This window comes from Methylobacterium cerastii, from assembly GCF_022179125.1.
GTDB classification, from domain to species: Bacteria; Pseudomonadota; Alphaproteobacteria; order Rhizobiales; family Beijerinckiaceae; genus Methylobacterium; species Methylobacterium cerastii.
In genome coordinates, this window is the sequence record NZ_BPQG01000047.1 from 1 (window position 1) to 51621 (window position 51621).

A 51621-nucleotide genomic window follows, 5' to 3' on the forward strand; every position below is an offset into this window, starting at 1 on the left:
AGGGCTACCTCGCGGCCTACGCGGACATCGCAGCAGCCAAGATAGATCCGCTCGCGCACTATGAGGCGAACGGCTGGAAAGAGGGACGTGATCCGTCTGCGAGCTTCGACGTGAAGGCTTACGAGAGCCACTACACGGACGTGGCCAATGCTCACATTGATCCGATGCTGCACTACCTCCAGAGCGGCGCCCTGGAAGGCCGAAATGCCTTCAATGATGGGCACTTTGGGTGAGGCTGATTAGCAGCACCGCGGGACGATCCAGGACGGCCGGGGCAGCGATGCTCCGGCCGTCTTCTTTCGCCCTATGCGACTTGTATCCCTCTGTAATTACCGTCGGTAAAACGACATTTCCCGACGCCCTCGCCTACCTCGCTCTTCGACCGTTCAAGACGATCCCCATTGTCGGAAATATGTGTTGCTTTTTCTATCGTCAGGATAATGCTTTTGTCGTGCTATAATATCAGGCTTGACCGCTATTTTGGTGCTGCGGAACTGTAAGGTTCGCTCAACGACGCTGGATCACGAGGCAGTTCTCGATCGGGATGTGCTCGCAGCCCCGCGGGCGGGGCACGGCTCCTTCCTGCATTTCGCGGATGGTCGGTGCATACTTCGGATCCACGCTCGGCCGCACGGGGCGAGCCGATGGCGCTTCCGCTCCGTTCAGCTGGTCGGGCGGGGTCATCAGCTCCATGAATCCCTGTAAGGCACCTCGCTGCTCCGACTCGGTACCACGCTCAAGCTGGTTGCGCAGGCCGTACAACATCTTGAGGTCGTCGACCTCTTTACGGCTCATGCCCGGCATTGGATCGCCCTTTGGCCAAACCTGATCGAGGGTCGGTTGGGGCCGACCATTGATGCCATAGCCTAGTCGCTCGGCCGTGATGAGAAGCGGCTGGCGAAAGCCGCACACGAAGCCGCGCGAAGTCGAGGCGAAATGCACCTTCGCAAAGCCGGAAATGTCGGGCCGAGTGCGCACGTAGACGCGCTCGACGTTTCCCCAGCCAACTTCACCACGTCGCTCTGCATCCGTCCACGCCGCGAGGATGAACGCGGTCGCCTTCGAGCCGTCCCACCATTGAACCCGCTCAGCCGGTATCGGCACATCGGCTGGTGGATGGATGCGCTCCTGAAACTCCTTATCGGCCTCCCCGATAGGGCGACAATCGGGGGGGCCATCCAGCGTTGGTATGGGCGCTCGTCCGCTTTGAAAGGCGGGATCGAAGCGTAGGGCTGTCTCGCGCATGCCGGTTGTCGGCGCTGCGGTTTCTGCGTGAGCGGTGCCGAGGGTGAGCAGACTGATCGCAAGGGCGGTGATGCATGCAAGCGGGTTCATGGCAGATTCCGGGGATCTGGGATCAGGGTCGCCCTAAGACGGCTTAGGAGGCGCGAGCCTGGGTGAGGGCTTCCGACTTCAGCACCTCAAATTCGGCGTCGCTCAGGTGTCCGTCCTTGCGCAGGCGACCGAGGCGTTCGAGTTCGGCGATGGTGTCGTGCCGGGTCGGGCCTGCGACCGCCATTTGCGGAGCCACAGGCGACCCGCCAGCGGCCGGCGGCAGGCCGGCGGTGGTCAGGGTGCCGCCGCCGAGTGCCAACGGGTCAGGGCCGTGTTGATTGGGGCCGGGCGTGCCGCGCAAGCACATCAAAATCACGAGGACCAGATTCACCGGCGGGACGAAATTCAGAAACACCAAAAAACCGGTGCGGTTGGTGTCATGCAGGCGGCGCACGGTGACGGCAAGGCTCGGTAAGAAATGAGCCAGTACAACGAGTACTGTGATGATGCCGCCTGGCGATTTTTTGTCATCGAGACTAGCTTCCTGAGCGATGGCGCCGTCGATGATCAGGGCGATGAAGATGATCACCATCAGAACTGCGGTGAACTGCCAGAATTCGGAGCGTGAGGCGCGTCCCTCGAACACGGCGTAGCGCTTCATTGCGCGCAGGTACCCGCCCATCACACCGCTCCCTGACCGTTCCAAATTGCGTTCGCGTCGTACCGTGACGGACGTCCATACGAATAATTGGGGACTGTCAGTCCGTCGATTGTCAAGCCGCCGATCTGCCTTCGTGGCGCTGCTATGGATGCGCGCACGATCATCGGTTGGAATGTTCGGTCCCTGCGGGTGGCTGCCGGCCTGTCCCAGGAGCGGCTGGCATTCGCCGCGAAGCTGGACCGCGCTTATGTCGGGCGCATCGAACGAGGCTCGGAGAACGTGACGATCACAACACTCGAGGCGATCGCCCTGGTTCTTGCTGTCCCGGTCTCCGGCCTGCTGATGGAACCCGAGCCCACTGCAGGGCGCCCTCCGCCAATGCGAGCAGGCCGAAAGCCAAAAAGCTGAGCCGGCCTTGTTCGTGCGCCGCCTTCCGCTGGTCACCGGGAACGTCGTGCCGTGGACCGTGTTCCTTGCCTTCACCGTCTTGAACAGTGTCCATGCGGTCCAACCCGCCATGTCGATGGTCGAAACCCTCTCGAACCTCGTGGCGTTCTTGTTCCTCTACGCCTTCGTCCGCATTGCGGGTCCGCAACGCCTGGTCGACGCCCTGATCGTCGCTTGCTTTCTGCTGTGCTGCCTTTCCATCGCCGCATACGTCCTGAACCCGCAACTCGGTCGAATGAGCGACTGGACGAACGGCGCGTTCGAGCCGACGGGGCGCCTGCAGGGGGTCTTCGGAACGGCCAATTCGGCCGGCGCGTCGGCCGGCATCGGCATCCTGCTGATGGTCCTCGCATCGAAGATCTCGTTCCGCCGGCCCATGTTCTTCGTCCTCGTGGCGCCGATGGTGTTCTGCCTGCTGGCCAGCAACAACCGCATGTCCCTGATCGCCGTGGCGATCGGATTGTTCTACGTTTATCTCGCGCGCGGAAACGTCGGCCTGAAGCTGACCGTCGCTGCGATTGTCGGCGGCTTCTTCCTGCTGGTCATGACCGGTTTCAGCGACCAGATCCTCTCCAGCGTCTCGCGATCGGGATCGGCGGATGAGATCACGAGCGGCACCGGACGAAGCCGGATCTGGGCGGTGGTTCTCGATCTGTGGACCGAACAACCGCTGTTCGGCTACGGAGGCGGCTCGGCGAAGTTCATCCTTCCGGTGCATCCGCTGCTGTTTAAGGCGGCCGCTCACGCGCATAACCTCTACCTGAACGTCCTCTTCGCCGACGGGGCCGTCGGTTTCCTGATGTTCGGCACAGCCCTGGTCTCGACCCTGCGGCGCAGCGCAGGCACCCGGGCGCACCTCCTCCTCGCCATGCTCATCTTCTATCTCGTCTACGGGATCACCGAGCCCACAATCGGCGGTCTTGTCGCCTTCATCCCGCTGACCTTCTATGCCGTGCTGATCCTGGTGGCGGTCGCCCCCGACCAGTTCCGGCACCGATCGACGATCCCCGCGCAGACCCCATCCCGATTTTGAGCGCCGCGCGAAGGGCCCACACACGCGGTCCGGCCCCCCCGCGGGCAAGGTCGGACCGTCCTTTTCGGAGGAAACGGCTGACGAAGCGTGCTTCCCTGCGCAGGGCTCTGGGACGTTCCATCCGACAGGTCCGTTCGCCTTCTACATCTCCGGGAAGGAGGATGTGGCCCCCTTGGGCGGATCGGAATGACCGGGGATCGCACTCAGTGCATCCAAGCTCGCTTATCGATCAGGTTCCCCGCCGGACTACCGACCCGTCGCCAGCTCACCGACCTGGCAGAAGGCATCTCGAACCCGAAGTCGGATTTCGACGATCGATCAGCGCCCGCGCGGTCGAACGCACGGCTTTCGCGTTCGGATGGCAGGACCTTCGCAGCGCACGCAGCGGAGCCGCCGCTTCGTGTCACCCTGGAGCCGGCCACCAAACGATGGAAACCCCGCCGTTTCCGCTGCCTTTCCGCCAAAGCGATCGGACACCCTCCCATGACGACAGCTTCGCGCATCTTCGGATGGTCACTGCTGGTGGGCGTGATCGTCGCGACACTCGCGCCGATCGGCCTACGCCCCGTAACCGACGCCCCGGCGGCCCTCGAACGCTTCGGGGCCTACGCCGCGGTCAGCTTCCTGTTCGCCTTAGGATATCCGCATCGCCGCTGGCAGATTCTCCTGATCCTGTCGGTCGCCGCCGGCGCCATGGAGGTGCTCCAGATGATCGAGGCGACGCGCCATGGTCGTTTCGAAGATGTCGCGGTGAAGATCGCTGGCTGCTGGGCCGGAGTTGCGGCCACCTTCGCCCTCGCGTTGGTCCCCCGGAGGATGGCGAAGGACGAGTTGTCTCGATAGACGCAGCGTGCGTCAGCGCGTTTCCCGTCCCTCCCGCGAACGACCGCTCAGCCCCGCGACGACCTGGGCCGCGGCTGTGCCCCGTAGGATCATCCCCCTTTGGGCGGGCCGCACGGAAGCGATCACCGCGCGTCTGGTGCCACCACGATCCGGTTCGAAGACCAGATCGGTCGTCCCTCGCACACCTTGGCAGTTCGGAACGGAACCATGCCCATGCTTCGGCTTCTTCGATTTCTACGCAGTTGGTTACTGATGTCCGTTCCGTTGGGCATCGCCGTCGGAACAATCCTAAGAGCGAACAGGCGAGCGTCGTTTTCATCTCCGGGCTGTGCACCGGACCCGCTCGCCGGACCGCCCCCGCCGAAGTTGCCGTCACCGCCCCCGCACTCACTCTGATCCGGCGATGCGTTCCTGTCGGCACGGACGAAGAGCAGGCATCACGTTTTGCCGAGCCTTCTTTATCCCGCTCCGTGGACCGCGAGGCACCTACCTTGCGGTGCATCGCGGTCGGTCGCGCCGTCCTTCGAACGGAGGGGAGCCTTCTGCGCTGGTCCGCCGCGGTACCGCTGTGATGCGACGTCGTCCACGCCAATGGTGACGATCGGCCGTGATCGTGGGCGACGACTGGCCAACCCCGGTTCGCGACCAGATTTCGTCCGTGTCGATGCTTGCCGAGCGGCCCCTTTCGACGGTGGACTACCCGTTCACACACCGGCTGCACCTTTGTCGTGGAGCGATCGAGCGTGATGTATTTACAGACTTGGACTGATCGTTGCATATTGCATCGCACCCTATCCTCTGTGCGACGCAGGGCGTGACATCATGCTCGGACTGGTGAGGCAGATCGCCTTCAGCATAGCGGAACTCGAGGCGATGGCGGATCAGCAAGCGGCGCTCGCCGACGATCTGAATACCGACAGCGCGGCGGATGCCATACGCCAAGTCGCACAGCATCATCGACGGCGGGCCGATGAACTCCGCTCCGAGTTGGCGTCCTTGGGCTCGGAATTCGCAGCCGAAACCACGCCGACGCCGACGGCCAGCCTCGGCACGTGCGCGCCATGAGGGTGCGCGTCGCCCCTTAACGATCGGATCGGCAGAATTTGCACTCGCGGATCACAAACCGTGGATCGGCTTCGAAGCATGGCCCTCCGTCAACTCTGTTAAGTCGCTGCAATTTTAGCCGAAAAAGACCACGTGAGGTAAGGTCACGATCGGCGCCGATCGTGACCTCATCAGAAACTCCAATTCTTTCGCTGCGTCATACAGATAGGTACGGATCGCCCGGGGGCATGCTTCGACGTCGATCCCCATGCCCTGAAACGCGATGCGCGAGCATTCCTTGTGGAGTGCTTCCAGCCGCCCTTGGCATCGTACCCAGGATCGTATGCACGGAGTGTGCGCATGAAGCTGAAGCGCGTGCCCTGACGATGATTTAGCTGTTCTGTCCGGTTTAGATTCTGCTGGTCAGAATCCTGGCGCTCCAGCCAGAGCCTCATGCTCCACTCTGCCTTCCAGATCATCCACCGGCACGAACAAAAGCGTGGCTAACCCGCTTGGGCAAATGCCTGGGCATAACTCCTAAAACTGCAGATATAGCAATCAAATCAACGGTGAAGCTCGGACACCCCTTCCGCCACTCCAAAGGTCGCCCGCGTGATCTTTCGGTGGCGAAAGGCGAGCGCCCTATCGCCATGCCGTGATTTCTTTCCGGCAGATCGATCCCTTGGTTCAAGGACGAACGCCGACGACCCTGCGCCGGGAACGAGTCCTCGCGGCGGGCGCTATACTCGCTTGTCCCTCACCTCGGACGCTCCCGCCTTGGATAAGTTCGCCTACTACCTTGTCACGTTGCTCGAATCCGCGCTGGGCGTCTTCGGCGTGCGGTCCTTCTACGATCAGCCGCGCTACGCCGTCGTCGAGCGGCTCGAGCGCGGCGTCGAGATCCGGTCGTACGAGGCGCGGGTCGCCGTCGAGACCGATGCACGTGGCCAGGGGGACGGCGAGGCGTTCGGGCGGCTGTTCCGCTACATCACCGGTGCGAACCGGGACGGCGGGCGCATCGCCATGACGGCGCCGGTGGAGACGGCGGGACGTCGGATCGCGATGACGGTGCCCGTCGAGCAGGGCCCCGCCGGGACGATGCGGTTCTTCCTGCCTCACGACGTCGCGCGCGCCAGCGCTCCGGAACCCACCGAGGCCGGCGTCCGGCTGGTTCGCCTTCCGCCCGAGCGGATCGCGGCGCTGCAGTTTTCGGGCACCATCACGCCGCAGGCGCGGTCGGAGCAGGAGCGCATCCTCGCGGACGTGCTGGCGAAGGCGGGCCGCCGGACCGAGGACGTCCCGCTCCTCATGGGCTACGACCCGCCCTTCGCGATCCCGTTCCTGCGCCGGAACGAGGTGGCCGTGCGGCTGCCGGCCAATTGAGACCGGCGCCGCCGGGATCGGCCGGCGGCGCCAGAGGGGACTTTCGTTCCGCGCCGAGCTTGGCGCGGCCATCGAGGCCGTTGAGTCGGTTCACGTGAGCTGCGCCCGGCGGCCCCTCGACAGGCCTCTCGGGCGAGCCCCGTCCCACCGGATGGCGGGACGGGGGCGCGGGCTGCAGCGCCCTGGTCGATCAGGCGGCCATCGGCCCCTGGCGCCGGTGGCCCTTCACGTCGTAGCGGTCGAGCATCATCACCTTGTCCCAGACCCGGACGAAGTCGGCCACGAAGCGCCTCTGGCCGTCGCTGCCGGCGTAGGCGTCGGCGATGTTGCGCAGCTGCGCGTTCGACCCGAAGACGAGGTCGTTGCGCGTGGCCTCGTACTTGGCCTGCCCGCTCTCGCGGTCCTTCAAGGCGAAGGACGTGCCTGCCGCGTCGGCCTTCTCCCAGATCAGGTTGGTGTCGGTCAGGGTCCGGAAGAAGTCCGTCGTCAGCACGCCGACCCGGTCGGTGAAGACGCCCCGGGTCGAGCCGTCGTGGTTGGCGTTCAGCGCCCGCAGGCCGCCGGTCAGGACCACCCATTCCGGCGCGGTCAGCGTCAGCAGGTTGGCCTTGTCGAGGAACATCTCCTCCGGCGAAAGGCGGGGCGCCATCGCCGCGAACCCGTCGTCGACGTAGTTGCGGAAGCCGTCCGCGACCGGCTTCAGCCAGGTGAACATCTCCACGTCGGTGAGCGCCTGCGTGGTGTCGACGCGGCCCGGCGTGAACGGCACGCGCGCCTCGACCCCGGCGTCCCGGGCCGCCTTCTCCACGGCGACGCAGCCTGCGAGCACGATCAGGTCGGCGAGCGAGACCTGCTTGCCGTCGCCGCGGCCACCGTTGAACCCGGACATCACCCCGCGGAGCGCCTCGACCACGGGTACGGCCCGGCGGTTGACGGCCCAGTCTTTCTGCGGCGCTAAGGCGAGGCGGGCGCCGTTGGCGCCGCCGCGCTTGTCGCTGTCGCGGTAGGTCGAGGCCGCCGAGAAGGCGGTGAAGGCGAGGTCCGAGACCGAAAGACCCGTGGCCAGGATCGCCTGCTTGAGGGCGGCGATCTCGGCCTCCCCCACCGGGGCGTAGGCGGCATCGGGGATCGGATCCTGCCAAAGCAGGCCGTCCTCGATCGTCGCTTCCGGGCCGAGGTAGCGGTGCTTGGGGCCCATGTCGCGGTGGGTCAGCTTGTACCACGCCTTGGAGAAGGCCTGGGTGAAGGCGTCGAAGTCGCCGAGGAACTTCTCGCAGACCTTGCGGTACTCGGGATCGACCTTGAGGGCGATGTCGGAGGTCATCATCATCAAGGGATGCGACTGGCCCGCGACGTGGGCGTCGGGGGTCCGCGGCGCGTTCGGGTCCTTCGGCGTCCATTGCAGGGCGCCGGCCGGGCTCTTGGTCTGCTCCCAGTCGAACTTGAAGAGGTTCTCCAGGTAGGCGTTGTCCCACTTCGTCGGGTCGGGGGTCCAGCTCCCCTCGATGCCGTTGGTCATCGTGTCCTTGCCGGCGCCCTTCGGGTTGTGCCAGCCGAGGCCCATCGCCTCCATCGGCGCCATCTCCGGCGGCGGCCCGATCTCCTTGGCCGGGACCATGCCGTGGCTCTTGCCGAAGGCGTGGCCGCCGGCGATCAGCGCGACGGTCTCCTCGTCGTTCATCGCCATGCGGGTGAAGGTCACCCGGATGTCGTTGGCCGATCCCTGCGGGTCGCCGTTGGCGTAGGGGCCTTCCGGGTTCACGTAGATCAGCGCCTGGTGCGAGGCGGCGAGCGGGTTCTCCAGGTCGTACTCGGCGTCGCCGTTCTTCCCGCGCCAGCGCTTGTCGCGGTTGACCATCTCGTCGAAGCTCGAGACCGAGCCCATCTCGACGACCTCGGGACCCCAGTAGGTCGCGTCGTCCGCCTCCCAGGCGTCGAGGCGCCCGCCGGCGAAGCCGTAGGTCGGCAGGCCCATGATCTCCAGGGCGCAATTGCCGGTGAGCACCATCAGGTCGGCCCAGGAGAGGGCGTTGCCGTACTTGTGCTTGATCGGCTGCAGCAGGCGGCGCGACTTGTCGGTGTTGCCGTTGTCCCACCAGCTCGAGATCGGCGCGAAGCGCTGCATCCCGGTGCCGGCGCCGCCGCGCCCGTCCGCGATGCGGTAGGTGCCGGCCGAGTGCCAGGCCATGCGGATCATCTGCGGGCCGTAATTGCCGTAATCGGACGGCCACCACGACACCGACGAGGTCAGGAACTGCTTGATGTCGCCTTTCAGCGCGTCGAGGTCGATCGCCTGGAAGGCGGCCGCGTAGTCGAAGTCGGGTCCGAGCGGGTCGGCCGCGAGCCCGTTCTGATGCAGCAGCTCGACCCGTAGCCGGTGCGGATACCAGTTCTCCAGGGCAGGACGGCTGCCGAAGGCCCCGCCGATGCGGTCGCCTCCGAACGGGCACTGGCCCGCCATCGGGTAGGAATCGGTGTTGGTCTTGTCGATCGTCGTCGTGCTCATCAACATCCCCCTTGGCGCAGGACCGGCGGCGCCGGGCGTGCCGCTCTCGCGACATGCCACGCTTCTACGATCCTGCATCGCGAGCGACATCAGGCGCCCGCGTCGAAAATCAAGGTGCCGCCGCCTGCGCGCGCGCGACGGCCGCGGATGCGCCTAGGAACGAAGCGCCTCACGTTTGCGCGAGCCGATCGTGGACAATTCAAACGCCCGCTGGGGTTCGGCCAATCACGGCGCGCAGCGGATCGCCGCCCGCGCCGTCCGGGACGACGACCTGCATGGCGATCTCCGGGAAACCGGCATGGCGCAGGTAGAGTGCGATGAGCCGCGCCTGGTCGTCCCCACGCACCGCCTGCCAGATCGCCACCGCCTTGGTCGGGAAGCAGCGATTGGAGAAGGTGACGATGACGGGCGCGCCCGGCACGAGCACCCGGGCGACCTCGCGCAGGACGGCGACGGGATCCTGCAGGTACTGCACGCCGACGCAGATCAGGACGGCGTCGACGCTCGCGGTCGCGATCGGCAGCGACGGGTCGCCGTTGAGGTCCTGGACGAAGGACGTTGTCAGGCGGGGGTTGGCCGCGAGTTCGCGGGCGTTGAGGCCGTGGCCGATCACGGCCGCGAAAGGCACCTCCGGGGGCAGGTGGCTGACCCAGCTCGACATCAGGTCGAGGATGCGCCCGCCCGGCGGCAGCAGGTCGCGGTAGAGGTCGGTGACGGCCTGGATCGCCCCGTCGTCGATATGCGTCACGAAGCGGGGCTGGGCGTAGAACAGGGTGTCCGGCGCCGGGTCCTGCTTGGCGAAGGCTTCGGGCGGTAGCTCGGGCAGGCTGGTCACACGCGGTTCCCTCGTCGTCGGTCTCGCTCCCCAACGCGCGACGCGGCGACGACGGGGCCGCGACCGAATCGATGGCATCCGATCCCTGCGCAGGGCCGGTGTGCCAGGCCGTCAGGCGCCGCGCGCGACGGCGTCGGCCGGCGGCCGGAACGGCAACACAAGCACGTTGCGCCCGCGCAGGTCGTGGACGCTGACCTGCCACCCGCGCCAGTCGGTGCCGTCGTCGAGCGTCACCATCAAGGCCTCGGCGACGCCGCGGGCCCTGTCGGCCAGCCGCCCGGGAACACGGATCTCCTTGCCCACCGCGTCGAAGACGCATTCGAGGCCGTTGGTGCAATGGAAACGGTAGCGTGCCATGGCGGTGCGACCCCCTCGTGACGACGTCAGACATCGTTCACTCTATGTTCCAATTTCGAGAAGGCAAACGCGGGACGGTGGATAAGGTGGCACGGGGCGTGAACAAATCGGTCGCGGCCACGCCCGAGGCGCCGCCTCGGCTCGACGACGGGCGCTCCGCGGCCGGCTCGGCCGACCCCTCGGCCTACGGGCGGCGGCTGGTCCCGCGCCCGCACCAGGTCGAGGCCGCCGAGGCGATGCTGGCGGCGCGCGCGGCCGGCCGGCCCGGCTTCCTGCTCGGCGACGCCACCGGGCTCGGCAAGACGCTGTCGGTCTGGACGGCCCTGGCCGCGATGCCCGAACGCGACGTGCTGATCGTCTGCCCGAAGGGCGCCATGCCGCAATGGCGCCGCACCCTGGCGCTGTCCGGGTTGCCGGAGAAGGCGGTGACGCTCGTCAACTACGAGCGCACCAAGGGGCTGATGGCGCCGCCGGCCGCGGGCACGCGGCGGTCGGCCCGCGCCAAGAACAACGCGCTCGCCAAGCACGGCAGCCTGCGCCGGGCCTGGCCCCTGGTCGTGTTCGACGAGAGCCATCGCCTGCGCAACCCGTACAGCCAGCAGAGCCTCGTCTGCCGGCACCTCGCGGATGCGGCCGTGTTCACGAGCTACGTCAGCGCGACCGCCGGCCAGGCGCCGCACGAGCTGTTCTATCTCGGGCGGCTGCTCGGCGAGGCCGCCGACGCGCCGACGGAGACGCTCGCCGAGTTCAGGGTTCTGATGCAGCGCCTCGGGATCGGCCGGGCCAAGGGGCGATGGGTGAACTGGTCCTGGACCAGCAACGCGCAGGACTGCGCCGTGATGGCCGACCTGCTCTACACCGGCCCCCGCGCCATCGGCCTGCGGCGTCGGCCGGGCGACATCGCCGGCTGGCCGGAGGTGGAGCGCGCGCTCGCTCCGACCGAGCTGACCGCCAACGCGCGCCGCCTCTACGCCGCGACGTGGCGCGAGTTCCGTCGCGAGTTCGGCCTCCTGGGCGGAAGCACCCGGCGTCCGACCGGGTGGGCCGCGGACCTGCGCTTCCGGCAGAAGGCGAGCCTGCTGCGCGTGGACGGGACGGCCGACTTCGTCGAGCTCCTTCTCGGGGCCGGCGAGCAGGTCGCGATCTCCGTCGCCTTCCTGGAGACGGGGGCGGCGCTGCGGGCGAGCCTGGAGACGCGGGGCTGGTCGGTCGGCAGCATCGACGGCCGGCAGGACGCCGAGGCGAACGAGGCGACGCGGCGGGCCTTCCAGACGGGGGCGCTCGACGCGGTCGTGTTCACGGTCACCGAGTCGATCTCGCTCCATCGCAACGAGCTGCCGGGCGGCGAGCGCACCCGTGCCCTGGTGATCCACGACATGCGCCACAGCGCGATCCAGCTGGCCCAGATCGAAGGCCGCTGCCACCGGGACGGGCAGGCCGCGATCATCCACTACGCCTACGCCGAGGGCACGGTGGAGGAGGCGATCACCCACACCGTGATCCAGCGGATGGCGACGATGGGCGCGATGGCCGGCGAGGACACCGACCTGCTCGAGGCGATCATGGCCCGCCTGCTCGAGGACGATCCCGGCGAACCCGGCTGACGGCGATCAGCCGGAGGTTGGCTCAGTCCTCCCAGGACCGCAGCCCGCACACCCAAACCGTCACCACGACGGGGCCGGCGATGAGCAGCGACAGGGTGAGTTGATCCGTCGGGTCGCTGGTGAAGGCGCGGGCCACCGCGGGCCCGATCAGGGCGCAGCCGGCGCCGGCCAGGATCGCGACCGTTCGTGGGGTCATCACGTCACCTCGCAAGCGATCGGCACCTGTCGTCCACGCCCGCCCAGAAACGGGGGAGAAGCTGGGTACGAGGGGCGCGGACGGTCGATCCTCGGACCGACCCTTGCGTAAGCGTCGAAGGCGCGATTCGTTCGCGCCGGCGCGCAGATGCCGCGGCTCCCCGACCGGCCAGGGCACCGGACCGATCGCCGGGACGCCCTGCCGTCGGCAGCGCCCGCGCTACGCCGGAAGGACGACGACCTTGGTCTTCACCGGCGTCCGCGCATAGAGGTGGATCATGTCCTGGCTTAGCAGGCCGACGCAGCCGCTGGTGATGCCGCTGCCGATCGTGTCGGGCTCGCTCGAGGCGTAGATCGTGTAGAGCGTGTAGGCGCCGTTCTGGTAGAGGTGCAGGGTGCGGGCGCCGAGGGGGTTGTCGAGGCCGCCCGGCATGCCGCGGGCGTACTTGGCCGCCTCCGGCTGGCGGCGGATCATCTCCTTGGGCGGCGTCCAGGTCGCCCACTCGGACTTGCGCCCGACATAGGCGTCGCCGTGCCACAGGAAGCCGTCGCGTCCGACGTTGGCGCCGTAGCGGGTGGCGTTTCCGTCGCCCTCGATCCGGTAGACGTAGAAGTTGGCGGGGTCGACCACGATCGTGCCGGCGGCCTCCTTGGTCTCGTAGCGGACCGTGCGGCGGTAAAACTTCGGATCGAGCTTGCTGATGTCGGCCGCCGGGATCGGAAACTTCTCGTCCGGCATCGGCCCGTAGGTCCGCGTCGCCTCGGCGAGCAGGATGCCGTCCGTCGTCGCGCAGCTGCCGAGGCCGATGGCGCCGAGCCCGACCGCCGAGCCGGCCAGGAACGACCGGCGGCTCAGGATCGCCGGCCGGCCGAGTGCGGTGCGATCGCGTTCGCCGGAATCGGCATGCCCACCGTTGACGATCATGATCCCGAACGTCCCATATCCTGCGGTGCGGTTTCGCGCACGCGCAGGGCTGCGTTGGTCCTGGTGTACCGCCGGACCGGACCGGCGAAACCCGACCGTATCGGCAAGCTCGGCTTTTGCGTCGGGAGTGTGGCAAAAGTCCCGCGGCGCCGCGACTGTCCACCGGAGCCGCGCGATCACCGGCAGCGCGGGGCGTCCGGGTCGCCCGGGATCAGGGGCGGCCGTGCTGCCGGCCCGCGAGACGGTCGAGGAGCACGTGCGGCACGCCGGGACCGGCATCTTCCTCGCCGAAATGCAGGACCGACAAGGCCAGGAAGCCGGCGAGCGCCGCAAGCGGCGCGAGCTGCCAGGCGAGGAGGACCAGGGCCGAGAGGCCGAGATAGGGGATGGCGAAGACCCCGAACCACGCCCGGCCGTAGCGGGGACGCAGAAGCGGTGCCGCGATCGCGCCGTCGAGCGCCCCGTGGGGTACACCGAGGACGATCACGACCGAGAGCGCCGCGAGCCAGGAGGCTTCGCGCGGCAGGAACGCGGAGGCGACGAGCCCGAGCGCGACGAGCGCGGCGGCCAGGTGTGGCAGCCGGGCCGTCGCGGCGCGAAGGCGGCCCGCGGCGTCGGCCGCCGCGAGGGGCGGACGAGACGCGCGGACCGTCATGCGGTTCAAGCCGCCCGGCGCAGCGGCTTGGCGGCGGCCGTTCCCTCGGCCAGGTCGCGATCGACGGCGCGGGTCGTCTCCATCGTCGCCATGATGCCGTAGGCGACCTTGGCGGTCAGATCGAGGAGCGCGACCACGGCGAGCGCGACGGCGGGCGAGAGTAGGCCGAGGCCATCCTGGCCGACGAGGAGCACCACCGGGTAGGCGCACCAGACTCCGGTGAGGAACACGGCGTTGCGCAGGAAGGCTTTTCGCACGTCGGCCCGCTCGGCGGCGTTTTCCTCGCGCAGCTGCACGAAGATCCCGTAGAACACGGCCAGGAACGCGCCGCAGGAGATGGCGAACCAGGTCCACTTCACCGCGGCGACCTCGGACAGGCCGAAGGCCAGCGCCGTGACGATCATGATCAGGTCGGAGCCGACGAGGCCCCAGACCACGGCCTGCCGGCGCATGCCGGAATGCATCGCGGTGCGCGCGAGCCCGACGAGCAGGAGCGGCGTGGTGAAGGTCCAGTCGATGTAGCGCGCGACGTAGAATTGCCGCGCGACGTCCGCCGCGTCGGGGCCGGCCGGGAGGGTGATGCTGCCCTGCCCCGTCGCCATGGCGAAGTAGGAGCATGCGGCGATGATCGGCACGATCCCGTGGATGATCCCGTCGGCTTCCTCGGTGGGCGTCCGCCGCTTCGCCAGTAACAGGATCGCGGCAGCTCCGGCGGCCATGCCGGCGCAGCCCAGCCACAGCCAGAATTGAGGCGTCATCGTTGTCTCGTCGGTCGGGGGATGAAAGCGCGTCCGGGAACGTGGCAGCGCCCGAGCCCAATCCCCCTCACCCCCGATCGTTGCGCCGGCGCGTTGTCGCGGGCGCGGCACCATCACGGGCGCGGGACCCTCGCGGGCGGACGGGTGCCGAGGTGGTCGCGCAGGGTGCGGCCCGCGTACTCCGTGCGGACGAGGCCGCGCCGGCGCAGCTCCGGCAGGACCAGCTCGATGAAGTCGTCGAGGCCGCCGGGCAGGGTCGCCGGCATGACGTTGAAGCCGTCGGCCCCGCCGGCGCGGAAGCGCGCCTCCATCTCGTCGGCGATCTGCGTGGGCGTCCCGACGATCTGCGAGTGGCCCCGCGCCCCGGCGATCCGCAGGTAGAGCTGTCGCAGGGTCAGGCCCTCGCGGCGGGCGAGGTCGAACATCAGCTGCTGGCGCGACTTGGCGCCCTCGGCCTCCGGCAGCTCCGGCACCGGGCCGTCGGGATCGAAGCCGGAGAGGTCGAAGCTGCCGACCATCCGCTCGAGCAGGGCGAGGCCCACCACCGGGTCGATCAGGTCCTGCAGCGCCTCGAACTTGGCCCGCGCCTCCGCCTCGCTGCGCCCGACCACCGGGAACAGGCCCGGCATCACCTTGAGGTCGTCGGGGCTGCGGCCGAACCGCGGCAGGCGCGCCTTGAGGTCGCCGGCGAACTCGACCGCCTCGACAAGCGTCTGGTTGGCGGTGAACACGACTTCGGCGGTGCGGGCCGCCAGATCCTTGCCCGGCCCCGACGAGCCCGCCTGCACCACCACGGGCTGGCCTTGCGGCGTGCGCGAGATGTTGAGCGGTCCGCGCACCTCGAAATGCGTCCCGCGATGGTTCAGCGGGCGGAAGCCGTCGGGCTTCGAGAACTGGCCGCTCGCGCGGTCGATCACGACCGCGTCGTCGTCCCAGGTGTTCCACAGCCCGAGCACCACGTCGACGAATTCCTCGGCCCGGGCGTAGCGGTCGCCGTGGCGGGCGATGCCGGCCTCGCCGAAGTTGGCGGCTTCCGCGTCGGTGGTCGAGGTGACGAGGTTCCAGCCGGCCCGGCCGCCGCTGAGGTGGTCGAGGGAGGCGAAGCGCCGGGCGACGTTGTAGGGCTCGTTGAAGCTGGTGGAGGTGGTCGCCACGAGCCCGATCCGGTGGGTGACCGCGGCCAGCGCCGAGAGCAGCGTCACCGGCTCGAAGTGGGTGGAGCGGGCCGTGCGCTCGGACGAGCGCAGGTTGCCGTCGCGGATGCCGGAGCCGTCCTCGAGGAAGACGAGGTCGAACTTGGCCGCCTCGGCCCGCTGCGCCCAGCCGACGTAGCGTTCGAGGTTGAGGCCGCCGTCGGCCTCGCTCGACGGATGGCGCCAGCCCGCCACGTGGTGGCCGGTGGCGTAGAAGAACGCACCGAGGCGCATCGTGCCGTGTCTCGCGGTGTCCTGTCCCAAGGTGCCCTACCCCGCCATCCTGTCGTGAAGCTCGCGCGAGCCTGGAGTCCCACCGCCCGCCTTGCGAGAACGCACCGGGCGGCGGGCCGTTTCAGCCGAGCCTGCGCACGCACCGGAGAGCCCGGCTCCAGCCTCGCCTTACGGGTGCTTGTGGATCGGGTCGACCCAGTGGACGGCCTCGGGGCGCTCCACCGGCTCGACGTCGGGGATGTTGACCACCACCGCCTCGTTGTCGGAGCGCACCAGCACGCATTGCAGGGTCTCGTCGGGCGAGGCGTTGATCTCCTGGTGCGGCACGAAGGGCGGCACGAAGATGAAGTCGCCGGGGCCGGCTTCCGCGACGTATTCGAGCCGGTCGCCCCAGCGCATCCGGGCGCGCCCCGACAGCACGAAGATCACGCTCTCCAGGACGCCGTGATGGTGCACCCCGGTCTTGGCGTCGGGCTCGATCGCCACGGTGCCGGCCCAGATCTTCTGCGCGCCGACGCGGGCATGGTCGATCGCCACCTGCCGGAACATGCCCGGCGTCTGCGCGGTGTTGGCGTCGAGCTTGTCGCCGGGGACCACCCGCACGCCGTCGTGCTTCCAGCGCTCGGTGCCGGCGGCCGGCGCCTCGCCTTCGTGCGGATGGCCGTGGGACGTGTCGTCGTGGGGCGTATCTTGGTGAGGCGCATCTTCGTGAGGATCGTGCATCGCAAGGCTCCCGCTCGCCGGCCGTTCGGCGCATCCTAGCTGGTTGCGGGCCGCCGGTGCGAGCGGGGCGTCGTCATCGCCGCCGCGTCCTCAGGGCGAGCGCCAGGGCCGCCGGCCAGAACGCGAGGCTGAGGGCGATTACCGGGCCGACGTTTCGCCCCTTCCACAGCGCGATGCCGACCGGAAGGAACAGGACGGGGATCGCGACCGCGAGAAACAGCCAGAACGCGCGGTCGCCCATGACGTCTTCAGGCATGTCGCGACCGGCTTGGCGTTCTTCGGGGAATGGCCTGAAGGTCCGAGCGTCCGACGGTGCCCGTGATCGAGCGGGCACGCCGAACGCTTCGGAGTCCGCGTCGATCAGTATCTGGCGGCGCCGGCCGGCGGGTCAGCTCAGGCCGTGCTTGCACGCGTTGCGGAATTTCTTGCGCGCCTTGCCGTGCAGACCCTGCTTGTCGGCCTGCATCGAGCAGTCCTTCGACTTGGCGGTCCGCTCCGCACTCGGGACGGCGGGCTTCCCCGTCGGCGCCGGTGCAGACGCCGCCGAGCCGGGCACCACGCCGGGGCTGGGGGCCGTGCCCTGCGCGTAGGCCGGGACCGCGAGGAGGAGGCTGCCGGCGACGACGGCGGCGGCGCGATTGAACGTCATGACGGGATGCTCCGGTGAGGCGCCAGAAACGGCTGCGCGCTGGCCGGCGTTCCACCCCACACGGATCGTTGATCGCCGGCGCCCCTCGCCCACCGTGGAGTCCGGAGGCATCGGTCATCCTTCCGAAACCTGTCCGGCGCATTCTGGTGAACGCTGCATCGCCAGCCGGCAGATCCGCCCGATCCGCTGCGGCGGCCCTGCTCGCTCCGGCGACGCGGGGCCGCCCCGTTCGGGTTTTGGGACGGTCGCCCAGCGGGTCCGCCGGCCACACGCGCCTTACCCCACCGGAATGTCAGGATCGTCCCGTTGCGGCCCGTCCGCTGCGTCGAGGCGTTCCTCGGCCGGCGTCTCCTCCGCGATGGGTGTGCGCAGCCAGGTCGCGATGCGCTGCAGGGCTTCGAGGGACGGGTCCTCCGGGCGGGGGCTGGCTGCGAGCGCCGCGCGGACGTCGCGCAGAAACGCTTCGGTGTCGTCATCGGACATCGCTGCTCGTCGAAGCTTGCGGAACGCCGGTCGCCGGCTTGGTGCAAGGGCGCGTGCCTGGCTGTCGGCCGGCCTCGCCGCGGGCCACGCCGAACGCGTGCGACCCACTATGGAGGCCGCGCGCGTCGCGCGCGGCCCAACTCGCTCGGTCAGGAGGTCGACCACTCGCGCTTGACCTCCTCGGCCGGGCGGTCGAGGCGCACCATGTCGCCCTCGACGGACTGGACGAAGTCGACGGGGATGTAGTGATGCAGGCCGCCGGCCGCGGCGTCCTTCTTCGTCAGCTTGATCTCGCCCTTGTCGACGTGGTCGACCGTGCCGACGTGGGCTCCGTCCGAACCCACGACGTCTGCGTGTTCCTTGATCTCTGCGACGTCGACCATGCGTTTCACTCCCGATCAGGCCCTCTCAACCGGGCCCGCGGGGCCGATGTTCCGGGAGCGTGAACTCTCGGAGGCCGGCGACCGGCCCGCCGCCCGCGGAACCGCCGCCACCGGGTGAGGTTGCGCTCATCGGGGACCCGACGACCCGTGAGGATCATGTGCGCGACAGCCGACGACCGTCACGCCGTGTCCTGCTGCGATCCGGGGGCGCCGTCGCCGCCGGGGCGATGCTCGGGATGGCGGCCGCGCAGGCCGGGGCGCAGGAGCCGGCCGTGACGGAGTCCGGCCGGCGCGCGAAATCCCTCGACACGGACTACTTCAAGGGCATGTACGCCACGGAAGCCGACCCGTGGAAGTTCGCCACCAGCGCCTACGAGCGCGCCAAGTACCAGGCCACCCTCGAAGCCCTGCCCCGGCCGCACTACGCCTCCGCCCTGGACGTCGGCTGTTCCATCGGCGTGTTCACGCACCAGCTCTGCGGGCGCTGCGACGCCGTGCTCGGGCTCGACGTGGTGCCCTCCGTGCTGGAGGCCGCGCGCGCCCGCTGCGCCGACTGCCCGAACGCGCGCTTTCAGCTCGCCGCCGTCCCCGGCCAATGGCCCGACGGGCGCTTCGACCTGATCGTGATCTCGGAGGTGGCCTACTACCTCGACCGCGCCGACCTCGCGCGCTTGGTCGCCCGGGTGGAGGGCGCGGTGCTGCCCGGCGCCGACATCGTCCTGGTGCACTGGCTCGGGGTCGCCCACTACCCGCTCTCGGGCGACGACGCGGCCGAAGGCTTCATCGTCGGCGCGAAGGGATTCGCGCAGGTGCTGAAGCAATTGCGCACCGCCGAGTACCGGCTCGACGTGCTGCGCGCGAACGAGGCGGCGCCCGCGCGCTGATCGCGTCGTGCCGCCTCGTCGCCCCGGCGCCCGGCCCCTGCGCCGGGCATGCCGGTCCGCAACGCGGAACAGTACCAGGCCGACCCCCATCAGGAGCAGGCTCGCCAGCGCCTGGACCGGGCGAGAGGCGACGAGGTGGGCCAGCATGAACAGCGTCACGCCGAGGAAGACCAGTGGCGTGACCGGATAGCCCCAGGCGCGAACCGGCCGCGGCAGGTCGGGCCGCGCGACGCGCAGCCGGATCACGCCGAGGACGGCGAGGAACGAGGACAGGATCAGGCCGAACTGGATGAATTCCAACACCGCCTCGAAGCTCCGCGTGAGGAGGAGGAGGCTGGCGATTGCGGCCTGGAGCAGGGTCGCGGCCACCGGCACGCCGGTTCGGGAACGCCGCGCGAAGAACGCCAGCAGCGGCACGTCCTCGCCCATCGCCACGGTGACGCTCGGGCCGATCCACATCATCGCGCTGATCGTCGGAATCAGGCCGAGGCAGATCAGCAGGCCGACGAGCCGGCCGCCCGCCTCGCCGAACACGTGCCGCCCGCTGATCAGGGCGACCTCGATCTGCCCGGCGAGCTCCGCCGTCGGCGTCGTGTAGAGGAACACCGCGTTCAGGGCGACGTAGAGCACGAGGACAATGCCCGTGCCGACGAACAGCGCACGCGGCAGGCTGCGCGGCGGGTCGGCGAGGTCTCCGACGATGTAGGTCGCCGCGTTCCAGCCGGTGTAGGCGTACATCACGAAGACGAGGCTCACCGCGAAGCTGGCGCTGAAGATCTGCCCCGGGTCGGAGGCGCTCGGCAGGAAGCCGATCGAACCACCCCCGCCGCCGGCAAAGCCCGCGACGATGAAGAGCACGATCAGCGCGAGCTTCACGAGCGTGAAGCCGACCTGGATCGCGTTGCCGTGGTGCCCTCCCCCGAGGCGCAGCGCCGTGGTCGCGGCGATCGCCGCGAGGCCGAGGGGCAGCGGCGGCGCCCCCGGCAGGATCGCCTGCGCGTATTGCCCGAACGCCATCGCCGCCAGCGCCACCGGCGCGCTGAACCCGACCGTCGCCGAGAGCCAGCCGGCCATGAACCCGAAGGCCGGCCCGTAGGCGCGCGTCAGAAAGTTGTACTCGCCGCTCGAGCGCGGAAACATCGCGGCGAGCTCGGCGTAGCTGAACGCCCCGCACAAAGCCACGACGCCGCCGACGAACCACAGCAGCAGCAGCGTGAACCCGGACGTGATGTCCACGACCTGGAAGCCGAGGCTGGTGAAGACGCCGACCCCGACCATGTCGGCGATCACGATCGCCGTCGCCGCCCGGGTCGTGACCGCCGGCGCCGGCTTCGCGGTGGGCGGATCGCCGGCGTCGGACATGGGCGCGATCATCGCCTCGGCGTCGCCCGCGATCAAGCGACATCATCCCGGCGATCCGGTGTTCCCGTCGGCGATGCCGGAATCCCCTGGCTTAGGCGAGGATCGCGACGCCGGCGAAAGGCGGCCACCACGCAGCCGTCGCTGCGCGCCTCGCGGCCCCCCGGCTTTGCTGGCCGGCCCCATACCGCGGTGGCGACAAATGCCGAAGGCCGAGGGCGCGACGCTCGGCCCTTCCGCCCTGTTCGACGGGCGCGACCGCATCTCCGTATCGCCTCTATCGGTGATCGCCCTCGCCGGCCTCGGCGCGGACGTGGCCCTCAGCCGGCGTCGAACGTCTCGATGTCGAGGGAGAGGCGGGCGCGCAGGACCACTTTCCGGTTCTCGTCGCGGACCACGGCGAGGTAGTCCTGGCGCTCGGGCACGGCCGTGAAGCCGAGGGCGATCTTCGACATGATCCGCACCAGCTTCTCGCGCGCGGCGTCGGCGTCGGGCAGGTCGAAGCCCTCGGTGTCGCGCACGAAATGCGCGCCGTCATGCAGGTCGATGGTGTAACGCGGCATTGCGTGCGATGTCCGTGGGATTTTATCCCACAACGATATGGGATTTGCGCGTCCATGGGAACGACCGTTCGGTCGCAGGCGACCGCGATCGGGACGTCCGGTGCCGGACGTCCGCAACGAGAACCGAAGGCTCGGTTAGGAAGAAAGATCGTATCAGCGTGATGGACCGGTGAACAGGCGCGAGGACTGATCTCGCCATCACGAAGCGGCGGGTTCGTCGCGTCTGGACTGAAACCGCGATCCGGCTCGGCCGTATCCATCGCGGCGTCCCGGTGGCATCGAAGGGGCCCGGGCGGTTGCGCCGCGGCGCCCGCCCCGCGATGGTGGTGCGGCTCGACCGATGCGGACCTCGCCCATGGACACCCTCTCGCTCGTCCTCGACGCCTTCGCGCCGATCGCCGGGCGCCGCCTCCTCGACGTCGGCTGCGGTCCCGGCGCGATGGCGGCCGCGCTCGCCGGCCACGGCGCATGGATGACCGGGATCGATCCTGGAGCGGCGGCGATCGCGGCCGCCCGGGACCGCGCACCGAATTGCACCTTCGAGGCCGGCTCGGCCGAGAGCCTGCCCTTCGCCGACGGATCGTTCGACGGCGCGGTGATCCTGAACGCCCTACATCACGTCCCCGACCCGCGCGCCGCGCTCGGCGAGGCGGCCCGGGTCGTCGTGCCGGGGGGCCGGATCGTCGTGGTCGAGCCGTTGGCAGAGGGCAGCTTCTTCGTGGCGCTCAGGCCGGTCGAGGACGAGACCGCGATCCGCGCGGCGGCGCAGGCCGCCATCGCCGACGCGATCGCGGCCGGGCGGTTCCGCTGCCTTTCCGACACGACGTTCGTGCGCCGCGAGACTTTTGCCGACCGCGACGCCTTCCTCGAACGCGTCGCCGCGGTCGACCCGGCGCGGCGGATCGCGATCCGCGACAACGCGGGAGCGATCGCCACCGCCTTCGCGGCTGCGATCGAGCGCGATGCGAACGGGCGTTGCGGGCTATCGCAGCCGCTGCGGGCGCACGTCCTCGTCGCAGTGCGCGAGCCGGCTTGAGGTTTGCAGTTTGCGCCCGGGTCCTACGCCCGCGCCTTGGCCAGCCGATCGAAGGCCAGCAGCTCGGACAGGAGCGCCGGCATGTCCCGCAGCGCCACCATGTTCGGGCCGTCGGACGGGGCGCGGTCGGGATCGGGATGGGTCTCGATGAAGACGCCGGCGACGCCGACCGCGACGGCGGCCCTGGCCAGCACGGCGACGAAGCGGCGCTCGCCGCCCGAGCTTCCCCCCTGCCCGCCCGGCTGCTGCACCGAGTGGGTGGCGTCGAACACCACCGGCGCGCCGCCGGTGACCGCGGCCATGATCGGCAGGCTGCGCATGTCGGAGACCAGGGTGTTGTAGCCGAACGAGGCGCCGCGCTCGGTGACCATCACGTTCGGGTTGCCGGCTTGGGTCACCTTGGCGGCCACGTGCTGCATGTCCCAGGGGGCGAGGAACTGGCCCTTCTTGACGTTGACCACGCGGCCGGTGGCGGCGGCGGCAAGCAGCAGGTCGGTCTGGCGGCACAAGAAGGCCGGGATCTGGAGCACGTCGACCACCTCGGCGGCCGGCCCGCACTGCCCGGCATCGTGCACGTCGGTGAGCACGGGCAGGCCGTAGCGGTCCTTGATCTCGGCGAAGATCGGCAGCGCGCCGGACAGGCCGACACCGCGGGCGGCGCCGCCCGAGGTGCGGTTCGCCTTGTCGAAGGACGCCTTGAACACGAGGCCGAGCCCGTGGGCCTCGGCCATCTCCTTCAGCGCGGCGGCGATCTCGAGGGCGTGGTCGCGGCTCTCGAGCTGGCACGGGCCGGCGATCAGCGCGAGCGGCAGGTGGTTGCCGAAGGCGACCGCGCCGGCGCGGACGGTCTTGGGCTCGTGGGTCTCGGTCGAATCGGGCATGGGCGGAGGCTTAGCCCGCCCTCGCCCCGTGCGAAAGTCCGGCCCTGCGGCGCAAGGCCGGCGGCCGGTTCGGTACCAGGACGCAGACCGTGAGGTCGCCGGCGAGCGCGTCGTCGCGCGGCCCGGTCTCGCAGCGGAGCGCCGCCTTGCCTGCGATGCCCTGGCGCGGCGCGTCGGCGAGCAGCGAATCCTGGTGGACCTGCCGCGCCAGCACCTCGGCGGCCTCGGCGGCCGCGCCGGTGAGCGCGCGCGCAGCCCGGCCGATCAATTCATAGTAGCCTCGGGTCGGCTCGCGGTCGCGGGAGGCGAACACCATCCGCGCCGGCGCCCGGCAATCGAGGCTCATCCGCTCGGCGTCGGTGGCGCGGAACACCGCGAGCGAGCCGGCGCGCCCGGCGAGCGAGGCCCCGGTGGCCCGGATCATCGTGGCGGCGAGCCGGTCGCAGGCATCGACGCGGGGGGCGGCGGCGGCCGGGATCGACGTGGCGAGCACGAGGAAGGCGGCCGTCCGCAGGAGGCCGCTCATTGCTGCGGCGCCGCCCGCACCGCCCGCTCCGATTCGATCGCGGCGAGCAGGATGCAGAGCGCGATCCCCTCGGCCGCCTCGCGGACCTCGGACAGGCTCGGGTAGGAGGGCGCGAGGCGCAGCGCCGCGTCGCGCGGGTCGCGGCCGTTGGGGAAGGTCGCGCCGGCCGGCGTCAGGCCGATGCCGGCGCCCTTGGCGAGCGCGACGATGCGCTCGGCGGTGCCGACGCCGGCGTCGACGCTGACGAAGTAGCCGCCCTCGGGCCGGCTCCAGATCACGTCGGTCCCGGTGAGGTGGCGTTCGAGCGCCTCGGTCACGGCCGAGAACTTCGGGGCGAGGAGCTCGCGCTGGCGCTCCATGTGGGCGGTGAGCCCGGCCGGGTCGCGCAGGAAGCGGACGTGCCGAAGCTGGTTCAGCTTGTCCGGCCCGATGGTGCGCTTGCCGGCCCGCGCCAGGTACCAGCGCACGTTCTCGGGAGAGCCGGCGAAGAACGCCAGCCCCGCGCCGGCCAGCGTGATCTTCGAGGTCGAGGCGAAGACGAAGGCGCGGTCGGGGTTGCCGGCCTGCTTGCAGACATCGAGGATGTCGGGAATCGCGTGGTGCTCGGGCGTGAGGTGGTGGACGGCGTAGGCGTTGTCCCAGAACAGGCGGAAGTCCGGGGCGCCGGCCTTCATCGCCGCGAGCCGCCGGACGGTCTCGTCCGAATAGATCTCGCCGGACGGGTTCGAATATTTCGGGACGCACCACATCCCCTTGACCGCCGGGTCCGCGACCAGGGCCTCGACCACCTCCATGTCCGGCCCCTCGGGGGTCATCGGCACCGGCAGCATGCGGATGCCGAACTCCTCGCACAGGGCGAAGTGGCGGTCGTAGCCCGGCACCGGGCAGAGGAAGGCCGGCGCCGCCTCCTTCGACCACGGGCGCTCGGAGCCGGGCACGCCCTTCAGCATCGCCCAGACGATGCAGTCGTGCATCACGGCGAGACTTGCGTTCTCGGCCACGACCACCTGCTCCGGCGGCGCGCCGAGGAGCGCCGGGCCGAACAGCGCGCGGGCCTCGGCCAGGCCCTGGAGGCCGCCGTAGTTGCGCGCATCCTCCCCCGACGCCGTGGTGTGGTCGCCGTTGCCGGGCAGCGCCAGCATCCCCGAGGCGAGGTCGAGCTGCTCGGGCGCGGGCTTGCCCCGGGTCATGTCGAGTTTCAGCCCGCGGGCGCGGAACGCCTCGTAGGCGCCATGCGCCTGCGCGTAGCGCGCGGCGAGGTCGGCGGGGGACAGGTCTGCGAGTGCGGTCATCGGAACACGGGCCGGGTTGTTCGGGCGTCGGCACGTGTCATAGGCCGATCCGTGTTCCAGCGCACGCGAAAGCCGCGGCCGGGACCGGCCGGCCCTTCCCGGATCACGGATCGGTGATCTAAGCTCGCCGCGAGGGGGCGGTCGATTCGAGAGCGCCATGATCGACGACGTCTTCACCTACGGCGGGCAAGGCCTGGGTTTCGTGGCGATCGGCCTGTGGGCCTGGCTCGCCATGACCGCGCCCGCGCTCCAGGCCTGGATCCTGGCGCGCTACGAGGACGAGCTCGGGTTCGGCGCCTCGCCGTCCGCTTCCGCCCCCGCACGCTCGGCCCGCATGGGGCTCGTCGCCGGCGGGGTGACGATGGTCGCGCTCCTGTGCCAGTCGATCGGGTTCGCGATCCCGGATTGACCTTGCCGCGATTGACCTTGCCCGGATTGAATTTGCCGCGATCGACCCTGCGCCGCCCCGCTCAGCGCCGCCCGAACAGCCGCTCGATGTCGTGGCGGCCGAGCGCGACGTAGGTCGGGCGGCCGTGGTTGCACTGGCCGGAATTCGGCGTCGCCTCCATGGCGCGTAAGAGCGCGTTCATCTCCTCCGGGCGCAGGCGGCGGCCGGCGCGGATCGAGCCGTGGCAGCTCATCCGCGAGAGCACCGCGTCGAGGCGGCGCCCGAGGGGGCCGTCCTCCAGGGCGCCGGCGCCGCCCTCCTCCACCCCGCTGGCGTCGAGCGCGTCGAGGATGTCGGCGACGAGGTCGCGCACCGAGGCGCCGGCGAGCGCCGCCGGCACGGCGCGCACCAGCACCGCGCCGGGGCCGAAGCCTTCCAGCGTCAGGCCGAGCCGTTCGAGTTCGGGGGCCGCCGCGGCCAGCCGCTCGGCGGCCTCGGGCGCCATCTCGATCACGTCGGGGATCAGCAGGCCCTGCCGCAGGATGCCGCCCGACGCGCGCTCGCGCTTCATCCGCTCGTAGACCAGGCGCTCGTGCGCCGCGTGCTGATCGACGATCACCACGCCGTCGCGGGTCTGGGCGACGATGTAGGTCTCGTGCAGCTGCGCCCGCGCGGCGCCCAGCGGGTGGTCGAGGGCGTCCTCGGCCGCGTCGAGGCTGCGCAGGTCGGCGGCCGGCGGCGCCAGGTCGGCCGTCGGTTCCGCCAAGCCGGCCATCGGGTCCGACAAGTCGCTGGCCGGCTCGAACGCCGCCTGCGCCGCCTCGCCGAACCCGTAGGCCGGGTCCGACGCGGGCCGGTGGAAGCCGGACGGCGCCGCGACCGACGGGATGCCGGGCCGGAACGCGCCGGTTCGGGCGGCCTGGAACAGGCTCGGGCTCGCCGCCCCGCCATGTTGAGTCAGGGCATGCTGCGTCAGGGCATGCTGCGTGAGCGGAAGCCCGCCGGAGGGGCGTAGGGCGTCGAGGGTGCGGGCGGCGACGCCGGTCGAGGCCCGCACCCCGCCCCGGCGCAAGGCCTCGTGGATCGCGCTGACGACGAGCGCCCGCACCAGCCCCGGATCGCGGAACCGCACTTCGGTCTTGGCCGGGTGGACGTTGACGTCGACGAGGCCGGGCTCGCAGGCGATCGCCAGCCCGAGCACCGGATGCCGGTCGGAGCGCAGGGTGTCGGCGTAGGCGCCGCGCACCGCGCCGAGCAGCAGTCGGTCGCGGACGGGACGGCCGTTCACCGTGAAATGGATGTGGTTGGCCGCCCCGCGATGGAAGGTCGGCAGCCCGACATGGCCGGTGAGCGAGAAGCCCTCGCGCGCCATCGCCACCGGCAGGGCGTTCTCGGAAAAGTCCGACCCCAGCACCTGCGCCAGCCGGGCGAGGTTGGCCGCCGGGTCGTCCGGCCCGGCGCCGGCGAGCGCCGGCAGCACCAGCGGCGTGCCGCCCTCGCTCGTCAGCGTGAAGCGGATCGCAGGCTGCGCCACGGCGAGCCGGCGCAGGATGTCGGAGACCGCCGCGCTCTCGGCGCGGTCCGACTTCAGGAACTTCAGCCGCGCCGGCGTCGCAGAGAACAGGTCGGTCACCTCGATCCGGGTGCCGCGTGCGGCCGGCGCCGGCCGCACCGCGCCGCGCAGGCCCGCCTCGACGACGAGGGCCGCGCCGGATTCGGCCTCCGCCGTGCGCGTGGTGATCGACAGCCGCGAGACCGCGCCGATCGAGGGCAGCGCCTCGCCGCGGAAGCCCAGCGTGTCGATCCGCGTGAGGTCGCCGCCCGGCAACTTCGAGGTGGCGTGGCGCTCGACGGCCAGGACGAGGTCGTCCGCCGACATGCCGGCGCCGTCGTCGACCACCCGGATCAGCCGCCGGCCGCCGGCCTCGATCGTCACCGCGACCGAGCGGGCGCCGGCGTCGATCGCGTTCTCCACGAGCTCCTTGACGGCGGAAGCCGGCCGCTCGACCACCTCGCCCGCGGCGATGCGGTCGACGAGGACCGGGTCGAGACGGCGGACGGGCGCGGGGGCGGACATGATCGTCCGCTTATAGACCCGCCGCACGCGCCGATCCATCGGCGTCGCGGGTCCGCCCCCATCCGCCGTTGACGCCGCATTAACTACGCCCGGCTAGCCTTCGTTAACCATGCGGAAGCGGTGCGGCGATCCTCGCGCGCCCAGCCAGGGGAGTCGGGATCCGGTGCTGGGGGTGGAAGGCGACGGGCATGCGCGACGGGAGGCAGGCCGTGCCTGCGGCCTCGCACTTCTGCTCGCCGGCCTCCCGGCGGCGCTCGCGACCCTGCCCGGCGCGGCGCAGGCGCAAGGCGCGCGCTTCGAATCCCTCAGTCCCGTCGGCGGCCAGCCCGACAACCCCGGCATCGGCCAGGAGCCCGGCCAGGACGGATTGCCGACCTTGCGCCGCCGCCCCATGGACGGTCCGCCCCGCCTCGGCAACGGCACGTCCGGCGAGACGTCCGGCGGCGAATCCTCCGGCGGCCTCACCTCGGGCGGCGCCAGCCTGTCCGGGCCGACCGGCGCCGAGGCCGGCGCCTCGACCTTCGACACGCGCGTCCGCTCCTCCGGCAGCCGCACCGGCGGCGCCACCTCGGGCGCCAACAACCGCGCGCCGATCAGCCTGCTGCGCCAGCGCGCGGCACCGCCCCGGCGCCAGGGGACGGCGACGCGGCGCTTGACCCAGGACGTCACCCAGATCCCGCCGCCGTCCCTGCGGCTGTCGCCGGTGATCCAGAACCCGGTCGTCGGCGTGCCCCTGCCGCCGGAGGCACCGCGGCCGCAAGGGGCGGGGCTGCCGCTGATCAATCCGCTGAGCGGCGTCCTCACGCCGGGCGCGCTGCTGGCCAACAGCCTGCGGCGGCCGCTCGCCACCGACGACGCCTACGCGCCGCTCGGGCTGAAGCTCGGCAGCTTCACGGTGCTGCCCTCCTTCACCCAGAGCCTCGGCTACGACAGCAACCCGGACCAGACGACGCCCTCCCTCGCCAAGGGCTCGGTGGCGCTGAGGAGCGAGGGCGAGCTGAACTTCCGCTCCGACTGGTCGCGGAGCGAACTCGCGGGCGAGCTGCGCGCCGGTTACCTCGAGACCCCGCAGAACGAGGTGGCGAGCCGCCCGAACGCGGCCGGCACCGTGCGCCTGCGGATCGACGCCAACCGCGACCTGCGGATCGACGCCGAGACCCGCTTCCTCGTCGACACCCAGCGCACCGGCAGCCCCAACCTCCAGGCCGTGACGGCGACCAACCGGCCGATCGTGGCGACCTATGGCGGCTCGCTCGGCGCGACGGAGACCTTCAACCGGCTGTCCGTGTCCCTGCGCGGCTCGGTCGACCGCTCCGAGTTCGAGGATGCGCGGCTGTCCGACGGCACCGTGATCAGCCAGGCCGACCGCAACCAGAACCAGTACAGCATGCGCCTGCGCACGGCCTACGAGGTGTCGCCGGAGATCAGCCCCTTCGTCGAGCTGCTCGCCGACACCCGGGTCTACGACCTGCGCCGCGACGCCAGCGGCCTGCGCCGCGACTCGGACGGCATCGCCGCCTCGGTCGGCGCGACCCTGAACTTCACCCGCTCGATCAGCGGCGAGATCTCGGGCGGCCTGCAGCACCGCACCTACGTCGACCCAGCCTTGCGCGGCCTCGACGCGCCCATCCTGGCCGCCGCCCTGATCTGGGCGGCGAGCCCCCTCACCACCGTGCGCCTCAACGCGCAGGCCGGCGTCACCGAGACGACGGTCCCCGGCTCCAGCGGCATCCGCACCCAGACGGCGACGCTGGAGGTGCAGCACGACCTCCTGCGCAACCTCTCGATCATCGTCGGCGGCGCCTACCTGCACAACGACTACCAGGGGGTCTCGATCCGCGAGACCGGCTTCTCGGCGACCGCCCGGCTCGATTACCGCTTCAACCGCTGGCTGACGCTGCGCGGCACCTATCTCTACCAGGAGATCAACAGCTCGGTGGCGACGGCGAGCTTCTCCGACAACACCTTCCTGCTCGGGCTGCGGGTGAGCCCGTAGCCCCACACGCGGCCGATACCGGACCTCGGTGAGCGCGACTCGTCGCGGTCCGGCCGCCGCGACTACGGGGCGGCGGCAATCCGCCGGACCTCATCGGTCCTGACCCGTGAGACTTGGTGTAAGCCCTCAGCGCACCAGCGCGAGGGAGGCACCGGACTTGGTCAGCGCGCCGTCGAGGGCGCCGCCGCCCTGGCGCAGGCGCGCGGCCACCGTGCCGCCCTGCTGGTACAGGTAGACCTCGCCGTCCCGGAAATCCCAGGCCGTGACCTTGGCCAGATCCTTGTTCGGGCAGCCCGCGGCGGAGGCCTTGTAGAGGTCGAGCGCCGGCGCGCTGGACAGCGTCACCTTGCAGCTCGCCCCGGTCGCATCCTTGGCGTCCCAGGCGCCGACCACCGAGGCGCGCCCGCTCGCCACCACCGGCGGGGCAGGCGGCGGCGCGACCACCGGCTCGGGGATGACGTTGGAGGCCGGCGGCGGGGCGATCGAGGCCTGCGCGCCGATCGGCGCCCCGTCCGGCGCGGCCGAGGCCCCCGGCGGCGGCGCGAGCGGCGCGGAGGTCACGGCGCCCGAGCGCATCGCCGGCGCGATGTTGTCGATGGCGGCCTGCTGTGCCGGCGCGCGGACGCGAGGTCCGTCGAAGCGCTGCGACGAGCAGGCGCCGAGACCCGCGGCCAGCGCGAGGAGGGCGATCGTCGAACGGTACTGGCGCGGCATCGGTCTCGGCTTCCCCGGCGCGCGTGCGGCGCCCCTTGCGGGTCCTTGCGTCGGGGGCAAATGCGATGGCCGCAAGGCGGGGGATCGGGGAACGCCCACCCGAGTGCCCGCGCACGGGGCTTTTCGGGGCGAGTGTGGCGGGGCGGCCTCAGTGCCGCGCCCCGCCGGATCAGACCGTGCGCTCGACCATCATCTTCTTGATCTCGGCGATGGCTTTGGCCGGGTTCAGGTTCTTCGGGCAGGTGTTGGCGCAGTTCATGATCGTGTGGCAGCGATAGAGCTTGAACGGGTCGTGCAGCGCGTCCAGGCGGTCGCCGGTGTTCTCGTCGCGGCTGTCGATCAGCCAGCGGTAGGCCTGCAGCAGCGCGGCAGGCCCCAAGAACTTCTCGCCGTTCCACCAGTAGCTCGGGCACGAGGTGGTGCAGCAGGCGCACAGGATGCACTCGTACAGTCCGTCGAGCTTGGCCCGGTCCTCCGGGGTTTGCGGCCATTCCTTCTCGGGCGCCAGGGTGTCGGTCTTGAGCCAGGGCTCGACCGAGGCGTGCTGGGCGTAGAAGTTCGTCAGGTCGGGAACGAGGTCCTTCAGCACCGGCATGTGCGGCAGCGGATAGATCTTCACCGCGGCGGTCTTCCGGCCCTTGGCGTGCTCCTGGCACTCGTCGATGCCCATGGTGCAGGCGAGCGCGTTCTGGCCTTCGATGTTCATGGCGCAGGAGCCGCAGATGCCCTCGCGGCAGGAGCGGCGGAACACCAGCGTCGAGTCGACCTTGTTCTTGATCCACAGGAGGGCGTCGAGCACCATCGGCCCACAATCGTCGCGATCGACCTGGTAGGTGTCGATCCGCGGGTTCTTCCCGTCGTCCGGGTTCCAGCGGTAGACGCGGAACTCCTTGAGGTTCTTGGCCCCCGTCGTCGCGGGCCAGGACTTGCCCTCGGTGATCTGGGAGTTCTTGGGGAGGGAGAATTCGGCCATGGCTGTCGTTGGCTTCCGCTAGAGTCGATCGAAGCAACGATCGGCAAGACGCATCGAGGGCGCGGCCTCGCCGATCGGCTTTCCGAAGCGCAGCTTAGTAAACGCGCGCCTTCGGCTCGATGTACTGGATCTCGTTCGACATCGTGTAGGTGTGGACCGGGCGGTAGTCGATGTTCACCCGGTGGGCGCTCTCGTCCAGCCACGACAGGGTGTGCTTCATCCACTCCTTGTCGTTGCGGTCGGGGAAGTCCTCGCGGGCATGCGCGCCGCGCGATTCTTCGCGGTTGGCGGCCGATTCCATCGTGACGACCGCCTGGCCGATCAGGTTGTCGAACTCCAGGGTCTCCAGGAGGTCGGTGTTCCAGACGAGCGACCGGTCGGTGATGCGGATGTCGGCCGACGCGCTCCAGACCTTGTGGATCAGGCCCTTGCCCTCCTCCAGCACCTCGCCGGTGCGGAACACGGCGCAGTTGTTCTGCATCGTCTTCTGCATCTCGAGCCGCAGGTCCGCGGTCGGCGTGCCGCCGTCGGCGTAGCGGAAGCGGTCGAGGCGGGTGAGCGCCTTGTCGGCCGAGTCCTTGGCGAGGTCCATCGGCCGGCCGTTCGGCTCGACGATCTCGGCGCAGCGTTGGCCCGCCGCGCGGCCGAACACCACGAGGTCGATCAGCGAGTTCGAGCCGAGGCGGTTGGCGCCGTGCACCGAGACGCAGGCCGCCTCGCCGATCGCCATCAGGCCGGGCACCACGGTGTCGGGGTTGCCGTCGCGCAGCGTCAGCACCTCGCCGTGATAGTTCGTCGGGATGCCGCCCATGTTGTAGTGCACCGTCGGCAGCACCGGGATCGGCTCCTTGGTGACGTCGACGCCGGCGAAGATCTTGGCCGATTCCGAGATGCCCGGCAGGCGCTGGTGCAGGATCGCCGGGTCGAGGTGGTCGAGGTGCAGGAAGATGTGGTCGCCGCCCTTGCCGACGCCGCGGCCGGCCCGGATCTCCATGGTCATCGAGCGCGAGACCACGTCGCGCGAGGCGAGGTCCTTCGCCGACGGCGCGTAGCGCTCCATGAAGCGCTCGCCCTCGGAGTTGGTGAGGTAGCCGCCCTCGCCGCGGGCGCCCTCGGTGATCAGGCAGCCGGCGCCGTAGATGCCGGTGGGGTGGAACTGCACGAACTCCATGTCCTGCAGCGGCAGGCCGGCGCGCAACACCATGGCGTTGCCGTCGCCGGTGCAGGTGTGGGCGGACGTCGCCGAGAAGTAGGAGCGGCCGTACCCGCCGGTGGCGAGGATCACCATCTGCGCGCGGAAGCGGTGGATCTCGCCGGTGGCCTGGTCCATGGCGACGACGCCGCGGCAGCGACCCTCGTCGTCCATGATCAGGTCGAGGGCGAAGTACTCGATGAAGAAGTTGGTCTGGTTCTTCACCGCCTGCCCGTAGAGGGTATGGAGCATCGCGTGCCCCGTGCGGTCGGCGGCCGCGCAGGTGCGCTGGGCGGTGCCCTTGCCGTAATCGGTGGTCATGCCGCCGAACGGCCGCTGGTAGATCTTGCCCTCCTCCGTGCGGGAGAACGGCACGCCCCAGTGCTCGAGCTCGTACACGGCCGCCGGGGCGTTGCGCACCAGGTACTCGATCGCGTCCTGGTCGCCGAGCCAGTCCGAGCCCTTCACGGTGTCGTACATGTGCCAGCGCCAGTCGTCCGGCCCCATGTTGCCGAGCGAGGCCGAGATGCCGCCCTGCGCCGCTACGGTGTGCGAGCGGGTCGGGAACACCTTGGTGATGCAGGCGGTGCGCAAGCCGGCCTGCGAGCAGCCGACGGTGGCGCGAAGCCCTGCGCCGCCCGCGCCGACGACGACGACGTCGAAGGTGTGGTCGGTGATGGAATAGGCGGGTCCCTGCCCGTTCTGTCCGTTGGCGGCCATGGAAGGCTCCTTCAAGATCGCGGGAAGCAGGTCAGACGAGGCGGCCGAGCCCCACGCGCAGGATGGCGTAGAGGCAAGCCACGGCCACGACGACCGCGTAGAAGTTGTTGGCGAACACCGCGGCGATCTTCAGCCCCGGGCTGTGGATGTAATCCTCGATGATCACCTGCATCCCCAGACGCATGTGGATCGCGACCGAGGTCACGGCCAGGATCAGGACGATCGCGACGAAGGGGTGCGACACCAGGGCCACCGCCTCTGGATACGGTCGGCCGGCCATCAGGGCGATGATCACCACGAAGGCGAGCATCAGCGGCGCGTTGGCGGCGGCGGTCAGGCGCTGCATCCACCAATGCCCGACGCCGTGGTGGGCGACGCCGAGGCCGCGGACGCGGGCGCGGGGGGTGCGGATCGAGACCTGCGGGTTCTGAAGGATCTTGGCCTTGGCCATGGCGGGAACTCCTCAGCGCGCCAGAAGGGCGACGGCCCAGACGACGACCGTCAGCGTCGTCGAACCGATCAGGGTGGCGCGGGCCAGCGCCATGCGCTTGTCGCGGTCGAAGCCGTAGCCGGCGTCCCACACGAAGTGGCGCAGACCGCCCAGCATGTGGTGCAGCAGGATCCAGGTGTAGGCGAACAGCACGATCCGCCCGATCCAGGACCCGAAGAACCACGCCACCCAGGCGTAGGCCGCCGGGCCGGAGGCGAGCGCCACGAGCCAGATCGCGACGAGCGCGGTGCCGCCGTAGAGGGCGGTGCCGGTGACGCGGTGGAACACCGACATCGCCATCGTCCAGGTCCAGCGGTAGATCTGGAGGTGCGGCGAGAGCGGCTGGGCCACGGTGGGGCGTGCGGTGGGTGCCATCGTGCGGGGGGCCTCGTGTCGTTCTCGGAATGGGCTTCGAATTGGACCGTCTCTAATCTGTAGCGCTAGAGGTCCAGGCGTTTCGCCGCAATGCGGCATGGCGGGGCGGTGTTGACGATTCCGCCGGGATATCGCCTTCCCATTGCTGTCCCGGGGGCTCTGCTTTCGCGATAGGCTGCCTTGTCATGGCAGCCGTCCGATCAGTCGCCACCACAGGTAGTCGAGGGGTGCGGCGACCAGCAGCCCGGCGATGCCGTAGGCGAAGGTCGCCCGCGTCGCGTCCGCGAGGGACACCCCGCCCAGCTCGCGCGCGAACACGATGGGCGGCGCCTGGTAGGGGAAGAACAGGGTCGCGTAGCCGACCACCTGCACCATCACCACGTCGAGCAACGGCCAACCGCTGGCCTTCGCCATCTCGCCGGCCAGCGCCGTGTAGAGCGCGGGCGCGCCGTTGGCGGTGACGACCAGGGCGAGCGCCGTCGCGATGCCGACGAGCACGGCGAAATTCTGGACCGGGGCGCCGGGGCTGAGGGGCGCGACCGCCAGCAAGGCGTGGCCGAGGCGCTCGCCCAGGCCGGTCTCGTTGACCAGCGCGACGAGGCCGAGGAGGGCGGCGATGTAGAAGCAGGTGCGCAGGGAGACTTGCGTGAACGCCTCCGCCGGCAGCACGCCGACCCGCGGCATCAGGCAGATCACCGCGGCCGAGAGCCCGACCCAGGCCGGGGCGATCCCGTGCAGCCCGTCGGTGGTCCACAGGACCAGGGTGCCGACGAGGATCGCCGCGAGGCGGCGCTCGGCGGGCGAGGCCGGCGGCAACGCCGGCAGGGCCGCGGCCTCGGCCTCGAGCCGGTCGGGGAACAGTTTTACGAGCAGCAGGACGAGGAGCGCGCCCTTGACCAGCGCGAGCACCGGCGCGTGCAGCCAGAGATAGGGCAGGTAGGTGAGGTGCAGCCCCTGGAGCCGCTCGGCGGCGCCGGCCATCACGAGGTTCGGGACGTTGGCCGGCAGGATCGCCGCCGACAGGATCGGGGTCGCGAGCCCGATCGCCATCACCGCGCCGACCCGGCCCTTGCGACCGGGCGCCAGCCCGAACGCGTCGCAGAGCGACAGCGTCACCGGGATCATCAGGGCGATGCGCCCGAGGTTCGACGGCATCACGAAGGCGAGAAGGAAGCTGAACCCCACGAGCCCGGCGATGAAGCGCGCATAGGAGCCCGAGAGCCGGCCGCTCAGGCCCTGCGCCAGGCGCGCGCCGAGGCCGGTCCGGGTCATCGCGAGGCCGACCACCATCCCCGACATCACCAGCCAGAAGGCCGACGACGCGAAGCCCGAGAACACCGTCGCCGCCGCGCCGAGCTTGAGCAGCATCGCGAGCGCGAAGAACAGGAGCGCGGTGACGATCTCGGGCAGCAGCGCCGTCGCCCACAGCCCCATGCAGAGCACGAGCAGGCCGGCGGTCGCCAGGATCGTCGTCTCGCCTCCCATGTTGCTTTGCTCCGCCGCGTTCGGTTCCAGGCTCGTTTAGGGGCCGGATTGGAACGGTTCGCAATACGGCATCCTTTGACGGTGCCTTCGCGAACGGCGAAGGATGTGGACCGCGGTCGCCCGTCGCGCAGGCTCGGCCCAGGGATTCGCACAGGGCGGCTTCGCGCCCGGCGAACAAGGAGGCGTCCTGCGATGATGCGCTTCGACCTGCCCGACCTCACCCTCTTCCGTCACGTGGTCGAGGCCGGCTCGATCACCCACGGGGCTGCGCGGGCGAACCTCGCGCTCGCCGCCGCCTCGACGCGCATCCGGGCGATGGAGACCTCGCTCGGCGCGGCCCTCCTCACCCGCAGCCGCCTCGGTGTGGTCCCGACCCCGGCCGGGCGGACGCTGCTGGCCCATGCCCGCGGGCTGATCGCCGGCATCGAGCGGATGCAGGGCGAGCTCTCGGCCTATTCCGGCGGCACCGTCGGGCAGATCCGGGTCCTGGCCAACACCAACGCGCTCACCGAATTCCTGCCCGATGCGCTCGCCGCCTACCTGACAAGGAACCCCGGCGTCAGCGTCGAGATCGACGAGCACACCTCGGACGAGATCGTCGGCCTCGTCGCCGACGGGCAGGCCGACCTCGGCATCCTGTCGGGCACGGTCGACACCGGCACCCTGCAGACGTTTCCGTTCCGGAAGGACCGGTTCGTGCTCGTGGCGGCCCGCGGCCACGCCCTGGCCGAGCGCGAGACCGTCTCCTTCGGCGAGGTCCTGGCGCACGACCTCGTCGGCCTCGACCGGGCGAGCGCGCTCACGCGCTTCCTCGCCGACAAGGCGGCCCGCGTCGGGCGCCCGATGCGCCTGCGGGTGCAGCTGCGGGGCTTCGACGCCGTCTGCCGCCTCGTCGAAGCCCGCGTCGGGGTCGGCATCGTGCCCGAGAGCATGGCCCGGCGGGTGGCGCGCGGCCTCGACATCGCCGTCGTGCCGCTGGTCGAGCCCTGGGCGACCCGCGCCTTGACCCTGTGCCTCCGCAGCTTCGAGGGACTTCCGGCCTTCGCGCAGGACTTCGTCAGGCACTTGCGCGATGGTGGTGAGAACCGAGCGTAGGTCACAAGCTCTCATTGTTCGAGATAATGAATACATTCTACCTAGGGTAGAATGTTTCCGAATTTTTCAGACCGTGCACGTTTCGTTGATCGCGGAGGACTACGCAAAGACCTTTTTTCGGGATGGAGTCTGCCATCTCTACCGTGCGGGCGTCGCGAAGACGCTGGCTGCCGGACGGATGTCTTCGATGATGCCTGCTCAAACAGACTGCTTCGACGTCGTGGTGATCGGCGCCGGCCTGGCCGGAACCTGCCTCGCCGGCCGCCTCGCCAGCCAGGGCCGCAGCGTGGCGCTGATCGACGCCCACGCCGTCCACCCGCACGATTTCCGTGCGGAGAAGTACGGCTCGGCGCAGATGACGCTGTTCGAGGCGCTCGGCTTCGGCGACGCCACCCGCGGCTGCACGACCCGGACCGATTCCGTCCGGGTCGTCCGCTTCGGCCGCCTCGCCCACTGGGAGCGGACCACCGAATACGGCGCCGCCTATCCCGACCTGATCAACGCCCTGCGCGCCGCCCTGCCCGCCGGGCTGCTCACCGTCGGCCGGGTCGCCGACCTCGACCTCGGCCCGGACCGGCAGGTTGTCACGCTCGCCGACGGGCGCCGGTTCGAAGGCCGGCTCGTCGTGCTGGCCACCGGCCTCGGCGACGTGCTGCGCCGCAAGGCCGGGATCTCACGGCGCGTGATCGGCGAGCGACACTCCCTGGCCGCGGGCTTCGACATGGCCGCGCCGCGTTCCGCCTTCCCGTTCCCGGCGATGACCTACTTCTCCGAGCGCTTCGGCGGCGGCGACGCCTACCTCACGCTGTTCCCCCTCGGCGAGACCATGCGGGCGAACCTGTTCTGCTACCACCAGCCGAACGCCCCCTGGACGAAGGCGCTCCGCGCCGACCCGGAGGGCGCCCTGCGCACGCTGATGCCGGGGCTCGCCGCCCATTGCCCGGACCTCGCGATCGCGGGCGCGGTCGAGGTTCGCCCGATCGACCTGATGCGGGCCGAAGGCCACGTGCGCGACGGGCTCGTCCTCGTCGGCGACGCGTTCCAGACCGCCTGCCCGATTCCCGGCACCGGGATCGGCAAGGTGCTGACCGACGTGCGCCAGCTCGCCGAGGCGCACCTGCCGGGCTGGCTCGCGACGCCGGGGATGGGCGCCGACAAGGTCGCCGCGTTCTATGCCGACCCGGTCAAGGTCGCCTGCGACGCCGCGAGCCTGGAATCCAGCCTCTACGCCCGCGCGCTGGCCACCGAGACGACCCTGCCCTGGGCGGCCCGCCGGGTGCGCAACCGCGTCGCGCGCCACGCGATCCGCTACGCGACCGACGCCTCGCGCGGGGCGATGCGCGCAGCCTCGGTGGTCGTGGCCCACTTGGCGGTGTGAAGCGGGCTTGGCCGTGTGACGCGAACTCGGCCGTGTAATACTAAGTCTCATGGGTCAGGACCCATGACGTCCGGCGGATTGCCGCCGCCCCGCAGTCGCGGGGGCGAGACCTCGATGAGTCGGGCTCATCGAGGTCTGGTATAACGCGGACTCGGCCGTCCGACGCGCGCCGCGCGGTTGCCCCGTCCCACCGTTGGCGTAGCCTCGGTGGCGCGACGGAGGGGACGGCGATGGCGATCACCAATGTGGAGTCTCTGGGCAGCCGCCGCGGGGCGATGGTGCTGCTCGAGGTGCTGCGCTCCGAGGGCGTGCGCTACATCTTCGGCAATCCCGGCACCACCGAGCTGCCGCTGATCGATGCGCTCACCGACACCCCCGACATCGCCTACGTGCTGGCGTTGCAGGAGGCGAGCGCGGTGGCGATGGCCGACGGCTACGCGCACGCCGCGCGTCGGCCCGCCTTCCTCAACCTCCACACCGCCGGCGGCCTCGGCCACGGCTTCGGCAACCTGATCAACGCCCACGTCTCCGGCACGCCGCTGGTGGTGACGGCCGGCCAGCAGGATTCGCGGCACGCGATCACCGACCCGCTGCTGTTCGGCGACCTCGTCAGCCTCGCCACCCCCGCCGTGAAGTGGGCGCGCGAGGTGACGAACGCCGACCAGCTGCCGACCCTGCTGCGGCGCGCCTTCCACGATTGCTCGGCCGCCCCCTCCGGCCCGGTTTTCCTGTCGCTGCCGATGGACGTGATGGAGGCGATGACCCAGGCGCCCGCCGGCGGCGTCTCGACCATCGACCGCTGCGCCGTGGCGGGCTCGCTGGACCGGCTGGCCGACCATCTCGCCGCGGTGGCGCCGGGGCGCCTCGCCCTCATCGCCGGGGACGAGATCGACGCCAGCGACGCGTCCAGCCAGGCCGTGGCGCTCGCCGACCTCCTCGGCGCGCCGGTCTACGGCTCGTCCTGGCCGGCCCACATCCCCTTCCCCACCGCCCACCCGCTCTGGGCCGGGAGCCTGCCGACCAAGGCGACCGAGATCGCGAAGATCCTCGGCGCCTACGACGCTGTGTTCGCCCTCGGCGGCAAGTCGCTGATCACCGTGCTCTACACCGAGGGCTCGGCGGTGCCGGCCGGCACGCAGGTGTTCCAGCTCTCGGCGGACGTGCGCGACCTCGGGCGCACCTACGAGACCACGCTGTCGATGGTCGGCGACGTCCGCGCCTCCCTCGACGCGCTGCTGCCGCTTCTGAAGCCGCGCCTCGCTGGCCGCGCCGACGCCTACGCCGCCCTGCGGGTCGCGGCCGCCCGGAACTACGCCGTCCGACGCGAAAGACTGATGGAAGCGGCCGACGCCGCCTTCGCCGACCCGGTGATCGCGCCGCTGGTGGCGGCCCGCGAGATCGCCCGCGCGGTGGGGGCCGACACCGCCATCGTCGATGAGGCGCCGGCGACGATGGCGCACCTGCGCACCTTCCTGCACAGCGAGCGGACGCACCAATACGCCTCGATGCGCGGCGGCGTGCTCGGCTGGGGCATGCCGGCCTCGGTCGGCACCTCGCTCGGCCTCGACCGCGCGCCGGTGGTCTGCGTCGTCGGCGACGGGGCGGCGATGTACTCGCCCCAGGCCCTGTGGACCGCCGCGCACGAGAATTTGCCGGTGACGTTCGTCGTCATCAACAACGCCGAGTACAACATCCTGAAGAACTACATGAAGTCGCAGACGCACTACGCCTCGGCGCGCGCCAACCGCTTCATCGCCATGGACCTCACCGACCCGCGGATCGACTTCCCGGCGCTCGCCGCCTCGATGGGGGTGCCGGCGCGGCGCGTGACCCGGGCGGGCGACATCGCGGCGGCGATCGAGGCCGGGATCGCCTCGGGCGGGCCGAACCTCGTCGAGGTCGTGGTGCGGGCGACCTGAAGCGTCTCACGGGACCAGCAGGATCGCCCCCGTCGTCGCCCGCGCCTCCGCCGCGCGATGCGCCTCGGCGACGTCCGCCAAGGGGAACCGCGCCCCGATGCGCGAGACGATCGCCCCGGAGGCGATGGCGGCAAAAACTTCGGCGGCGTTGGCCCGCAGGGTCGTGGCGTCGGCGTTGTGCGGGAAGACCGAGGGGCGGGTGAGGAACAGGCAGCCCTTCTTGTTCAGGAGTTCCGGCTCGATCGCCGGCGCCGGGCCGGAGGCGGCGCCGTAGAGCACCACGAGGCCGAAGGGCGCGGCGAGGTCGAGGGAGTGCAGGAAGGTGTCGCGGCCGACCGAATCGTAGACGACCCGCGCCTTGCGCCCGCCGGTGGCGGCGAGCAAAGCCTCGGGCCAGCCCGCTTGCGAATAGTCGATCGCCACGTCGCAGCCGGTCTCGCGCGCCACCGCGCACTTCTCCGCCGAGCCGGCGGTGCCGACGACGACGGCGCCGAGCGCCTTCGCCCAGCGGCACAGGATCTGCCCGACGCCGCCGGCGGCTGCGTGGACCAGCACCATCTCGCCCGGCTGCACCGCGTGGGTGCGCCGGAGCAGGTACTGCGCGGTCATCCCCTTGAACAGCAGGGCGGCGGCGTCATCGTCCGAGACGGCGTCGGGGATGGCCACCAGCTTGTCGGCCGGCACGATCCGCCGGTCGGCGTAGGCGCCGAGGCCGGCGTTCATGGTCGCGACCCGGTCGCCGACCCGGAAGCCCGCGACGCCCTCGCCCAGCGCCTCGATCCGCCCGGCGGCCTCGTGGCCGAGCCCGGTCGGCAGCGGCAGCGGGTAGGCGCCCTTGCGCTGGTAGACGTCGATGAAGTTGAAGCCGATCGCGGTCTGGCGCAGCAGCACGCTGCCCGGCCCCGGCGGCGGCAGCTGGACCGGCTCGAGCCGCATCGCCTCGGGGCCGCCGAAGTCGCGGAGGATGACGGCGTTCGCGTCGGTCATGGCGTTTCTCCGAACTTCGGCCGCGTTCATGGGCGCCGTCTTCGCGTAGACCTAGCCCCGCGCCCGGCCTCTGCCTAGATGTTTGGTCCCGCCGTGTGGTGATACATTTGATGCCACATGGAGGAACGCGCTATGGGACAGGTTCTCCACGGCAGCGCCACAACGACTGAGACGGTCCGTCGGGCAATCCAAGCTCGTAAAGAGAGCGTGAGAGCCGCCGCGAAGCGCTACGGGATCAGTCCGACCACGGTGCAGAAGTGGCGTTCACGTCCGACCAGCACCGATGCGCGGATGGGACCGAAGGAACCTCACTCCACGGTGCTGAGCCTGGAGCACGAGGCGGTCATCGTCGCCTTTCGCCGGCACACCCTGCTGCCACTGGATGACTGCCTCTACGCGCTCCAGCCCAGCATCCCACACCTGACCCGCTCGTCGCTGCACCGCTGTCTGCAGCGTCACGGCATCAGTCGTCTGCCGGACGTCGACGGCGACAAGCCCAAGCGTTCGCGCTTCAAAGCCTACCCGATCGGCTACTTCCACATCGACATCGCACAGGTCAGCACCGAACAAGGCAAGCTCCACCTGTACGTTGCCATCGACCGCACGAGCAAGTTCGTCTTCGTCCAACTTCACGAGAAGGCGACCCAGCGGATCGCGGCAGCCTTTCTACGCGATCTGGTCGCAGCCGTGCCCTACACGATCCACACGGTCCTGACCGACAATGGCATTCAGTTCACCGACAACAAGCCGGTGAACGCGGAGGCCGAGGCCAAGGTGGCGGCCTATTGGGCCGAGCGCGATGAGCCGCGCCTGTACCGCTGGCACTCGTTCGAATGGGCCTGCGAGCAGACCAAGATCGAGCATCGCCTGACCAAACCACGCTGCCCGTGGACGAACGGCCAGGTCGAGCGGATGAACCGGACCATCAAGGATGCCACGGTCAAACGCTACCATTACGCCGACTACGACGAGCTGCGTCGTCACCTGCAATTGTTCGTGGAGGCCTACAATTACGGCCGCCGCTTGAAGACCCTGCGAGGCTTCACGCCCTACGAATTTATCTGCCAGACCTGGACGATAGAGCCCGAACGCTTCAGGCTCGACCCGTCACACCATATGCCGGGACCAAACACCTAGAGCGGCATCCGACCGGGCTGAATCACCGGGGTTTACCGGTCGGGGTTTGATGTGATTCCCTGCGTGGCTTTCGCAGGAGAGCCGCATGCCATCTGCCCTATCCGTCGATCTGCGCGAGCGTGTCGTGGCCGCCGTCGAGGAAGGCGCGTCGCGCCGTCAGGCGGCCAAGCGGTTCGGCGTAAGCCCGACCAGCGCGATCCGCTGGTACGAGAGCTTCGCGCAAGAAGGGCGGATCGCACCCAAACCGATGGGCGGGGATCAGCGCTCGCAGACGATTGAAGCGCAGGCCGACCTGATCGTTTCGACCTACGAGGCCAAGCCCGAGATCTTCCTGACGGAGCTACAGGAGAAGCTGGCGGAGCACGGCCTGTGGGTCGGGAGGAGCAGCCTGTCGCGCTTCTTCAAGCGTCACGGCATCACGCGAAAAAAAACACCGGCCACGCGACCGAGCAGGATCGGGAGGACGTGAAGGCCGCCCGCGCGGCGTGGTTCGAGGGGCAACTCGACCTCGACCCGGACGCTCTCGTATTCCTGGATGAGACCGCGGCCAACACCAGTATGGTCCGCCGCTACGGACGCGCCCCGCGCGGCGCGCGTTGCCGGGTCGCCGCACCGTTCGGACATTGGAAGACCACCACCGTCACGGCCGCCCTGCGCACCAGCGGCCTGATCGCGACCGCGCTCCTCGATGGGGCCACGAACGGCGAACGCTTCCGTGCCTACGTCGTCGAAACCCTGGCCCCGGCGCTGCGGCAAGGCGACACCGTCATCCTCGACAACCTCCCGGCCCACAAGGTCAAAGGCGTGCGCGAGGCCGTGGAGGCCGCCGGTGCACGGCTGCTCTACCTGCCGCTCTACAGCCCCGACCTCAACCCGATCGAGATGGCCTTTGCCAAGCTCAAGGCAATGCTCCGATCGGCTGCAAAGCGCACCGTTGCCGACCTCTGGGACGCCATCAAAAACGCCTTCGCTGCCTTCAAACCAGACGAATGCCGGAGCTACCTCGCCGCCGCGGGATACGACGCTTATGATCCAACCTGATCGGATGCCGCTCTAGAAGGCGCTCGATGCAACCGGAAAGGGAGAGTGCGATGGCCGTCGCCGACGTCGCCGCGGATTCGCTCGCCGCCCTCGACACCCCCTGCCTGCTCCTCGACGAGGCGCGCCTGACCGCCAACGTCGCGCGGATGCGCGAGCGGCTTTCCGGCCTCGGCGTCGCGTTCCGGCCTCACCTCAAGACCGCGAAGTCGCTCGCCGTCGCGCGGCGCGCGATGACCGGCCCGCACGGTCCGGCCATGGTCTCGACGCTCCGCGAGGCCGCCTACTTCGCCGAGGGCGGCGTCACCGACCTGACCTACGGCGTCGGCATCGCGCCGCAGAAGCTCGACCGGGTCGGCGGCATCCGCCGGCAATTCGGGGCCGACCTTGCGATCATCCTCGACAGCGTCGCGCAGGCCGAGGCCGTCGCGGCCTGGGTGGCGGCCAACCGCGATCCCTCCTGCGCCCCCTCCTGCGCCTCCCTGCCCTGCCTCATCGAGGTCGACGCCGACGGGCACCGCTCCGGCGTCGCCCCGGACGACGCCGGCACGCTCGTCGCCATCGGCCGCATCCTCGTCGACGGCGGCGCCGAGCTGCGCGGGGTGCTGCTGCATGCCGGCGACAGCTACGGCCTCGACGACCCCGAGCGAATCGCGGCGGCGGCCGAGGCCGAGCGCGCGGCGGCCGTCGCGGCGGCCGGGCACCTGCGCGCGGCCGGCCTCCCCTGCCCCGTGGTCAGCGTCGGCTCGACGCCGACCGCGCGGTTCGCCGGGGATCTCGACGGCGTCACCGAGGTGCGGGCCGGCGTGTTCATGTTCGGCGACCTGTTCCAGGCGGGCGTCGGCAGTTGCGGCGCCGACGACATCGCCCTGTCGGTGCTCGCCACCGTGATCGGCCACCAGGCGGCCAAGGGTTGGATCATCGTGGATGCCGGATGGATGGCCCTGTCGCGCGACCGCGGCACCGCGCGCCAGGCCGTGGACCAGGGCTACGGCATCGTCTGCGATCCCGCGGGGCGCCCCTACCCGGACCTGATCGTGCGCGACGCCAACCAGGAGCACGGCATCGTCGCCCTCCGCCCCGGGTCGAGGGCGGCGCTGCCGGAGCTTGCCTTGGGCGCACGCCTGCGCATCCTGCCCAACCATGCCTGCGCCACGGCGGCGCAGCACGCCTGCTACCACGTGCTCGACGCGTCCGGGCGCGTCTCGGCCACGTGGCCCCGCATCGCCGGCTGGTGACCTTTTCCATGACGCATCCAATCGCCAAGACGCATCCAATCGCCAAGACGCATCCGATCGAACGCATCGCGACGAAGGCCGTACCGGAGCCCGCCGGCCATTACGCGCAAGCCACCGCGTGGCGCGACCTCGTCTTCGTCTCGGGCCAGCTCGGGCCTCGCCCCGACGGCAGCCACACCTTCGATCGCCCGTTCGAGGAGCAGGCGCGGCAGGCGCTCGCCAACGTGCTCGCCATCCTCGGCGAGGCCGGATGCGGGCCGGAGCGCGTGCTCAAGGTCACCGCCTACCTCGTCGGAGTCGAGAACTGGCCGGCCTTCGACCGGATCTATGCCGAGGCGTTCGGCGAGGCCCGCCCCGCCCGCGCGGTGGTGCCGGTGCCGGGCCTGCATCACGGCTACCTCGTCGAGATCGAGGCGATCGCCGCCCGGCCCGACCCGGCCTGATCACCGGTCCGCGCGGAGCCACCCCCTCAGAACCCATCGCCTCTCAGTACCGCTCGACCCAGGGGCGCAGCTCCAGCTCCTGGGTCCAGGCGCTGCGGTCCTGGCGCAGCACGTCGCGGTAGCTGCGGGCGATGGCCTCCGGGTCGAGGTGGCTGTCGGGCGCGTCCGGCGCCTCGGGCGCGCGGGCCGGATTCCGGATCGCGCCATCGATGACGAAGTGCGCGACGTGGATGCCCTGCGGCTGCAATTCGCGCGCGAGGCTCTGGGCCAGGCCGCGCAGGGCGAATTTGCCCATCGCGAAGGCCGAGGAGCCGGCGAATCCCTTCACGCTCGCCGAGGCCCCGGTGAGCAGGATGGCGCCGTGGCGGGCGGGCAGCATCCGCTTGGCGGCGGCCTGCGCCACCAGGAAGCCGCCGAAGGCCGAGACCGCGAGCGCCTGCGCGGCGGCTTCCGGATCGAGCTCGGCGATGCCGCCGCGCACGCGTCCGCTGGCGTTGTAGACCACCACGTCCGGCGCTCCGCCGAGCGCCGGCTCGATCGCGGCGAACAGCGCCTCGACCTCGGCCGGCCGACTCGCGTCGCAGGCGTGGACCGACGCACCGGTCTCGCGGGCCAGCGCGTCGAGTTTTTCGACGTTGCGCGCCGCCAGGCCGACCCGCAGCCCGTCGGCGGCGAGTTGCCGGGCGAGCGCCGCACTCAAGCCCGAGCCGGCCCCGACGATCAGGGCGCGATAATAGGTCGGCGTCATGGATGCGGCCTCCGGGCTGTGCGAGCCGGCAACGTCGGGCACGCGGGGCGGTTCGCGCCGCGCGATGGATCAGTCGCGCCGCGCGCGGAAGAAGTCGCGCAGCATCTGCGCCGCCTCGTCCTCGCGAAAGCCCCCATACACGTCCGGCGCGTGGTGGCAGGTCGGCTGGTTGAACACGCGCGCACCGTTCTCGACACCGCCGCCCTTGGGGTCGGCCGCCCCGTAATAGAGCCGCCGGATCCGCGCGAAGCCGATCGCGCCCGCGCACATCGGGCACGGCTCCAGGGTGACGTAGAGGTCGCAGCCCGACAGCCTTTCGTCGCCCAGCGCGGCGCAGGCGGTGCGGATGGCCAGGATCTCGGCATGCGCCGTCGGATCGCGCAGCGCGCGGGGCCGGTTGTGCGCCACCGCGAGCACCACGTCGTCGCGCACGACCACCGCGCCGACCGGCACCTCGCCGGCCTCCGCCGCACGGCGCGCCGCCGCGAAGGCGAGGTCGAACGGCGTCTCGCCCGGCCGGCCGGCGAACGACGTCGTGTTCGCGGCGAGGCGCGTTTTCGCGGGAGGGATCGAGTCGGGCACGACGACGTTCCTAGCGGTCGCCGCCGCCGCCGGGAAGCGCGCCGCCGCCCCCAACACAGGTCAATGTTAATCGGCGGAACATTAATCCGCCTTCCGCCGTTTCTCCCCCAGCGCGGCAAGGCCGCATTCAGGACGAGGAGCCGGCGATGAGCAGCACCACCGACAAGATCAAGGGCGCGGCCAACGAGGCGATCGGCAAGGCCAAGCAGGGCATCGGCAACGCGACCGACAACGCGAACCTGAAGGCCGACGGCGTTGCGCAGGAGGCCAAGGGCAAGGCCGAAGGCGTCAAGGGCGACGTGAAGTCTGCCGTCGGCAAGTAAGCGACAGAAGTAAGCGAGCCGCGGATGCAATTGTCCCGACCCGGACCCGGAGATCGGGTCCGGGTCGGGGCCCCATCAGCCCTGCATTGAAGAATTCGTTTTGAGGAGGTCTGCATGATCGGTTGGGCCATCACCTTTCTCGTGGTCGCGTTGGTCGCGGCGCTCCTCGGTTTCGGCGGCATCGCCGGGACGGCGATGGCGGCGGCCAAGATCGTGTTCTTCGTGGCCATCGCCCTATTCTTGATCTCCGCCGTGTTCGGCGTGATGCGCGGGCGTGCGCCGAGGCTCTGACGGGCCGGATTTGTTCTGCGTCGTGAGAGGGGTGGTCTGACAAGGACCGCCCCTTTCGCGTTCGGGGGTGCGTTGCGCTGCGCCAAGCCTTAGGATCGCGGTCGCGCCACCGCGATCGTCCCCAATGGCCCCCTACCCATGAATCCCCACACCTGGGCGCTCTTCCTCGGCGCCGTCTTCCTGCTGTCCGGCACGCCTGGCCCGAACATGCTGCACGTGATGACGCGCAGCCTCCGCTTCGGGTTCGGTGCCAGCCTGTTCGCCATGGCCGGGTGCCTTTCGGCCGTGGTGCTGGTGCTCTGCGCCTCGGCGACGGGGCTCGGGGCGGTGCTGGCCGCCTCGCCGAACCTGTTCGCGTGGCTGCGCTATGCCGGCGTCGCATACCTGATCCTCCTCGGGATCCAGGCCTGGCGCGGAGTCGGCGGCGCGGTCGAGGTCGGCGCGGACCCGGTGGCGCCGTCGGCCGCCCGCCTGTTCCGGGGCGGCTTCCTGATCGGCGTGAGCAACCCGAAGCTGCTGCTGTTCGCGGCGGCGTTCCTGCCGCAATTCATCGATCCCACCGTCGACCAGGGGCTGCAGCTCGCGATCCTGGTCGCGACCTTCGCCGCCGCGGAAGGCTTCTGGTACGCGGCCTACGCGCTCGGCGGCCGGCACCTCGCGCGCCATCTCGCCAGGCCCGCCCTCCGGCGCCTGTTCGACCGTGCCACCGGCGCGATCTTCGTCGGCTTCGGGCTCGGCCTCCTCGCGGGCCGCCCCTGAGCGACAAGGCCATCGCTCGACAGCGCTGGCCCTGATTGTCTTCGGCCTCAATCGCCGGCGCCCGCCTTCGCGGGCTCAGGCTTTCGCTCCGCGGGGCGCTCTTCGCGCCCTGAAGCCGCCGAACGCGGCTTCAAGTGATCGCCGTGCCCTGGCGACGATCCGTCTCGCGTGGCGGAGCCGGCTCTGTTATGGGCTTGGCGATGAGCGACAATCCGACCACCCCCTCCGCGGACGAGCCCGTTCGCGGGACCGACACCACGCAGGCCCCCGAGACTCCGGCGAAGGCACGGCCCGCACGCCGCACGGCCGCCGCGCGGGACAAGGCCTCGCAGCAGGAACCCGCCTCGCACGAGCCTTCGAGCCAAGAGCCTTCGAGCCAAGAGGCTTCGAGCCCGGCGGCTTCGTCACCGGAGCCTTGGAGCCCGGCCACCGACGCCAACGTCCGCTCCGCCGACGACGAGGCGCCGCGCGAGCGCGTGGCCCGCGCCCGGCCGAAGGACCGCCACGCCAACGAGCGTCCGGCCAAGGACGCGACGAAGGATGCGGCCAAGGAGTCGGCCAAGGCGCCGACGAAGGCCGCCAAGGCCCCGAAGGAGCGCGGCGGCGACGCCCCATTGCGTCGCCGCCCGGCTGCGGCCGTGCCGGCGCCGGCCGATCCGGCCTCCCTCGACCCAGCCTCGGTCGACGCGGCCCCCGCCGACTTGGCTCCTGTCGATTCGGCTCCCATCGACCTGGCCCCCGCCGCCATGTCTCCCGTCGATTCGGCTCCCGTCGAAACCCATGCGGACGCGGACTTCGACGACGCGCCGGAGACGGTCGCCGTCGAGGCCGCTCCGAAGGCCGAGACCGCCGCGAAGGCAGAACCTGCCGCGCCCGAGACCTACGAGGGCGAGCGCATCGCCAAGGCGATCGCGCGGGCCGGCATCGCCTCGCGCCGCGACGTCGAGGCGATGATCGCCGAAGGCCGCATCACCCTGAACGGCCGCGTCCTCGACACGCCGGCGATCAACGTCACCGATTCGGACGCCATCACCGTCGACGGCGAGCCGCTGCCGACGCGCGAGCGCACCCGGCTCTGGATCTTCCACAAGCCGCGGGGCCTCGTCACCACGGCCCGCGACCCGGAAGGCCGCCAGACCGTGTTCGAGGTGATGCCCGAGGAGATGCCGCGCGTCGTCGCGATCGGCCGCCTCGACATCAACACCGAAGGCCTGCTGCTGCTCACCAACGACGGCGGCCTCGCCAAGGTGATCGCCCACCCCGACACCGGTTGGCTGCGCCGCTACCGCGTCCGCGCCTTCGGCGACATCACCCAGATGGAGCTCGACCAGCTCCGCAAGGGCGTGACCATCGACGGGATGGAATACGGGCCGGTCGAGGCGACCCTCGACCGCGCCACCGGCGACAACGTCTGGCTGACGCTCGGCCTGCGCGAGGGCAAGAACCGCGAGGTCAAGCGCATCCTCGAGCATCTCGGCCTCTCGGTGAACCGGCTGATCCGGCTGTCGTTCGGGCCGTTCCAGCTCGGCGACCTCGAGGTCGGGCTGACCGAGGAGATCAAGACCAAGGTGCTCAAGGAGCAGCTCGGCAAGGGCCTGTCCGCGCAGGCCGGCGTCGACTTCGAGAGCCCGGTGCGCGAGCCGATCGCACCCTTCGGCGCGCCGAAGAAGGAGGCGCAGGCCGAGCGGCCGCGCCGGGACGAGGCCCCCCGCGGCCGTGCGCCCTCCGGCGGCGCGCGTCCCATGCGTGCGGCGACGCCGGCCCGCGTGCCGACCGGCGGCATGGGCGCGGGCCCGCGCCGTTCGGTCTGGCGGGCCGACGAATCCGACAACCCGGAGGGCTTCCGGCCCTCCAAGGTGCCGCGCCGCGGCGCCGACCCGAAGGCCGAGCGGGCCGCCGCCGCGGAGAGCCGCGGGCGCGAGCGCGTCGGCGCGATCAACACCGGCGACCGGCGCGTGCTGGTCGAGCGCCTGTCGGCGAGCCCTGCGCCTGCCGAGGAGGCGGCGCCGCAGCGCCGCTACGCCCGCGACGAGAACGGCGCCAAGCCGCAGCGCCGCCGGGACGACCGCGACGCGGGCGCCCGCCCGGACCGGCCCTACACGCCGCGCTTCAACGAGGGCGCCGACCGCGGCCCGCCGCGCAGCGACCGCGGCACGGGGTTCCGCGGGCAGGATGCGAACGAGCGTCCGCGCGAGGCCCGCGGCTACCAGGGCGAGCGCCGCGACGGCGGCCGCACCGAGGGCGCCCGCCCGGAGGGACGCGGCTACCAGGGCAAGAAGCCGGCCGGCCAGCCGAGAAGTTTCGAGGGCAATTCCGGTGGGTTCGGCGGCAAGCCATCCGGCGGGTTCGGGGGCAAGCCCGGCGGGTTTGGGGGCAAGCCGTCCGGCGGGTTTGGGGGCAAGCCGTCCGGCGGGTTTGGGGGAAAGCCATCCGGCGGGTTCGGTGGCAAGCCCGGCGGTGAGCGCGAGACCGGCTACAAGGGCCGCGTCGAGGGCAGCTTCAAGCCGCGCAGCGAAGGCGGCTTCAAGGGCGGCCAGGGCCGGCCCGGCGGCGGGGCCGGTCGTCCGGCAGGCAGCAAGCCCGGCGGGTTCGGGGGCAAGCCCGGAGGGTTCGGCGGGAAGCCATCCGGCGGGTTCGGCGGCCGGCCCGGTGGTGGTCGTCCGCCCGGCCGCGGCGGGCGGTGAGGATCGTCGGCGGGGATTGGCGCGGCCGGCGCCTCGCCACCCCGCGCTCCGACGCGATCCGCCCGACCACGGACCGCCTTCGCGAGGCCCTGTTCAACGTGCTGGCCCACGCCTACGACGACGCGGTGCCGGGCGCCCGCATCCTCGACCTGTTCGCCGGCACCGGCGCCCTGAGCTTCGAGGCGTTGTCGCGCGGCGCGGCCTACGCGCTCCTGGTCGACGAGGGGGCTGAGGCGCGCGGCGTGATCCGTGAGAACATCGAGCAGTTCGGCGCCGAAGGGCGCACCCGGCTGTTTCGGCGCGACGCGACCAAGCTCGGCCCCTCCGGTACCACTGGGCGCTTCTCCCTGGTGTTCTGCGATCCGCCCTACGGTCGCGACCTCGCGCCGGCGGCGCTCACCGCGGCCGCCGAGGGCGGCTGGCTGACGCAGGACGCCCTGGTGGTGGTCGAGGAGGTCGCCAGCGCCGTCGTCGCCCTGCCCCCAGGGTTCTCCGAGCTCGAACGGCGGACTTACGGCGACACGGCGGTGACGCTGGCGCGCTTCACCGGCTGAGGTCCGCATACGGCGCGTTCGCACCCGGTGAGAAAGGCGCTTCCTTGACCCCTCCGTCCATCGCCCCCTTGCCCCTCGTCCTCCTGACCAACCCGATCCACGCCGACGCGGTCGCGATGCTGGCGCCCCATGCCCGCGTCGTCGTCGCCCCCGACACCGCCGCGGCGACGCTGCGGGCGCTCGCCCCCGACGCCGCCGGGATGATCGTGCGCGCGCAGCTGCCCGACGACATCCTCGACCACGCCCCGAACCTCCGCGGCATCGTCCGCCACGGGGTCGGGCTGGACTTCGTGCCGCTGGAGGCCGCCACCGCCCGCGGGATTCCCGTGGCGAACCTGCCCGGCAGCAACACCGGCGCGGTGGCCGAGTACGTCTTCTCCGCCCTGTTCGCCCTGCGGCGGCGGCTCGCCGACCTCGATGCCGGCCTGCGCCGGGACGGCTGGCTCGCGGCCAAGACCCGCGCCAACGACCTCGCCGAGGTCGGCGGCTCCACCCTCGGCATCCTCGGGATGGGCGAGATCGGCCGCCGCGTCGCCGGGATCGCCCGCCACGGCTTCGGCCTGCGCGTGCTCGGTTCGTCGCGGACCGCCTCGGACCATGGCGGCCTCGTCGAGCCGGTGGACGTCGCGACGCTGTTCTCGGAGAGCGACGCGGTGGTGATCGCCTGCCCCCTGACGGATGCGACGCGGGGGCTGGTCGACGCGGCGCTGATCGGGCGGATGCGCCCGGGCGCGGTGCTGATCAACGTCGCCCGCGGGCCGATCGTCGTCACCGACGCGGTGGCGGCGGCCCTGAACGCGGGCCGGCTCGGCGGCGCGGCGCTCGATGTGTTCGAGCACCAGCCGCTGGCGCCCGACCACCCGCTCCACGCCTGCCCGAACCTGCTGCTGACGCCGCACGTGGCCGGCACCACCGCCACGAGCCTGCGCGCCATGGGCCTGGGCGCCGCCGAGGAGATGCTGCGCATCCTGGCGGGCGAGCGCCCGCGGAACCTCGTGAACCCGGCCGCGCTGGAGCGTTGAGGGCGATCGCCGGCGGCCTGGGTCCGAAGTGCGCTCGGGGGCCGTGACGGTGCGCGGGGCGACAGGATTCGCGCATGCCGGTACTGGCGGTTCGCTTTGCGCGCATCCCCTCGCCCCGCGTGGATCTCGGGCTTGCCCGAGATCCGAACCTACCTGCCGAAATCGGGCAGGCCCGACTTCGGTGGGGGAGAGGGCTTTGCCGACCTCGTCGTCAGGCCTTCCTCCATGCGTGCACTCCTCTCCGTGGCCTTCCTGGCCATCGGCGTCGCCGTCGGCGGTGCCTTCC

General features: G+C 70.9%; 52 protein-coding genes and 2 pseudogenes. 24 read left to right on the top strand and 30 right to left on the bottom strand.

The genetic code is table 11. The annotated features are described in order from the left end of the window. Window positions 1–233, top strand: a pseudogene (locus MFF13_RS15485) (calcium-binding protein); the annotation flags it as partial. Between the two features lie 274 nt (window positions 234–507). Here the strand turns inward: MFF13_RS15485 and MFF13_RS15490 are convergent. Further along, entirely contained in the window at window positions 508–1335 is an 828-nt protein-coding gene (locus MFF13_RS15490; protein ID WP_238272493.1) for a hypothetical protein, read from the bottom strand. A 43-nt stretch (window positions 1336–1378) separates the two neighbouring features. Further along, complete coding sequence (locus MFF13_RS15495; protein WP_238272494.1) at window positions 1379–1957, bottom strand: DUF805 domain-containing protein; 579 nt, start codon at window positions 1955–1957, stop codon at window positions 1379–1381. 123 nt (window positions 1958–2080) lie between these two features. Here MFF13_RS15495 and MFF13_RS15500 point away from each other — a divergent pair, with 123 nt between their 5' ends. From MFF13_RS15500 to MFF13_RS15520, 5 genes are all read left to right on the top strand, one after another. Next, a complete protein-coding gene (locus tag MFF13_RS15500) occupies window positions 2081–2344 on the top strand; it encodes a helix-turn-helix domain-containing protein (protein ID WP_238272495.1) in 264 nt (87 codons plus the stop codon). A 13-nt stretch (window positions 2345–2357) separates the two neighbouring features. Next, window positions 2358–3416, top strand: a complete 1059-nt coding sequence (locus MFF13_RS15505; RefSeq protein ID WP_238272511.1) for an O-antigen ligase family protein — start codon at window positions 2358–2360, stop codon at window positions 3414–3416. A 483-nt stretch (window positions 3417–3899) separates the two neighbouring features. Beyond that, window positions 3900–4259, top strand: coding sequence for a VanZ family protein (locus MFF13_RS15510; protein ID WP_238272496.1), 360 nt, complete (start codon window positions 3900–3902; stop codon window positions 4257–4259). An 822-nt stretch (window positions 4260–5081) separates the two neighbouring features. Further along, complete coding sequence (locus MFF13_RS15515; protein WP_238272497.1) at window positions 5082–5324, top strand: hypothetical protein; 243 nt, start codon at window positions 5082–5084, stop codon at window positions 5322–5324. A gap of 756 nt (window positions 5325–6080) precedes the next feature. After that, window positions 6081–6686 carry an SOUL family heme-binding protein gene (locus tag MFF13_RS15520; RefSeq protein ID WP_238272498.1) on the top strand — a complete coding sequence of 202 codons (606 nt, stop codon included), beginning with the start codon at window positions 6081–6083 and terminating at the stop codon, window positions 6684–6686. A 190-nt stretch (window positions 6687–6876) separates the two neighbouring features. Here MFF13_RS15520 and katG read toward each other — a convergent pair whose 3' ends face one another. The 3 genes from katG to MFF13_RS15535 form a co-directional block, all read right to left on the bottom strand. Further along, window positions 6877–9192, bottom strand: a complete 2316-nt coding sequence (katG, locus tag MFF13_RS15525; RefSeq protein ID WP_147829035.1) for a catalase/peroxidase HPI — start codon at window positions 9190–9192, stop codon at window positions 6877–6879. Window positions 9193–9391: 199 nt separating this feature from the next. Next, window positions 9392–10027: a class I SAM-dependent methyltransferase gene (locus MFF13_RS15530; protein ID WP_238272499.1), complete on the bottom strand. Its 636-nt coding sequence runs from the start codon at window positions 10025–10027 to the stop codon at window positions 9392–9394. 111 nt (window positions 10028–10138) lie between these two features. Further along, entirely contained in the window at window positions 10139–10384 is a 246-nt protein-coding gene (locus MFF13_RS15535) for a DUF6894 family protein (RefSeq protein ID WP_147752360.1), read from the bottom strand. Window positions 10385–10482: 98 nt separating this feature from the next. On the opposite strand from MFF13_RS15535, the gene MFF13_RS15540 reads away from it, so the two are divergent. After that, window positions 10483–11988, top strand: a complete 1506-nt coding sequence (locus MFF13_RS15540; RefSeq protein ID WP_238272500.1) for an SNF2-related protein — start codon at window positions 10483–10485, stop codon at window positions 11986–11988. Window positions 11989–12010: 22 nt separating this feature from the next. On the opposite strand, the gene MFF13_RS15545 is transcribed toward MFF13_RS15540, so the two are convergent. The 10 genes from MFF13_RS15545 to MFF13_RS15590 form a co-directional block, all read right to left on the bottom strand. Next, complete coding sequence (locus tag MFF13_RS15545; protein ID WP_187273636.1) at window positions 12011–12184, bottom strand: hypothetical protein; 174 nt, start codon at window positions 12182–12184, stop codon at window positions 12011–12013. A gap of 219 nt (window positions 12185–12403) precedes the next feature. Then, on the bottom strand, window positions 12404–13108 hold the full coding sequence (locus MFF13_RS15550) for a L,D-transpeptidase (protein ID WP_147829037.1): 705 nt from the start codon (window positions 13106–13108) through the stop codon (window positions 12404–12406). A gap of 211 nt (window positions 13109–13319) precedes the next feature. Further along, window positions 13320–13763, bottom strand: a complete 444-nt coding sequence (locus MFF13_RS15555; RefSeq protein WP_238272501.1) for a Brp/Blh family beta-carotene 15,15'-dioxygenase — start codon at window positions 13761–13763, stop codon at window positions 13320–13322. Between the two features lie 5 nt (window positions 13764–13768). Then, window positions 13769–14521: a bacteriorhodopsin gene (locus MFF13_RS15560; protein WP_147752363.1), complete on the bottom strand. Its 753-nt coding sequence runs from the start codon at window positions 14519–14521 to the stop codon at window positions 13769–13771. 113 nt (window positions 14522–14634) lie between these two features. Next, window positions 14635–15948, bottom strand: a complete 1314-nt coding sequence (locus MFF13_RS15565) for an LLM class flavin-dependent oxidoreductase (RefSeq protein ID WP_147752364.1) — start codon at window positions 15946–15948, stop codon at window positions 14635–14637. A 168-nt stretch (window positions 15949–16116) separates the two neighbouring features. Beyond that, window positions 16117–16671: a cupin domain-containing protein gene (locus MFF13_RS15570; RefSeq protein WP_147829039.1), complete on the bottom strand. Its 555-nt coding sequence runs from the start codon at window positions 16669–16671 to the stop codon at window positions 16117–16119. Between the two features lie 73 nt (window positions 16672–16744). Continuing rightward, the gene (locus tag MFF13_RS15575) at window positions 16745–16927 is read right to left on the bottom strand and encodes a hypothetical protein (RefSeq protein ID WP_147752366.1); all 183 of its coding nucleotides are present in this window, start codon (window positions 16925–16927) and stop codon (window positions 16745–16747) included. A 132-nt stretch (window positions 16928–17059) separates the two neighbouring features. After that, entirely contained in the window at window positions 17060–17320 is a 261-nt protein-coding gene (locus tag MFF13_RS15580) for a phosphate starvation-inducible protein PsiF (protein WP_147829041.1), read from the bottom strand. A 276-nt stretch (window positions 17321–17596) separates the two neighbouring features. Next, window positions 17597–17803 carry a hypothetical protein gene (locus MFF13_RS15585; RefSeq protein WP_147829043.1) on the bottom strand — a complete coding sequence of 69 codons (207 nt, stop codon included), beginning with the start codon at window positions 17801–17803 and terminating at the stop codon, window positions 17597–17599. A gap of 149 nt (window positions 17804–17952) precedes the next feature. After that, entirely contained in the window at window positions 17953–18186 is a 234-nt protein-coding gene (locus MFF13_RS15590) for a DUF2171 domain-containing protein (RefSeq protein WP_147762891.1), read from the bottom strand. A 227-nt stretch (window positions 18187–18413) separates the two neighbouring features. Here MFF13_RS15590 and MFF13_RS15595 point away from each other — a divergent pair, with 227 nt between their 5' ends. Beyond that, window positions 18414–19070 carry a class I SAM-dependent methyltransferase gene (locus MFF13_RS15595; protein WP_373322553.1) on the top strand — a complete coding sequence of 219 codons (657 nt, stop codon included), beginning with the start codon at window positions 18414–18416 and terminating at the stop codon, window positions 19068–19070. Between the two features lie 18 nt (window positions 19071–19088). Here the strand turns inward: MFF13_RS15595 and MFF13_RS15600 are convergent. Both MFF13_RS15600 and MFF13_RS15605 read right to left on the bottom strand, forming a co-directional pair. Then, window positions 19089–20444: pseudogene (locus MFF13_RS15600) on the bottom strand (APC family permease); the annotation flags it as partial. Window positions 20445–20749: 305 nt separating this feature from the next. Next, window positions 20750–20992 carry a DUF6894 family protein gene (locus MFF13_RS15605; protein ID WP_147752371.1) on the bottom strand — a complete coding sequence of 81 codons (243 nt, stop codon included), beginning with the start codon at window positions 20990–20992 and terminating at the stop codon, window positions 20750–20752. Between the two features lie 355 nt (window positions 20993–21347). Between MFF13_RS15605 and MFF13_RS15610 the strand changes: the two genes are divergently transcribed. Continuing rightward, entirely contained in the window at window positions 21348–22028 is a 681-nt protein-coding gene (locus tag MFF13_RS15610; protein ID WP_147829045.1) for a class I SAM-dependent methyltransferase, read from the top strand. A gap of 23 nt (window positions 22029–22051) precedes the next feature. Here MFF13_RS15610 and kdsA read toward each other — a convergent pair whose 3' ends face one another. The 3 genes from kdsA to MFF13_RS15625 are packed head-to-tail and all read right to left on the bottom strand — an operon-like array spanning window position 22052 to window position 24727. After that, window positions 22052–22909, bottom strand: coding sequence for a 3-deoxy-8-phosphooctulonate synthase (gene kdsA / locus MFF13_RS15615; protein ID WP_147829047.1), 858 nt, complete (start codon window positions 22907–22909; stop codon window positions 22052–22054). Between the two features lie 10 nt (window positions 22910–22919). Further along, the gene (locus MFF13_RS15620; RefSeq protein WP_187273637.1) at window positions 22920–23435 is read right to left on the bottom strand and encodes a hypothetical protein; all 516 of its coding nucleotides are present in this window, start codon (window positions 23433–23435) and stop codon (window positions 22920–22922) included. Then, the gene (locus tag MFF13_RS15625; RefSeq protein ID WP_238272502.1) at window positions 23432–24727 is read right to left on the bottom strand and encodes an aspartate aminotransferase type Ic; all 1296 of its coding nucleotides are present in this window, start codon (window positions 24725–24727) and stop codon (window positions 23432–23434) included. The genes MFF13_RS15620 and MFF13_RS15625 overlap by 4 nt, the downstream gene beginning before the upstream one ends. Window positions 24728–24884: 157 nt before the next feature. On the opposite strand from MFF13_RS15625, the gene MFF13_RS15630 reads away from it, so the two are divergent. Continuing rightward, window positions 24885–25136 (top strand): hypothetical protein, encoded by a 252-nt coding sequence (locus MFF13_RS15630; RefSeq protein WP_147829051.1) that lies wholly within the window; start codon window positions 24885–24887, stop codon window positions 25134–25136. A gap of 61 nt (window positions 25137–25197) precedes the next feature. On the opposite strand, the gene mutL is transcribed toward MFF13_RS15630, so the two are convergent. Continuing rightward, window positions 25198–27192 (bottom strand): DNA mismatch repair endonuclease MutL, encoded by a 1995-nt coding sequence (gene mutL, locus MFF13_RS15635; protein ID WP_147829053.1) that lies wholly within the window; start codon window positions 27190–27192, stop codon window positions 25198–25200. Window positions 27193–27355: 163 nt separating this feature from the next. Here mutL and MFF13_RS15640 point away from each other — a divergent pair, with 163 nt between their 5' ends. Continuing rightward, complete coding sequence (locus tag MFF13_RS15640; RefSeq protein ID WP_238272503.1) at window positions 27356–29188, top strand: outer membrane beta-barrel protein; 1833 nt, start codon at window positions 27356–27358, stop codon at window positions 29186–29188. 126 nt (window positions 29189–29314) lie between these two features. On the opposite strand, the gene MFF13_RS15645 is transcribed toward MFF13_RS15640, so the two are convergent. The 6 genes from MFF13_RS15645 to MFF13_RS15670 form a co-directional block, all read right to left on the bottom strand. Continuing rightward, window positions 29315–29902 carry an AprI/Inh family metalloprotease inhibitor gene (locus MFF13_RS15645; RefSeq protein ID WP_238272504.1) on the bottom strand — a complete coding sequence of 196 codons (588 nt, stop codon included), beginning with the start codon at window positions 29900–29902 and terminating at the stop codon, window positions 29315–29317. Between the two features lie 169 nt (window positions 29903–30071). Further along, window positions 30072–30875 (bottom strand): succinate dehydrogenase iron-sulfur subunit, encoded by an 804-nt coding sequence (locus tag MFF13_RS15650; protein WP_147753922.1) that lies wholly within the window; start codon window positions 30873–30875, stop codon window positions 30072–30074. A 94-nt stretch (window positions 30876–30969) separates the two neighbouring features. Next, entirely contained in the window at window positions 30970–32787 is a 1818-nt protein-coding gene (sdhA, locus tag MFF13_RS15655) for a succinate dehydrogenase flavoprotein subunit (protein ID WP_147753923.1), read from the bottom strand. 31 nt (window positions 32788–32818) lie between these two features. Next, window positions 32819–33238 carry a succinate dehydrogenase, hydrophobic membrane anchor protein gene (gene sdhD / locus MFF13_RS15660; RefSeq protein WP_147753924.1) on the bottom strand — a complete coding sequence of 140 codons (420 nt, stop codon included), beginning with the start codon at window positions 33236–33238 and terminating at the stop codon, window positions 32819–32821. Between the two features lie 12 nt (window positions 33239–33250). After that, complete coding sequence (sdhC, locus tag MFF13_RS15665) at window positions 33251–33652, bottom strand: succinate dehydrogenase, cytochrome b556 subunit (protein WP_147762884.1); 402 nt, start codon at window positions 33650–33652, stop codon at window positions 33251–33253. Window positions 33653–33835: 183 nt separating this feature from the next. After that, window positions 33836–35137 (bottom strand): SLC13 family permease, encoded by a 1302-nt coding sequence (locus MFF13_RS15670; RefSeq protein ID WP_238272505.1) that lies wholly within the window; start codon window positions 35135–35137, stop codon window positions 33836–33838. Between the two features lie 192 nt (window positions 35138–35329). Here MFF13_RS15670 and MFF13_RS15675 point away from each other — a divergent pair, with 192 nt between their 5' ends. The 3 genes from MFF13_RS15675 (at window position 35330) to MFF13_RS15685 (ending at window position 39529) form a co-directional block, all read left to right on the top strand. After that, window positions 35330–36232, top strand: a complete 903-nt coding sequence (locus MFF13_RS15675; RefSeq protein WP_187275236.1) for a LysR substrate-binding domain-containing protein — start codon at window positions 35330–35332, stop codon at window positions 36230–36232. A gap of 187 nt (window positions 36233–36419) precedes the next feature. After that, complete coding sequence (locus MFF13_RS15680) at window positions 36420–37610, top strand: FAD-dependent oxidoreductase (protein ID WP_147829059.1); 1191 nt, start codon at window positions 36420–36422, stop codon at window positions 37608–37610. A 230-nt stretch (window positions 37611–37840) separates the two neighbouring features. Continuing rightward, window positions 37841–39529: a thiamine pyrophosphate-binding protein gene (locus MFF13_RS15685; RefSeq protein ID WP_147762882.1), complete on the top strand. Its 1689-nt coding sequence runs from the start codon at window positions 37841–37843 to the stop codon at window positions 39527–39529. A 6-nt stretch (window positions 39530–39535) separates the two neighbouring features. Here the strand turns inward: MFF13_RS15685 and MFF13_RS15690 are convergent, their stop codons facing one another. Further along, window positions 39536–40516 carry a quinone oxidoreductase family protein gene (locus tag MFF13_RS15690; protein ID WP_147829061.1) on the bottom strand — a complete coding sequence of 327 codons (981 nt, stop codon included), beginning with the start codon at window positions 40514–40516 and terminating at the stop codon, window positions 39536–39538. A gap of 132 nt (window positions 40517–40648) precedes the next feature. Here MFF13_RS15690 and MFF13_RS15695 point away from each other — a divergent pair, with 132 nt between their 5' ends. From MFF13_RS15695 to MFF13_RS15710, 4 genes are all read left to right on the top strand, one after another. Continuing rightward, on the top strand, window positions 40649–41653 hold the full coding sequence (locus tag MFF13_RS15695; protein ID WP_238272506.1) for an IS481 family transposase: 1005 nt from the start codon (window positions 40649–40651) through the stop codon (window positions 41651–41653). A gap of 85 nt (window positions 41654–41738) precedes the next feature. Next, window positions 41739–42694 (top strand): IS630 family transposase gene (locus MFF13_RS15700; protein WP_238272507.1). Its coding sequence is split into 2 segments (ribosomal slippage): window positions 41739–42075 and window positions 42075–42694, totalling 957 coding nucleotides; the frame shifts between segments, so codons are not numbered across the junction. Between the two features lie 50 nt (window positions 42695–42744). Next, on the top strand, window positions 42745–43929 hold the full coding sequence (locus MFF13_RS15705; protein WP_238272508.1) for an alanine racemase: 1185 nt from the start codon (window positions 42745–42747) through the stop codon (window positions 43927–43929). 8 nt (window positions 43930–43937) lie between these two features. After that, window positions 43938–44372, top strand: a complete 435-nt coding sequence (locus MFF13_RS15710; RefSeq protein ID WP_147754534.1) for a RidA family protein — start codon at window positions 43938–43940, stop codon at window positions 44370–44372. 43 nt (window positions 44373–44415) lie between these two features. On the opposite strand, the gene MFF13_RS15715 is transcribed toward MFF13_RS15710, so the two are convergent. Together MFF13_RS15715 and MFF13_RS15720 are read right to left on the bottom strand one after the other, a co-directional pair. After that, window positions 44416–45120, bottom strand: a complete 705-nt coding sequence (locus tag MFF13_RS15715) for an SDR family NAD(P)-dependent oxidoreductase (RefSeq protein WP_147829064.1) — start codon at window positions 45118–45120, stop codon at window positions 44416–44418. A 69-nt stretch (window positions 45121–45189) separates the two neighbouring features. Continuing rightward, on the bottom strand, window positions 45190–45702 hold the full coding sequence (locus MFF13_RS15720; RefSeq protein ID WP_283205826.1) for a nucleoside deaminase: 513 nt from the start codon (window positions 45700–45702) through the stop codon (window positions 45190–45192). Window positions 45703–45848: 146 nt separating this feature from the next. Between MFF13_RS15720 and MFF13_RS15725 the strand changes: the two genes are divergently transcribed. The 6 genes from MFF13_RS15725 to MFF13_RS15750 all read left to right on the top strand — a co-directional run bounded on the left by MFF13_RS15725 (window position 45849) and on the right by MFF13_RS15750 (window position 51335). Continuing rightward, window positions 45849–46025, top strand: a complete 177-nt coding sequence (locus MFF13_RS15725; protein WP_147762876.1) for a CsbD family protein — start codon at window positions 45849–45851, stop codon at window positions 46023–46025. Window positions 46026–46139: 114 nt separating this feature from the next. After that, the gene (locus tag MFF13_RS15730; protein ID WP_147754530.1) at window positions 46140–46316 is read left to right on the top strand and encodes a DUF1328 domain-containing protein; all 177 of its coding nucleotides are present in this window, start codon (window positions 46140–46142) and stop codon (window positions 46314–46316) included. A 138-nt stretch (window positions 46317–46454) separates the two neighbouring features. After that, the gene (locus MFF13_RS15735; protein WP_147829066.1) at window positions 46455–47075 is read left to right on the top strand and encodes a LysE family translocator; all 621 of its coding nucleotides are present in this window, start codon (window positions 46455–46457) and stop codon (window positions 47073–47075) included. 746 nt (window positions 47076–47821) lie between these two features. After that, window positions 47822–49759 (top strand): pseudouridine synthase, encoded by a 1938-nt coding sequence (locus MFF13_RS15740; RefSeq protein WP_444543555.1) that lies wholly within the window; start codon window positions 47822–47824, stop codon window positions 49757–49759. Further along, window positions 49756–50313, top strand: a complete 558-nt coding sequence (gene rsmD / locus MFF13_RS15745; RefSeq protein WP_147754310.1) for a 16S rRNA (guanine(966)-N(2))-methyltransferase RsmD — start codon at window positions 49756–49758, stop codon at window positions 50311–50313. The genes MFF13_RS15740 and rsmD overlap by 4 nt, the downstream gene beginning before the upstream one ends. 44 nt (window positions 50314–50357) lie before the next feature. Next, a complete protein-coding gene (locus MFF13_RS15750) occupies window positions 50358–51335 on the top strand; it encodes an NAD(P)-dependent oxidoreductase (RefSeq protein WP_238272510.1) in 978 nt (325 codons plus the stop codon). Window positions 51336–51621 lie beyond the last annotated feature (286 nt).

Coding starts and splice junctions, on each gene's coding strand:
- MFF13_RS15490 (WP_238272493.1), bottom strand. CDS start 1,335: ATGAACCCGCTTGCATGCATCACCGCCCTTGCGATCAGTCTGCTCACC.
- MFF13_RS15495 (WP_238272494.1), bottom strand. CDS start 1,957: ATGGGCGGGTACCTGCGCGCAATGAAGCGCTACGCCGTGTTCGAGGGA.
- MFF13_RS15500 (WP_238272495.1), top strand. CDS start 2,081: ATGGATGCGCGCACGATCATCGGTTGGAATGTTCGGTCCCTGCGGGTG.
- MFF13_RS15510 (WP_238272496.1), top strand. CDS start 3,900: ATGACGACAGCTTCGCGCATCTTCGGATGGTCACTGCTGGTGGGCGTG.
- MFF13_RS15515 (WP_238272497.1), top strand. CDS start 5,082: ATGCTCGGACTGGTGAGGCAGATCGCCTTCAGCATAGCGGAACTCGAG.
- katG (WP_147829035.1), bottom strand. CDS start 9,192: ATGAGCACGACGACGATCGACAAGACCAACACCGATTCCTACCCGATG.
- MFF13_RS15535 (WP_147752360.1), bottom strand. CDS start 10,384: ATGGCACGCTACCGTTTCCATTGCACCAACGGCCTCGAATGCGTCTTC.
- MFF13_RS15545 (WP_187273636.1), bottom strand. CDS start 12,184: ATGACCCCACGAACGGTCGCGATCCTGGCCGGCGCCGGCTGCGCCCTG.
- MFF13_RS15550 (WP_147829037.1), bottom strand. CDS start 13,108: ATGATCGTCAACGGTGGGCATGCCGATTCCGGCGAACGCGATCGCACC.
- MFF13_RS15555 (WP_238272501.1), bottom strand. CDS start 13,763: ATGACGGTCCGCGCGTCTCGTCCGCCCCTCGCGGCGGCCGACGCCGCG.
- MFF13_RS15560 (WP_147752363.1), bottom strand. CDS start 14,521: ATGACGCCTCAATTCTGGCTGTGGCTGGGCTGCGCCGGCATGGCCGCC.
- MFF13_RS15565 (WP_147752364.1), bottom strand. CDS start 15,948: ATGCGCCTCGGTGCGTTCTTCTACGCCACCGGCCACCACGTGGCGGGC.
- MFF13_RS15570 (WP_147829039.1), bottom strand. CDS start 16,671: ATGCACGATCCTCACGAAGATGCGCCTCACCAAGATACGCCCCACGAC.
- MFF13_RS15575 (WP_147752366.1), bottom strand. CDS start 16,927: ATGCCTGAAGACGTCATGGGCGACCGCGCGTTCTGGCTGTTTCTCGCG.
- MFF13_RS15580 (WP_147829041.1), bottom strand. CDS start 17,320: ATGACGTTCAATCGCGCCGCCGCCGTCGTCGCCGGCAGCCTCCTCCTC.
- MFF13_RS15585 (WP_147829043.1), bottom strand. CDS start 17,803: ATGTCCGATGACGACACCGAAGCGTTTCTGCGCGACGTCCGCGCGGCG.
- MFF13_RS15590 (WP_147762891.1), bottom strand. CDS start 18,186: ATGGTCGACGTCGCAGAGATCAAGGAACACGCAGACGTCGTGGGTTCG.
- MFF13_RS15595 (WP_373322553.1), top strand. CDS start 18,414: ATGCTCGGGATGGCGGCCGCGCAGGCCGGGGCGCAGGAGCCGGCCGTG.
- MFF13_RS15605 (WP_147752371.1), bottom strand. CDS start 20,992: ATGCCGCGTTACACCATCGACCTGCATGACGGCGCGCATTTCGTGCGC.
- MFF13_RS15610 (WP_147829045.1), top strand. CDS start 21,348: ATGGACACCCTCTCGCTCGTCCTCGACGCCTTCGCGCCGATCGCCGGG.
- kdsA (WP_147829047.1), bottom strand. CDS start 22,909: ATGCCCGATTCGACCGAGACCCACGAGCCCAAGACCGTCCGCGCCGGC.
- MFF13_RS15620 (WP_187273637.1), bottom strand. CDS start 23,435: ATGAGCGGCCTCCTGCGGACGGCCGCCTTCCTCGTGCTCGCCACGTCG.
- MFF13_RS15625 (WP_238272502.1), bottom strand. CDS start 24,727: ATGACCGCACTCGCAGACCTGTCCCCCGCCGACCTCGCCGCGCGCTAC.
- MFF13_RS15630 (WP_147829051.1), top strand. CDS start 24,885: ATGATCGACGACGTCTTCACCTACGGCGGGCAAGGCCTGGGTTTCGTG.
- mutL (WP_147829053.1), bottom strand. CDS start 27,192: ATGTCCGCCCCCGCGCCCGTCCGCCGTCTCGACCCGGTCCTCGTCGAC.
- MFF13_RS15645 (WP_238272504.1), bottom strand. CDS start 29,902: ATGCCGCGCCAGTACCGTTCGACGATCGCCCTCCTCGCGCTGGCCGCG.
- MFF13_RS15650 (WP_147753922.1), bottom strand. CDS start 30,875: ATGGCCGAATTCTCCCTCCCCAAGAACTCCCAGATCACCGAGGGCAAG.
- sdhA (WP_147753923.1), bottom strand. CDS start 32,787: ATGGCCGCCAACGGACAGAACGGGCAGGGACCCGCCTATTCCATCACC.
- sdhD (WP_147753924.1), bottom strand. CDS start 33,238: ATGGCCAAGGCCAAGATCCTTCAGAACCCGCAGGTCTCGATCCGCACC.
- sdhC (WP_147762884.1), bottom strand. CDS start 33,652: ATGGCACCCACCGCACGCCCCACCGTGGCCCAGCCGCTCTCGCCGCAC.
- MFF13_RS15670 (WP_238272505.1), bottom strand. CDS start 35,137: ATGGGAGGCGAGACGACGATCCTGGCGACCGCCGGCCTGCTCGTGCTC.
- MFF13_RS15675 (WP_187275236.1), top strand. CDS start 35,330: ATGATGCGCTTCGACCTGCCCGACCTCACCCTCTTCCGTCACGTGGTC.
- MFF13_RS15680 (WP_147829059.1), top strand. CDS start 36,420: ATGATGCCTGCTCAAACAGACTGCTTCGACGTCGTGGTGATCGGCGCC.
- MFF13_RS15685 (WP_147762882.1), top strand. CDS start 37,841: ATGGCGATCACCAATGTGGAGTCTCTGGGCAGCCGCCGCGGGGCGATG.
- MFF13_RS15690 (WP_147829061.1), bottom strand. CDS start 40,516: ATGACCGACGCGAACGCCGTCATCCTCCGCGACTTCGGCGGCCCCGAG.
- MFF13_RS15695 (WP_238272506.1), top strand. CDS start 40,649: ATGGGACAGGTTCTCCACGGCAGCGCCACAACGACTGAGACGGTCCGT.
- MFF13_RS15705 (WP_238272508.1), top strand. CDS start 42,745: ATGGCCGTCGCCGACGTCGCCGCGGATTCGCTCGCCGCCCTCGACACC.
- MFF13_RS15710 (WP_147754534.1), top strand. CDS start 43,938: ATGACGCATCCAATCGCCAAGACGCATCCAATCGCCAAGACGCATCCG.
- MFF13_RS15715 (WP_147829064.1), bottom strand. CDS start 45,120: ATGACGCCGACCTATTATCGCGCCCTGATCGTCGGGGCCGGCTCGGGC.
- MFF13_RS15725 (WP_147762876.1), top strand. CDS start 45,849: ATGAGCAGCACCACCGACAAGATCAAGGGCGCGGCCAACGAGGCGATC.
- MFF13_RS15730 (WP_147754530.1), top strand. CDS start 46,140: ATGATCGGTTGGGCCATCACCTTTCTCGTGGTCGCGTTGGTCGCGGCG.
- MFF13_RS15735 (WP_147829066.1), top strand. CDS start 46,455: ATGAATCCCCACACCTGGGCGCTCTTCCTCGGCGCCGTCTTCCTGCTG.
- MFF13_RS15740 (WP_444543555.1), top strand. CDS start 47,822: ATGTCTCCCGTCGATTCGGCTCCCGTCGAAACCCATGCGGACGCGGAC.